At 67.7% G+C, this 57,671-nt stretch carries 44 protein-coding genes and 1 tRNA gene (1 of these 45 running past the window's edge); 23 read left to right on the plus strand and 22 right to left on the minus strand.

The window, feature by feature from the left end; translation table 11 throughout:
• Positions 1-53: 53 nt before the first annotated feature.
• From ACFWQC_RS15605 to nhaA, 3 genes are all read right to left on the minus strand, one after another.
• Positions 54-986 (minus strand): DUF559 domain-containing protein, encoded by a 933-nt coding sequence (locus tag ACFWQC_RS15605; RefSeq protein WP_378679474.1) that lies wholly within the window; start codon positions 984-986, stop codon positions 54-56.
• Between the two features lie 168 nt (positions 987-1,154).
• The gene (locus tag ACFWQC_RS15610) at positions 1,155-1,562 is read right to left on the minus strand and encodes a phage holin family protein (RefSeq protein ID WP_378679477.1); all 408 of its coding nucleotides are present in this window, start codon (positions 1,560-1,562) and stop codon (positions 1,155-1,157) included.
• 42 nt (positions 1,563-1,604) lie between these two features.
• Complete coding sequence (gene nhaA, locus ACFWQC_RS15615; protein WP_378679480.1) at positions 1,605-2,903, minus strand: Na+/H+ antiporter NhaA; 1,299 nt, start codon at positions 2,901-2,903, stop codon at positions 1,605-1,607.
• Positions 2,904-3,416: 513 nt separating this feature from the next.
• On the opposite strand from nhaA, the gene ACFWQC_RS15620 reads away from it, so the two are divergent.
• On the plus strand, positions 3,417-3,947 hold the full coding sequence (locus ACFWQC_RS15620; protein WP_378679482.1) for a C40 family peptidase: 531 nt from the start codon (positions 3,417-3,419) through the stop codon (positions 3,945-3,947).
• 63 nt (positions 3,948-4,010) lie between these two features.
• Here ACFWQC_RS15620 and acs read toward each other — a convergent pair whose 3' ends face one another.
• The 4 genes from acs to ACFWQC_RS15640 all read right to left on the minus strand — a co-directional run bounded on the left by acs (position 4,011) and on the right by ACFWQC_RS15640 (position 10,042).
• Positions 4,011-5,981, minus strand: coding sequence for an acetate--CoA ligase (gene acs, locus ACFWQC_RS15625; protein ID WP_378679485.1), 1,971 nt, complete (start codon positions 5,979-5,981; stop codon positions 4,011-4,013).
• A gap of 111 nt (positions 5,982-6,092) precedes the next feature.
• Positions 6,093-7,712, minus strand: a complete 1,620-nt coding sequence (locus ACFWQC_RS15630; protein ID WP_378679488.1) for a cation acetate symporter — start codon at positions 7,710-7,712, stop codon at positions 6,093-6,095.
• A complete protein-coding gene (locus tag ACFWQC_RS15635; RefSeq protein ID WP_160025759.1) occupies positions 7,712-8,062 on the minus strand; it encodes a DUF485 domain-containing protein in 351 nt (116 codons plus the stop codon). Before ACFWQC_RS15635 ends, ACFWQC_RS15630 begins: the two co-directional genes overlap by 1 nt.
• Before the next feature lie 174 nt (positions 8,063-8,236).
• Positions 8,237-10,042: a hypothetical protein gene (locus tag ACFWQC_RS15640; RefSeq protein ID WP_378679491.1), complete on the minus strand. Its 1,806-nt coding sequence runs from the start codon at positions 10,040-10,042 to the stop codon at positions 8,237-8,239.
• A 126-nt stretch (positions 10,043-10,168) separates the two neighbouring features.
• On the opposite strand from ACFWQC_RS15640, the gene ACFWQC_RS15645 reads away from it, so the two are divergent.
• A complete protein-coding gene (locus ACFWQC_RS15645; protein WP_378679494.1) occupies positions 10,169-10,759 on the plus strand; it encodes a hypothetical protein in 591 nt (196 codons plus the stop codon).
• A 3-nt stretch (positions 10,760-10,762) separates the two neighbouring features.
• Here ACFWQC_RS15645 and ACFWQC_RS15650 read toward each other — a convergent pair whose 3' ends face one another.
• From ACFWQC_RS15650 to ACFWQC_RS15665, 4 genes are read right to left on the minus strand one after another with little or no spacing between them, the layout of a single operon-like run.
• Positions 10,763-12,289 carry a cation acetate symporter gene (locus ACFWQC_RS15650; protein WP_378679497.1) on the minus strand — a complete coding sequence of 509 codons (1,527 nt, stop codon included), beginning with the start codon at positions 12,287-12,289 and terminating at the stop codon, positions 10,763-10,765.
• Positions 12,286-12,654: a hypothetical protein gene (locus ACFWQC_RS15655; protein ID WP_378679500.1), complete on the minus strand. Its 369-nt coding sequence runs from the start codon at positions 12,652-12,654 to the stop codon at positions 12,286-12,288. Before ACFWQC_RS15655 ends, ACFWQC_RS15650 begins: the two co-directional genes overlap by 4 nt.
• 10 nt (positions 12,655-12,664) lie before the next feature.
• The gene (locus tag ACFWQC_RS15660; protein ID WP_355229787.1) at positions 12,665-13,438 is read right to left on the minus strand and encodes a LytTR family DNA-binding domain-containing protein; all 774 of its coding nucleotides are present in this window, start codon (positions 13,436-13,438) and stop codon (positions 12,665-12,667) included.
• A complete protein-coding gene (locus ACFWQC_RS15665; RefSeq protein WP_355021132.1) occupies positions 13,435-14,538 on the minus strand; it encodes a histidine kinase in 1,104 nt (367 codons plus the stop codon). Before ACFWQC_RS15665 ends, ACFWQC_RS15660 begins: the two co-directional genes overlap by 4 nt.
• A 92-nt stretch (positions 14,539-14,630) precedes the next feature.
• Here ACFWQC_RS15665 and ACFWQC_RS15670 point away from each other — a divergent pair, with 92 nt between their 5' ends.
• The gene (locus tag ACFWQC_RS15670) at positions 14,631-15,104 is read left to right on the plus strand and encodes a hypothetical protein (protein ID WP_378679504.1); all 474 of its coding nucleotides are present in this window, start codon (positions 14,631-14,633) and stop codon (positions 15,102-15,104) included.
• Positions 15,105-15,110: 6 nt separating this feature from the next.
• On the opposite strand, the gene ACFWQC_RS15675 is transcribed toward ACFWQC_RS15670, so the two are convergent.
• A tRNA-Pro gene (locus ACFWQC_RS15675) sits at positions 15,111-15,183 on the minus strand.
• Positions 15,184-15,297: 114 nt separating this feature from the next.
• The gene (locus tag ACFWQC_RS15680; RefSeq protein ID WP_378679507.1) at positions 15,298-16,740 is read right to left on the minus strand and encodes a glucose/sorbosone family PQQ-dependent dehydrogenase; all 1,443 of its coding nucleotides are present in this window, start codon (positions 16,738-16,740) and stop codon (positions 15,298-15,300) included.
• A 163-nt stretch (positions 16,741-16,903) separates the two neighbouring features.
• On the opposite strand from ACFWQC_RS15680, the gene ACFWQC_RS15685 reads away from it, so the two are divergent.
• Positions 16,904-17,854, plus strand: coding sequence for a 5'-nucleotidase (locus ACFWQC_RS15685; RefSeq protein WP_378679510.1), 951 nt, complete (start codon positions 16,904-16,906; stop codon positions 17,852-17,854).
• Positions 17,855-18,168: 314 nt separating this feature from the next.
• Here the strand turns inward: ACFWQC_RS15685 and ACFWQC_RS15690 are convergent, their stop codons facing one another.
• Both ACFWQC_RS15690 and ACFWQC_RS15695 read right to left on the minus strand, forming a co-directional pair.
• The gene (locus ACFWQC_RS15690; protein WP_378679513.1) at positions 18,169-18,783 is read right to left on the minus strand and encodes a hypothetical protein; all 615 of its coding nucleotides are present in this window, start codon (positions 18,781-18,783) and stop codon (positions 18,169-18,171) included.
• Between the two features lie 79 nt (positions 18,784-18,862).
• On the minus strand, positions 18,863-19,720 hold the full coding sequence (locus ACFWQC_RS15695; RefSeq protein WP_378679516.1) for a DUF4352 domain-containing protein: 858 nt from the start codon (positions 19,718-19,720) through the stop codon (positions 18,863-18,865).
• A 206-nt stretch (positions 19,721-19,926) separates the two neighbouring features.
• Between ACFWQC_RS15695 and ACFWQC_RS15700 the strand changes: the two genes are divergently transcribed.
• The 4 genes from ACFWQC_RS15700 to ACFWQC_RS15715 all read left to right on the plus strand — a co-directional run bounded on the left by ACFWQC_RS15700 (position 19,927) and on the right by ACFWQC_RS15715 (position 26,641).
• On the plus strand, positions 19,927-21,795 hold the full coding sequence (locus tag ACFWQC_RS15700; RefSeq protein ID WP_378679519.1) for a hypothetical protein: 1,869 nt from the start codon (positions 19,927-19,929) through the stop codon (positions 21,793-21,795).
• Positions 21,795-23,468 carry a type I restriction-modification system subunit M gene (locus tag ACFWQC_RS15705; protein WP_378679522.1) on the plus strand — a complete coding sequence of 558 codons (1,674 nt, stop codon included), beginning with the start codon at positions 21,795-21,797 and terminating at the stop codon, positions 23,466-23,468. Before ACFWQC_RS15700 ends, ACFWQC_RS15705 begins: the two co-directional genes overlap by 1 nt.
• The gene (locus ACFWQC_RS15710; protein WP_378679525.1) at positions 23,465-24,658 is read left to right on the plus strand and encodes a hypothetical protein; all 1,194 of its coding nucleotides are present in this window, start codon (positions 23,465-23,467) and stop codon (positions 24,656-24,658) included. The genes ACFWQC_RS15705 and ACFWQC_RS15710 overlap by 4 nt, the downstream gene beginning before the upstream one ends.
• Before the next feature lie 228 nt (positions 24,659-24,886).
• Entirely contained in the window at positions 24,887-26,641 is a 1,755-nt protein-coding gene (locus ACFWQC_RS15715) for an ATP-binding protein (RefSeq protein ID WP_378679528.1), read from the plus strand.
• A gap of 172 nt (positions 26,642-26,813) precedes the next feature.
• Here ACFWQC_RS15715 and ACFWQC_RS15720 read toward each other — a convergent pair whose 3' ends face one another.
• Together ACFWQC_RS15720 and ACFWQC_RS15725 are read right to left on the minus strand one after the other, a co-directional pair.
• Positions 26,814-28,157, minus strand: coding sequence for a DUF2510 domain-containing protein (locus ACFWQC_RS15720; RefSeq protein ID WP_378679531.1), 1,344 nt, complete (start codon positions 28,155-28,157; stop codon positions 26,814-26,816).
• 39 nt (positions 28,158-28,196) lie between these two features.
• Positions 28,197-34,634 carry a DUF3320 domain-containing protein gene (locus tag ACFWQC_RS15725; RefSeq protein ID WP_378679534.1) on the minus strand — a complete coding sequence of 2,146 codons (6,438 nt, stop codon included), beginning with the start codon at positions 34,632-34,634 and terminating at the stop codon, positions 28,197-28,199.
• A 307-nt stretch (positions 34,635-34,941) separates the two neighbouring features.
• On the opposite strand from ACFWQC_RS15725, the gene ACFWQC_RS15730 reads away from it, so the two are divergent.
• Both ACFWQC_RS15730 and ACFWQC_RS15735 read left to right on the plus strand, forming a co-directional pair.
• Positions 34,942-38,121, plus strand: a complete 3,180-nt coding sequence (locus ACFWQC_RS15730; protein ID WP_378679537.1) for a type I restriction endonuclease subunit R — start codon at positions 34,942-34,944, stop codon at positions 38,119-38,121.
• A gap of 131 nt (positions 38,122-38,252) precedes the next feature.
• Positions 38,253-39,710 (plus strand): alkaline phosphatase PhoX, encoded by a 1,458-nt coding sequence (locus tag ACFWQC_RS15735; protein WP_378679540.1) that lies wholly within the window; start codon positions 38,253-38,255, stop codon positions 39,708-39,710.
• 59 nt (positions 39,711-39,769) lie between these two features.
• On the opposite strand, the gene ACFWQC_RS15740 is transcribed toward ACFWQC_RS15735, so the two are convergent.
• Positions 39,770-40,879, minus strand: a complete 1,110-nt coding sequence (locus tag ACFWQC_RS15740) for a ScyD/ScyE family protein (RefSeq protein WP_378679543.1) — start codon at positions 40,877-40,879, stop codon at positions 39,770-39,772.
• A 257-nt stretch (positions 40,880-41,136) separates the two neighbouring features.
• Here ACFWQC_RS15740 and ACFWQC_RS15745 point away from each other — a divergent pair, with 257 nt between their 5' ends.
• The gene (locus tag ACFWQC_RS15745; RefSeq protein ID WP_378679546.1) at positions 41,137-42,588 is read left to right on the plus strand and encodes an MFS transporter; all 1,452 of its coding nucleotides are present in this window, start codon (positions 41,137-41,139) and stop codon (positions 42,586-42,588) included.
• A gap of 97 nt (positions 42,589-42,685) precedes the next feature.
• Here the strand turns inward: ACFWQC_RS15745 and trpS are convergent, their stop codons facing one another.
• Positions 42,686-43,663 (minus strand): tryptophan--tRNA ligase, encoded by a 978-nt coding sequence (gene trpS / locus ACFWQC_RS15750; RefSeq protein ID WP_378679549.1) that lies wholly within the window; start codon positions 43,661-43,663, stop codon positions 42,686-42,688.
• A gap of 184 nt (positions 43,664-43,847) precedes the next feature.
• Here trpS and ACFWQC_RS15755 point away from each other — a divergent pair, with 184 nt between their 5' ends.
• From ACFWQC_RS15755 to ACFWQC_RS15775, 5 genes are all read left to right on the plus strand, one after another.
• Positions 43,848-45,053, plus strand: coding sequence for an acetoin utilization protein AcuC (locus ACFWQC_RS15755; RefSeq protein ID WP_378679552.1), 1,206 nt, complete (start codon positions 43,848-43,850; stop codon positions 45,051-45,053).
• 209 nt (positions 45,054-45,262) lie between these two features.
• The gene (locus ACFWQC_RS15760) at positions 45,263-45,466 is read left to right on the plus strand and encodes a helix-turn-helix domain-containing protein (RefSeq protein ID WP_008356311.1); all 204 of its coding nucleotides are present in this window, start codon (positions 45,263-45,265) and stop codon (positions 45,464-45,466) included.
• A gap of 185 nt (positions 45,467-45,651) precedes the next feature.
• Positions 45,652-45,753, plus strand: coding sequence for a 30S ribosomal protein bS22 (locus ACFWQC_RS15765; protein ID WP_008356322.1), 102 nt, complete (start codon positions 45,652-45,654; stop codon positions 45,751-45,753).
• Between the two features lie 14 nt (positions 45,754-45,767).
• The gene (locus ACFWQC_RS15770) at positions 45,768-46,817 is read left to right on the plus strand and encodes an NAD-dependent epimerase/dehydratase family protein (protein WP_378679559.1); all 1,050 of its coding nucleotides are present in this window, start codon (positions 45,768-45,770) and stop codon (positions 46,815-46,817) included.
• Positions 46,810-47,766 carry a lysophospholipid acyltransferase family protein gene (locus ACFWQC_RS15775; RefSeq protein ID WP_378679562.1) on the plus strand — a complete coding sequence of 319 codons (957 nt, stop codon included), beginning with the start codon at positions 46,810-46,812 and terminating at the stop codon, positions 47,764-47,766. The genes ACFWQC_RS15770 and ACFWQC_RS15775 overlap by 8 nt, the downstream gene beginning before the upstream one ends.
• Before the next feature lie 143 nt (positions 47,767-47,909).
• On the opposite strand, the gene ACFWQC_RS15780 is transcribed toward ACFWQC_RS15775, so the two are convergent.
• The 3 genes from ACFWQC_RS15780 to ACFWQC_RS15790 form a co-directional block, all read right to left on the minus strand.
• The gene (locus ACFWQC_RS15780) at positions 47,910-49,100 is read right to left on the minus strand and encodes a DUF5667 domain-containing protein (RefSeq protein WP_378679565.1); all 1,191 of its coding nucleotides are present in this window, start codon (positions 49,098-49,100) and stop codon (positions 47,910-47,912) included.
• A gap of 142 nt (positions 49,101-49,242) precedes the next feature.
• Positions 49,243-49,992 (minus strand): sigma-70 family RNA polymerase sigma factor, encoded by a 750-nt coding sequence (locus ACFWQC_RS15785; protein ID WP_378679568.1) that lies wholly within the window; start codon positions 49,990-49,992, stop codon positions 49,243-49,245.
• A gap of 191 nt (positions 49,993-50,183) precedes the next feature.
• Positions 50,184-51,083 carry an HAD family hydrolase gene (locus tag ACFWQC_RS15790; protein WP_378679571.1) on the minus strand — a complete coding sequence of 300 codons (900 nt, stop codon included), beginning with the start codon at positions 51,081-51,083 and terminating at the stop codon, positions 50,184-50,186.
• 75 nt (positions 51,084-51,158) lie between these two features.
• Between ACFWQC_RS15790 and ACFWQC_RS15795 the strand changes: the two genes are divergently transcribed.
• From ACFWQC_RS15795 to ACFWQC_RS15825, 7 genes are all read left to right on the plus strand, one after another.
• The gene (locus ACFWQC_RS15795) at positions 51,159-51,398 is read left to right on the plus strand and encodes a glutaredoxin family protein (RefSeq protein ID WP_350665887.1); all 240 of its coding nucleotides are present in this window, start codon (positions 51,159-51,161) and stop codon (positions 51,396-51,398) included.
• Positions 51,399-51,576: 178 nt separating this feature from the next.
• Positions 51,577-52,302 carry a redox-sensing transcriptional repressor Rex gene (locus ACFWQC_RS15800; RefSeq protein ID WP_378679575.1) on the plus strand — a complete coding sequence of 242 codons (726 nt, stop codon included), beginning with the start codon at positions 51,577-51,579 and terminating at the stop codon, positions 52,300-52,302.
• A gap of 79 nt (positions 52,303-52,381) precedes the next feature.
• Positions 52,382-53,677, plus strand: coding sequence for a glutamyl-tRNA reductase (locus ACFWQC_RS15805; protein WP_378679578.1), 1,296 nt, complete (start codon positions 52,382-52,384; stop codon positions 53,675-53,677).
• The gene (hemC, locus tag ACFWQC_RS15810) at positions 53,674-54,687 is read left to right on the plus strand and encodes a hydroxymethylbilane synthase (protein ID WP_378679581.1); all 1,014 of its coding nucleotides are present in this window, start codon (positions 53,674-53,676) and stop codon (positions 54,685-54,687) included. The genes ACFWQC_RS15805 and hemC overlap by 4 nt, the downstream gene beginning before the upstream one ends.
• Positions 54,684-56,381 carry a uroporphyrinogen-III synthase gene (locus ACFWQC_RS15815; RefSeq protein WP_378679584.1) on the plus strand — a complete coding sequence of 566 codons (1,698 nt, stop codon included), beginning with the start codon at positions 54,684-54,686 and terminating at the stop codon, positions 56,379-56,381. Before hemC ends, ACFWQC_RS15815 begins: the two co-directional genes overlap by 4 nt.
• 96 nt (positions 56,382-56,477) lie before the next feature.
• Complete coding sequence (gene hemB / locus ACFWQC_RS15820; RefSeq protein ID WP_378679587.1) at positions 56,478-57,461, plus strand: porphobilinogen synthase; 984 nt, start codon at positions 56,478-56,480, stop codon at positions 57,459-57,461.
• A 66-nt stretch (positions 57,462-57,527) separates the two neighbouring features.
• Positions 57,528-57,671, plus strand: the 5' portion of a protein-coding gene (locus tag ACFWQC_RS15825; protein ID WP_378679590.1) for a TetR/AcrR family transcriptional regulator. The gene runs 576 nt beyond the window's last position; the window shows 144 of its 720 coding nt (coding positions 1-144); the start codon lies at positions 57,528-57,530; its stop codon lies off the right edge, out of view.

Here is a 57,671-nt window from a genome sequence, read left to right on the forward strand (position 1 = left end):
TCGGCCGAGTTGGCACCGCGTTGCCAACTCGGCCGACGGGGGCGACGCTTCGATCAGAAGCGGCGGGTGGAGTAGGTCGGGGTCAGGGCGGCCTTGATCTCGCGGAGCCAGGCTTCGAGACGGTCGCCGGTGAAGTCGCCCTTTCGTACGATCACGATCGTCCAGCCGTGATCGATCAGCCAGCCTCGGCGCTCTTCGTCGTAGATTCGCTGGTCGGGGTCGTCGTGGTCCTCGCCGTCGTACTCGATCGCGACCTTGGCGAGCCGATAGGCGAAGTCGAGGCGGTAGGTCGGGATTCCTTCGACGTCGACCCAGACCTGTGCCTCGGGAAGAGGAAGTCCGGCGTCACTGATCGCGAGCAAGGTCCACGATTCGCGCTGGGACTCGAGGCGACGATTCAGAAGCGGGACGAGCTCGCGGATCTGGACGACACCGCGCCGGCCGCGAAAGCGGGGCAGCTGCTCATCGAGAAGGCTCCGGGTGATCCCATGGTGCCTGGCGAACTCGTTGAGCGTTGCCATCGCCTCCCGCCGATTCAGGTTGCAGCCGAGGTCGAGCGCGGTGCGTAGCGGTGTCGTCACCCGTACGCCTCCGATGACCTCGATGTCTTCGGGCAGGAGATCGCGCGAGCGACCGTCGGTGCCCGGGCGCCGCGTGCGGGTGTGACCACGGACGGCACACGTCTCCACGGCTGGAAGCTGTTCCATCTCGGTCTGGGTGAAGGTGTTGATTCCGTGCACCCAGGCGGCGGTCCGGTCACTGATCACCTGGTGCTCGGACACCACCTGCACGAGCGCCTCGGCGCGCTTCACCGGATCGTCCTCCGCCTGCGCGGCGAGATAGACGCCCCGGAACGGACGGCGTACGTCCCCATGGCTGATCGCCTGGGCGAGGGCGTATCGGTTGGTCGCGACCGACTCGATGTCGGACGTGGTGAAGGGACGCTCCGGCAAGCGGCTGTCGGTCTTGACGAGTGAGAGATTCATGGTCGCAGCGTGCGACAGGTTGCGTACGAAGTCATCCGTCTTCTCAGAGGCTGTGGATAACTTCGGACTCAGCGTGACCTGTGGACGCAAACTGGCCCGTCACCCGTGACGCTTCGGCCGACCGGAGTGACGCCTCGGCCGATGGGGCGGACGCCTCGGCGCGGTGGGTCAGCGCTGGCCCTTGAGAGCCCGGGGGATCTCCTTGCCCTGCGCGATGGCCTTCTCAGGGGCCTTGACCTTCTTCACCTTGAGTACGCCGACGAAGCCGAGCAGGGCGGCGAGGAGGACGTAGAAGCCGAAGACGATGAGGAAGGACCAGTGCAGGCCGAGGCCGGTCAAGTTGATGAAGTAGGCCGCCGAGACGGAGAGCATGATCACGGCGAGTACCAGCAGGAACGCGGCCGAGGCGAAGAGACCGACGCCGACACCGGCGTTGGTCATCGAGACCTTGAGCTCCTGTTTGGCGAGCGTGATCTCCTTGTTGACGAGCTCGGAGATGTCGCGGGTGGCGTCGACGACGAGCTTTCCGATCGTCGGGTCCTCGTCGCCCGGGGACTTCACGATGTCGACTGCCATGGGAACCCTTCGCTGAACGTGTGTTGGGGAGCGCCCACGACCTTACCGGTCCCGACCCTGATCATCCTCGAACACGTCCGGCACGCCGTCCTTGTTGGCGTCGAGAGTCTCGACCTGCTCGATGCGGCGGTAGACCCGGTTGCGGGCACGCAGCACCACCGTCGCCAAGGCGGCGGCCAGGACGGACCCGAAGAGCACGCCCACCTTCATGTGGTCATGGGCGCTGGGATCGGAGTGGAAAGCCAGCTCGCCGATCAGCAGCGACACGGTGAACCCGATGCCCGCCAGCATCGCCATCCCGATCACGTCCCACCAGGCGAGGTCATCGTCGAGCGAGGCCTTGGTGAACCGAGCCAGCAGCCACGTCGAGCCGGAGATACCGATGGTCTTGCCGACGACCAGGCCGAGGATGATGCCGAGCGTGATCGGGTCGCGCATCGCGCTGGTCACCCCGTCCCAGCCACCGAGAGACACGCCGGCGGCGAAGAAGGCGAAGATCGGCACCGCGACACCGGCGGAGATCGGCCGGACCAGGTGCTCGAAATGCTCCGCGAGCCCGCGCTTGGCCTCCGGGTTGCGGGCGATCACGGGCACGGTGAACCCGAGCAGCACCCCGGCGACGGTGGCGTGGACACCGCTGGAGTGGACGAGGGCCCAGGCGATCAGGGCGAGCGGGAGGAGCAGCCAGGGGCTGCGTACGCGACGCTGCACGAGCACCGCGAAGAGCCCGATCGGGATGAGCGCGAGCAGCAGGTAGCCGATGTGCAGCTCCGAGGTGAAGAAGACCGCGATGATGGTGATGCCCAGCAGGTCGTCGACAACGGCGAGGGTCAGCAGGAACGTACGCAGCCCGGCAGGCAGATGCGTCGAGATGACCGCCAGGATCGCGACCGCGAAGGCGATGTCGGTGGCCACCGGCGTGGCCCAGCCGGCCAGCGAGCCGTCGCCGATCAGGTTGACGGCCACGTAGACCAGCGCCGGCGCGACCATGCCGCCGACCGCGGCCGCGATCGGCAGCGCGGCCCGCCGGGGGTCGCGCAGGTCGCCGGAGACGAACTCCCGCTTGAGCTCCAGGCCGGCGACGAAGAAGAAGATCGCGAGCAGGCCGTCGGCCGCCCAGGCCCCGATGGTCAGATCGAGATGAAGAGCCTCCGGCCCGACCCGGAAGTCGCGGACCGCCTCGTACGCCTCCTGCCACGGGCTGTTGGCCAGGATGACCGCGATGATCGCGGCGATGATGAGGAGTACGCCGCCGGTCGTCTCGGCTCGCAGGATCTCAGCCGTCCGCGAGGTCTCCAGCCAGGAGCCGCGGGTGAAGAGGCGGTTGCGGGTGTCGGTCACGGATGGGCCTCCAGAGGCTCAGGGGTCGACGATGTCACGCCGACCAGACTTCCCGGCACACCTGATCTCGACCCTAGCAAGCACCGTGGCCAGGGACAGGATGGTGCTCAACTTGGGGCCCCTTTCGACTGGGAGGCAAGCGTAAACGGAAGCAAACACAAATAAACTCATCGAACAGAGAGTGAGTTGCTGCACAAATGCCCCGACAGGCACCGGATTCCGTTGCATAGTGGATGAGCCCTCACCGAATGGTGGGGCCGCTCCGGTCGCGCCGAGGCCCGTCACAACCGGAGGAGAGTCGATCCGACCACGGTGGCGGGCACGGGGGAGCCGAGCAGCACGCCGGAAGCCAGAGACAAGGCGGACCGGCTAGGGGTGAAGGCGCAGACGAGACCAGCGCCCGGGCAACAGCAGCCCGAATCCGACAGGTGAACCTTCGCAGGCGTCGCTGCAACAGGGGAACCTCGAATGACCGGATCGTGTGTCCGTGCGCTTTCGTGCGCCTACAGAACGATGACAGTCGGCCTCGCGACCGCCCTTGTGGTCGGTCTCGCGCTCGCCGCCGCTCCCAACCAGTCCGCCACGGCAGCTTCCCCGCCGGGCGCAAATGCCCAGACCAGCGCCAACACCAGCGCTCAGACGAGCACCCACACCACCAAGAAAAAGAAGAAGAAGTCGCGCGGGCTGCGAGCGCTGCGTCGCGTCAAGAGCCAGGCCGGCGACCCCTACTCCTATGGCGCCAACGGCCCCCACGCCTACGACTGCTCGGGCCTGACCCAATGGGTCTACAAGAAGCTCGGCCGCAAGCTGCCGCACAGCTCGTCGGCCCAGGTCGGCCACACCTTCAAGGTCAAGAAGCCACGCAAGGGTGACCTGGTCTTCTTCTACGGCAGCGGCGGCGTCTATCACGTCGGCATCTACGCCGGGAAGCGCGACGGTCGCCGCTGGGTCTGGCATGCGCCCGGGTCGGGTGAGGCCGTCGCGAAGGACCCGATCTGGACCGACAGCCACTTCATCCGCCGGGTGAAGTACAAGAAGCACTAGAACGTACGCAGCGGCCCGGCCGCCCCGCGAGGGGTGACCGGGCCGCTGTGGGACCGTCCGTGATCACTCGTCCGTGGCGGTCGTCTTCCCGGCGGCGATCAGATCCATGATCGTCTGATCGGCAAGCGTGGTCGTGTCGCCGACGCCGCGACCCTCGGCGAGGTCGCGGAGCAGTCGCCGCATGATCTTCCCCGAGCGCGTCTTGGGCAGCTCGGGAACGATCATGATCTGCCGCGGCTTGGCGATCGGGCCGATCTCCTTGCGGACGTGGTCGGAGAGCTCCTTGTGGCAGTCCTCCGGCGACCCGTCGCGCAGGATGACGTACGCCACAACGGCTTGCCCCGTGTCGGGGTCGGTCGCACCGACGACCGCCGCCTCGGCGACGTAGGGGTGCGAGACCAGCGCCGACTCGATCTCGGTCGTGGAGAGGCGGTGGCCGGACACGTTCATCACGTCGTCGACGCGGCCCAGGACCCAGACGTCGCCGTCCTCGTCCTTCTTCGCGCCGTCGCCGGCGAAGTAGAACCCTTGATCCTTGAACCGCGCCCAGTAGGTGTCGATGTAGCGCTGGTCGTCGCCCCAGATCGTACGCAGCATCGACGGCCACGGCTGGGTCAGCACGAGGTAGCCCCCGGCGCCGTTCGGGACGGAGACGCCGTTGTCGTCGACCACGTCGGCGCCGACGCCCGGCAGGGCCTTCATCGCCGAACCCGGCTTCCCATGGGTGACCCCGGGGAGCGGCGAGATCATGATCGCGCCGGTCTCGGTCTGCCACCAGGTGTCCACCACGGGCACCGAGGAGCCACCGATGACGTCGCGGTACCAGATGTAGGCCTCGGGGTTGATCGGCTCACCGACGGAGCCGAGCAGGCGGACCGAGGAGAGGTCGCGGCCGTCCGGGATGGCGCGCCCCTGCTTCATGAACGTCCGGATCGCGGTCGGCGCGGTGTAGAAGATCGTGACGCCGTACTCCTCGATGATCTGCCACCAGCGACCCTTCTCCGGGAAGTCCGGGGTGCCTTCGTAGAGCACCTGGGTGGCGCCGTTGGCCAGCGGTCCGTAGACGATGTAGGAGTGGCCGGTGATCCAGCCGATGTCGGCGGTGCACCAGTAGACGTCGGTCTCGGGCTTGAGGTCGAAGACCTCCCAGTGCGTGAACGCCGCCTGGGTGAGGTAGCCGCCGGTGGTGTGCAGGATGCCCTTCGGCTTCCCCGTGGTGCCTGAGGTGTACATGACGAAGAGCGGGTGCTCGGCATCGTGCGCCACCGGAGTGTGCTCGGTCGACGCCGACGACACGACATCCGACCACCACTTGTCGACCGAGTCGTTCCAGTCGACGTCCTGGCCGGTGCGCTTGACCACGAGTACGTTCTCGACCAGGCCGGGCTGGGTCGCCTCGACCTTGGTGACCGCCTCGTCCACGGCGGGCTTGAGCGCCGAGGGCGCGCCGCGGCGGTAGCCGCCGTCCGAGGTGACGATCAGCTTCGCGCCGCAGTCGACGACGCGGGTCGCGAGCGCGTCGGCGGAGAAGCCACCGAAGATGACGGTGTGGATCGCGCCGATCCGCGCACAGGCCAGCATCGCGATGACGGCCTCGGGGATCATCGGCATGTAGATCGCCACCCGGTCGCCCTTGCCGACGCCGAGGGCCTCGAAGGCGTTCGCGGCCCGGGACACCTCGTCCTTGAGCTCGGCATAGGTGATGGTGCGTTTGTCGTCGGCCGGCTCGCCGACCCAGTGGATCGCGACCCGGTCGCCGAGCCCGGCCTCGACGTGGCGGTCGACGGCGTTGTAGGCGACGTTGATCTCGCCACCCTCGTACCACTTCGCGAACGGCGGGTTGTCCCAGTTCAGGACACGGTCGAACGGCTTGGCCCAGGTGAGCCGCTCCGCGGCGGCGGCCCAGAACGCGTCCCGGTCCTCCTCAGCGGCGGAGTAGGCGTCGGCCTTGACGTTGGCAGCGGCGGCAAGCTCGGCCGGGGGCTCGAACCGGCGCTTCTCGTGCAGCAGGTTGGACAGGGTCTCGTCGCTCACAGTGACTCCTACGTACGAAAAATGTGTGGCTCAAGCCACAGGGTAGTGCGGGGGAGAGAATGATGGCGGGCCGTCGCACAACACCTGTGTACGACGGCCCGCCGTGATGGATCAGTGCGTGATCGCCTTCTCCGAGCCGGCGCCGGTGAGAGCGCGCACCTCGAGCTCGACGTAACGCTCAGCGGTCTCCGGCTCCTTCGACGTCACCGTGCCCAGCCAGCCCAGGAAGAACCCGAGGGGGATGGAGATGATGCCGGGGTTCTCCAGGGGGAACCAGGAGAAGTCGATGCCGGCCGGGAACAGCGAGAGGCTGTCGCCGGTGGCCGGGTCGACCTTGCCGGAGACGACCGGCGAGAAGAAGACCAGACCGACACAGGAGATCAGGCCGCCGTAGATCGACCACACCGCACCACGGGTGTTGAAGCGCGCCCAGAACATGTTGTAGATGATCGCCGGCAGGTTCGCCGAGGCGGCGACCGCGAAGGCCAGTGCCACGAGGAACGCGATGTTCAGCGACTGCGCCGGGATGGCCAGCAGGATCGCGACCAGGCCGATGCCCGCCGCGGCCCAGCGAGAGACCTTCATCTCCTCCTTCTCGGTGGCCTTGCCACGCTTGATCACCGAGTTGTAGATGTCGTGGGCGACGGAGACCGAGGAGGTCAACGTCAGACCCGCGACCACGGCGAGGATCGTGGCGAAGGCGACCGCCGCGATGAGCGCCAGCAGTACGGCGCCGCCGACGGAGCCTTCACCGCCACCGACCTCCTGGGCGAGCAGTGGCGCCGCCAGGTTGCCGGCCTTGTCCAGGGTGCTCGGGTCGACCAGCGCGGCCGCACCGAAGCCCAGGACCAGGGTGAACAGGTAGAAGACACCGATCAGGCCGATCGCCCACAGCACCGACTTGCGAGCATCAGCCGAGGTCGGGACGGTGTAGAAGCGGATCAGGATGTGCGGCAGGCCGGCGGTGCCGAGCACCAGGGCGAGCCCGAGCGAGACGAAGTCCAGCTCGCTGGTGAAGCTCAGGCCGTACTTCAGCCCGGGCTGCAGGAATGCGTCGCCCTTGCCCGAGGCGTCTGCGGCGGAGCCGAGCAGCTCGGAGAGGTTGAAGCCGAACTGGGCGAGCACCAGGATCACGATCAGCGCCGAGCCGGTCATCAGCAGCACGGCCTTGACGATCTGGACCCAGGTGGTGCCCTTCATCCCGCCGACGGTGACGTAGAAGATCATCAGCGCGCCGACGAACAGGATCACGATGTTCTTGACGACCTGGTCCTCGACACCGAGCAGCAGGGCCACCAGGGCGCCCGCACCGACCATCTGGGCCAGCAGGTAGAAGATCGAGACGACAACCGTGGAGGTCGCCGCCGCCAGCCGGACCGGGCGCTGCTTCATCCGGTACGCCAGCTGGTCGGCCATCGTGTAGCGACCCGAGTTACGCAGCACCTCCGCGACCAGGAGCAGCGCCACCAGCCAGGCGACGAGGAAGCCGATCGAGTAGAGGAACCCGTCGTAGCCGGACAGGGCGATGGCGCCGGAGATGCCGAGGAACGACGCCGCCGACATGTAGTCGCCGCCGATGGCGAGACCGTTCTGGAAGCCGGAGAAGCCGCGGCCACCGGCGTAGTAGTCGGCCGCGGTCTTCGTCTGCCGGCTCGCCCAGAAGGTGATGCCGATCGTGACCGCGACGACCGCGAGGAAGAGGACCGTGGTGAGGATCTGGCTACCGTCCATCAGAGCTGCCTCTTCTCGATCTCGTATTCCTCGTCGAGCTTCCGAGCCAGCGGGTCGAGGTGCTTGTTGGAGTAGTTGGCGTAGAGGTAGGCGATGCCGAACGTGGTCGCGAACTGGAGGAGCCCGAAGACCAGCGCGACGTTGATGTTGCCGACGAGCTTGGTGTTCATGAAGTCCTCTGCCCAGTTGGAGCAGAACACGTAGAGGAGATACCAAGCCAGGAATGCCACCGTGGCCGGGAATACGAACTTCCGGTACGCCGACCGCAGAGCGCGAAACTCCGCCGTGGCGTGCAGTCTGTCGTAGACCGGGTCGTGCCGGTGGGCTTGGTCGTGCGCTTCTTCGCTCACGGTCTAACCCTTTCGTTGACGAGGCCGTCAACCGTGGGGGTGGATGACGGACGACGTGTGATCGCAGTCACATTAGGGGTATGTCGGACCGCTCGTCGCGGGGTGACGCGCGGTCCCTCGGTGGGCGGCGCCGTCGAGCGACGAGCGGTCGATTTCGTACGCCGAATGGCTGGTCTAGCCGCGGCGTCCGCCGCCGCCCGACGTGCCGCCGCCGGGCTGGGTGCCACCGCCGTCGGGCGGATGGATGCACCCTGGACACGGACTGCTGCTGTCGGTCAGATGGTGGATCTGGCGGGCGAGGATCACGACCTCGGACAGCTGCCGCGTCTCGCCCGGCATCGTGAGACCGAGACCGTACGTCGCGTTGAACGCCCATACGTCCACACCCGCGCGGACCGCCGCCCTCCGTGCCAGGTCGTAGGCGGCGTCGTAAAGGGCGGGCACGTCGACGGAGACCAGGCGAGCCATGTCCCGCACGGAGCCTTCCTCGACCAGCCCGCCGAGGTAGGCCTTGATGATGTGGACGACCTCGTTGCGTCCGACGTCGGGGATGTCGAGGGTGCTGGCGACCGCGGCCGCCGCGGCCTCCGCGAACCGGTCGGTCCGTGCCTCCTGCTGCGACCTGGCCTGCTGCGTCTCGTCGAGCTCCGCGAGCGCCTCGCTCACATCCGGATCACCGGGCAGCACTGTGACCGTCGCCGGACGTGGATCCTCGAGGCGGAGGGTCGCCGCCTGGAACCGGCCGAGCTGGCGGGCGATGGCGAGGGCACTGTCCGAGGCCGGCCGCCCCGGCTCGGCGGGCGCGGCATCCTGGACCGCCACGACAACCGGCTTCAGCTGGGCGGTGGCGCGGCGGTTCGTGGTGAGGTACTGGTGGATCTGCTCGTACGCCGCCTCTTGGCCCTGCTCTTGCTGAACGTGCCGCGTCTCGAGGACGTACCGCTCCTCCACCTGCCGCTTCCACGCCCCCTCGGAGATCGGCACCGCGGTGATGGTGAAGACCAGCGCGACCATCAGGCCGATGTTGATCCCGGCCAGCGTGCGCTTCCCGGTGTTGAGCACGCCGAAGACCGGCAGCCGGACCTCGTCGAAACGCTGCGGCCACCGCAGCACGAGGAAGCTGCTCACGGCGAGGGTGGTGTAGACGGTCAGCCAGTACGCCCAGTGCACCGCGGTCAGCGCCTGCGCCCTCTCCAGCACGGCCCGGATCGCCGTGACCTGGGTCGCGTCGAGGGTGAGGATCTCCGCCAGCCACACCAGCATCAGGGAGAGCAGCAGACCGAGCTCGACCGACCATACGATGTCCGCCGCCGCGCGCGCAGTGAGCCGCCGGGCCGCCCGCATCGCCAGCCAGCCGCACCACGAGAGCCACACCATGATGAGGAAGACCACAGGCGCGACGTACGTCGTGGAGAGCAGATTGCCGAAGAAGACCTGCTCGCCGACGAGAGTGGCGACGGCGACACCGCCGAGGTGCGGGACAGCCTGCACGGCGAGGTCCTCGGACTCGTCGAATCGTCGATAGGCCTGAAACACGGCCCAAGCTCCGAAGCCCGAGATCAGGGCGGCGGGAAGCAAGCGGTCGGGCCACCACCAGAGCAGGGCGGTGATGATCGGCACCCAGGCAAGGGCGACGAGCGCGGCGACGCGTCCGAACCGTCGCTCCCGCCACCACCCGGCCGCCGGCGCGACCGCGACCGCGTCGATCGCCAGCAGTGCCACGCCGACCAACACGCCCAGAAGGAGCCCGACGAAGGCTCCCAGCAGCGTCACGAGTACCGCTAGAGCCAGGTCACGGATCCCGTCGACCTCGCGCCCCGCGACCGCATGCCACGCGCCCAGCAGGCCACCGGCCGTGACCACGTACCCACTCATCGGGCCCGCGACGTCGGGGGCCTCGTCGCCGGCTGGCTCCGTGGGAGCCGGTTGCATCACGGGGTTCTCCATCGTCCTCGTCTCCCGGATCGACGTGAGGAGCATGTGCGCCACGGTGCCCACGACAGTTCGCCAGACTAGCGATGAGGACGCCGACCTCGCCGGGGTTTCGAGCCGCTGCCTGCGTGGGCCCAGCGGTCCCGGGACGAATGAAAATTCGTTCGTGCTCAGATGGGTGAACGAATTTTCGTTCATCTGGTGGCGGGCGGTGTTGGGGCGGCGGCGCGTCGAATCGATCAAGCGCTAACCTACGCCGCCATGACCTCCGATATTCCGGGCCTTGCCGCCCGTTGGCTCCAGTGGGCGGCCTCGTCAGATGAGTCATCCTCGCCGATCGCGGACGCGTCGGGCGAGTTCGCCGGGCACAAGCAGCCGACGGACGTCTGGTTCGTCGCAGGGAACTTCGGCGGTGTGTCGTCCCGACGCTTTGACGTCCCAGCCGATAGGCCGCTGTTCATGCCCGCCTTCTGCATGTGGTCGCGCAACGCGCTGACGAACTCGGACGTTCCCCAATCCTTCGGAACGGTGAAACTCGACGGCGGCGATATTCCCATGGCTGTGAACTCGGCTGGACCTGTCAGGGTGCGAGGCGCACTCGGAAACCCCGTGAACGGGGCGTCGCTGTTCGGGACGAGGATGCATGTCGCCGGCCACTGGGCGTACGTCGAGCCGCTCGCTCGCGGCCTGTACCTGCTGGAGATTCACGGCGGGGACGGTCACGGGTGGACCACCTCGGTTCGTGCGGAGATCACCGTCTCCTGAGGGTCAGCGCTGCACGGCGGACGTGGTGACGGGCTCGACCGTGGGCTCAGGGGAGTGCAGGCGGACCAGCAGCCGGGTGGTGTGAGCCGGGACGTGGGAGGCGGAGGCGAGGCTGACGACGATCATGACGGCGAAGGAGAGCGGCACCGCCCACAGTGCGGGCTGGGTGAGCGCGACATCCGCCCAGGTGCCCGTACGCGACCCACTGATCGTGAACACCACGGCCGACCCCGTGGTGACCAGGCCGGTGACCAGGCCGGTGGCGGCGCCGTAGGCGGTCAGCCGGCGCCACCAGATGCCGAGCAGGAGCAACGGGCAGAAGGTGGCGGCGGCGAGAGCGAAGGCCAGCGCGACCCCGCGGGCGACCCCGACACTGGGGGTCAGCAGGGCGCCGATGACCGGGACGATGACGGCGACCAGCGAGGCGATCCGGAAAGCGGCGACTCCGCCGAAGCGGCTGCCCCTTCGGCGTAGGAGGGGGACGACCACGTCCTGGGAGAGTACGCCGGAGACGGCGATCGCCAGGCCCGACGACGTCGAGAGGAAGGCTGCGAAGGCTCCGGCGCAGACCAGTCCGGTGAGGGCATCGCCCGCCCAGCCGGGGACCATCAGCCGGGGCAGCTCCAGCACCAGGGTGTCGGCGGAGGCGGGGGTGGCCGCGTACACGCGCCCGAGGAGGCCGAGGATCGGTGGCAGCAGGTAGAAGACGCCGAGGAGGGCGAGCACGACCAGGGTGGTGCGGCGGGCGGCGCGGCCGTCGGGGTTGGTGTAGAAGCGGACGCCCACGTGCGGCAGGCCCATCGTGCCGAGGAAGGTCGCCGCGATCAGCGAGTAGGTCGCGTAGAGGCCGGTCGAAGTGTCGGTGCCGATGGGCAGCGACCACGTCTGGCTGAGGTCGGCGCGGGGCGCGCCGTCGTTGGCCCAGACCGCGACCAGCACTCCGACGGGCACCAGCAGGGCGGTCAGCTTGAGCCAGTACTGGAAGGCCTGCACGAACGTGATCGAGCGCATCCCGCCCGAGAAGACGCTGACCAGCACGACCGTCCCGACCAGCACCGGTCCCACCCAGCGAGGTGCGTCCGCGACCAGCTCCAGGGTCAGCCCGGCGCCCTGCAGCTGGGGCAGCAGATAGAGCCAGCCGATGCTCACGACCAGCAGCGAGCAGAGCCGCCGCACCCCTGTGGAGGCGAGCCGCTCCTCGGCGAAGTCGGGCAGTGTGTACGCCCCTGACCTGCGCAAAGGTGCCGCGACCAGGGTCAGCAGCACGAGATAGCCGGCGGTCCAGCCGATCGGATACCAGAGCATCTCCGCGCCGGAGGTGAACACCAGACCGGCGACCCCGAGGAACGAGGCGGCCGAGAGATACTCCCCGCCGATCGCGCTCGCGTTGAGGCCGGGCCGCACCGATCGCGAGGCGACGTAGAAGTCGCTCGTGGTCCGGCTGAACCGCAGCCCCCAGGTGCCGATGGTCAGCGTCGCCAGGGTGACCAGGGTGACCGCGACGATCGCGGGGGCGGAGTCGAGGGTCATTGCGTCTCGTCGTCCGAGCGGAGCAGGTCGGCATAGCTGGCCTCGTTGCGCTCGGCGCCGCGCAGGTACCAGCGGCCGAGGAGGAACAGGAACGGGTAGACCAGCACCCCGAGCAGCAGCCAGGGGAGAGGTACGCCGAACGGCGCGGTGCGCACCAGGCCCGGGGCCAGCCAGAACAGCAGCGGGAGCGAGCCGACGCCGAGGAAGAGCACCGCCAGGGTGCGGAGGGCGATCGAGAGCTGGGCGCGCATCAGCGAGCCTAGGTAGACCTCGCCGAGGCGGGTGTCCTCGTCGACGTCGACCCGGCGGACGGCCGGGCGTCGTCGGGGCGGTCCGGTGACGCGTACGCGCTGTGGTTCTGTCATGGGGATCGGGTCATGAGCGTCGGGCGAGCAGGTCCTTGAGCTGGCGCGTGTGCCGGCGGCTGACCTGCAGTTCGGTCCCGCGGGCGGAGCCGCCGACGACGACCGAGCAGCGGCCGGCCTCGGACCGCACCTCGGTCACGTGGGCGAGGTTGACGAGGAGAGAGCGGTGGATGCGTACGAACCGGGCGGAGGCCCACTCCTGCTCCAGCTGGGTCAGCGGGACCCGCACCAGATGGGACGCGTCGGCGGTGTGCAGCCGGGCGTAGTCGCCCTGCGCCTCGACGTGGGTGATCTGGGAGCGCCAGACGAAGCGGGTGACGCCGCCGAGCTCGACCGGGATCTGTACGTCGCCGCTCGGCTCCTCCTCCGGCATGCTGCCCATCAGCCGGGTGACGGTCTCCGCCAGCCGCTCGGCGCGCACCGGCTTGAGCACGTAGTCGACGGCGCGCAGGTCGAAGGCCTCCAGTGCGTGCTCCTCGTGAGCGGTCACGAACACGACCGCCGGCGGCGTCTTGAACCTCGCCAGCAGGCGGGCCAGCTCGAGCCCGTTGAGACCGGGCATCTGGATGTCGAGGAAGACCGCGTCCACGCCCGACCCCTGCAGCTGCTGCAGCCCGTCGGTCGCGTTCAGGCAGGTGCGCACCTCCGCCACCCGCGCGTCCTGGGTGAGCAGGTAGGAGAGCTCGTCGGCTGCCGGCGGCTCGTCGTCGACGACCAGGATTCTCAGCCGGCCCCCGGGCGCTCCCTGTCGCGCGGCGAACGCCTGCGTGGTTCGGCCACTCATGTGTGCACTCCTGGGGCGAACTTCGGGATTCTGAGGATGACCTTCGTACCGGCGCCGGGGGCGGTCTCGACCACCAGGCCGTAGTCGTCGCCGTAGGCGTTGCGGAGCCGGGCGTCGACGTTGCCGAGCCCGACGGAGTCGGCGCCGCCGGCCAGCGCGTTGCGTACCTTCTCCGGGTCCTCGCCGGCGCCGTCGTCCTCGACCTCGATCACGCATTCGGTGCCGCTGTCGGCGGCCCGGATGGAGATGTGGCCGGTCTGCGCGTCGGCCAGGCCGTGGCGTACGGCATTCTCGACCAGCGGCTGCAGGCACAGGAACGGCACCGCGATCGGCAGCACCTCGGGCGCCACCGAGAGCCTCACCGAGAGTCGCTCGCCGAAACGGGCCTGCTCCAGCAGCAGATAGCGCTCAACGGAGCGGAGCTCCTCGGACAGCGTGGTGTATTCGCCATGGGTCCGGAACGAGTAGCGGGTGAAGTCCGCGAACTCCAGCAGCAGCTCGCGCGCACGCTCCGGATCGGTGCGTACGAAGCTGGCGATCGCCCCCAGCGAGTTGTAGATGAAGTGCGGGCTGATCTGAGCGCGCAGCGCGCGCACCTCGGCCTCCATCAGACGCCGCCGCGACGCGTCGAGCTCGGCCAGCTCCAGCTGACCGGAGACCCACGTCGCGACCTCGTCGGTTGCGCGGACCATCATCGCCGAGGTGTCCGGGGCGTACGCCTGCAGCGTGCCGACGAGGTGATCGTCTACGACCAGCGGGCTGACCACGGCGGAGTGCAGCGGGCAGCCCGCCTGGCCGCACTCGAGGTCGACCCGGTCGTAGAACCTTGTCGCGCCGTGCTCCAGCGTCCCCTCGGCCAGCTTGGTCACGTGCTCCTGGTGGTGGGTGCCGATGCCTTCCCAGGCGAGCAAGCCGTCGGTGTCGGTGATCGCGAGCGCCGGGGCGGCCAGGAGCGCCTGCAGATGTGGAGCAGCGCGCTCGGCGCTGTCGACGGTCAGGCCGCCACGCAGTGCCGGGCTCGCCAGCGATGCGTTGTGGAGGGTGCGGAAGGTCGCCCGATCGGCTTCTGTGCCCAGGTGGGTGCGCCTCCAGCGCCGCATCCGCTCTCCTCTCGCCGCTCACCGATAATTGTGACGGCGCCCACGCTATCTGTCACCCGGGCCACCGCAGGGGCGCGAGGTAGGTTTGCGGCATGCGATTGAGTCGAGTGATCCCGGGTCTGCTGGCTGTCGGCGTAGCGGGCGCGGGCGCCGCCTTCGTGATCGGCATGCGCAACAAGTCGCCGTGGTTGCAGGACCGCGTCCGCGCCTTCTCGAAGCGGTTCGCCGCCGAGGCCCTCAAGACCGCCGGGACCGAAGGCGCCACCAACGGCGTCGTCCTCCATGTCGGCCGCTCGAGCGGACGGCAGTACGCCACCCCGGTCACGCCGATCCCCACGCCGGACGGCTTCGTCGTCTTCCTGCCCTACACCTCGAAGGTCGACTGGGCCCAGAACGTCCTGGCCGCCAACTCGGCCACGATCGTCCACGACGGTGTCGACTACCGTGTCACCGATCCCCGGATCGTCTCCTACTCCGAGGTCGAACCCCTGCTCCCGAAGACCGACCGCGTCGTCCGCGCCGTCTTCGATGTCCAGGAGTTCCTCCGCGTCACCAACGCGGACTGATCGTCGTCGGGTTGGCGGGACTCGAACCCGCGATCGCCTGGACCCAACCCAGGAGGGATAGCCGCTTCCCCACAACCCGTTTCGTGTCTTCACGGGCGCGGTCGCTGCTGCATGCCGTCCACGGTAGACGGGACCGGACCCCGGGTGCACACCATTTGTCGGTGCGCGCCCGGGGTCCGGAAGGGGACGTACGTCAGTTGCTGACCGGGAACGCGAGCAGCGAGCCCGGGTGGGTGAGGTCGGTGGTCGGCGCGTCGCCCTCACCGCGGACGAGGCCGGCGGTGTCGGTGATCGCGTAGACCGTCTTGCCGTCGGGGCTGACGATGGTGGCGCGGAACCGGTCCTGGTCGGTGTGGAGCGGCTCGACCGCGACCACGTCGGTCTCGATCGAGTTGAGGCCCAGTCGGTAGATCGTGCCGTCCTTGAGGCTGGTCATGATCACCGAGTTCTCCCAGCCCGGCATCGCCCGGCCGGTGGCCGGCTTGTAGTAGGTCAGGCTGGAGGGCGCGATCGTCGGGTAGCAGATGTAGTAGAGCCCCGACTCGTCGCACGGGGCGCCGGTGAAGTCGTGGTCCCAGGTGACCGAGGTGCCGAAGGTGTCCAGCGGCTCGGTGAAGAGCGCGGCGAACTCCGACTCCTGCCACGTCGGCACGTCATCGTGGATCTCGAAGTCCGAATGCGTCAGCTCCGCACAGGCCGTCGGGGACGAGGCGCTCCAGTCGCCGTAGACGTAGGCGGAGTCGTCGTCCTGGTAGCCGGCGACGTTCGGCCAGCCGTAGTTGCCGCCCGCCCGGAGCAGGTTGATCTCGTCGTCGGTCTTCGGACCGTGCTCCGCCTCGAGCAGCTTGCCGGACGCGGTGAAGGTGAAGCCCTGCGGGTTGCGGTGTCCGTAGGTCCAGATGTGGCTGCGTACGCCGCCGATCGTCGGGTTGTCGGTCGGGATGGAGCCGTCGCGGTTCAGCCGCAGCGTCTTGCCCTGGTAGGCGAACCAGTCCTTGGCCGCGACCTCGGCCGCGGTCGGGAGGGTCTGAGCCTGGTTCTGGCGGCAGGCGAGGGAGTATTGGTTGGTGCCCTGGTCGCCGATCGAGTAGTAGAGCTTCCCGTCCGGACCGATCAGCAGGCGGCCGGCCTGGTGGTCGATGCTGCCGGGCAGCCCGGAGATGATCGTGACCGGCTTGACCAGCTTCTTGGTGGCGTCGTCGTAGCTGTAGCGGACGATCTTGGTGCGCCGGGTCTCACCCGTGGACTCCTCGGCCTGGCCGGAGTCGTAGGTGAACGAGACGTACGCATAGCCGCGGTCGTTGTTGACGACCGATGGTTCCACGGCCAGACCCAGCACACCGTCCTGGCCGCTGGAGACGGCCTGGGTGGAGAGGTCCAGGAGGGTGCGCTTCGCGCCGGTCGTCGGGTCCACGCTGAGGACCGAGCGGCCGCTCTTCTCGGTGAGCCAGAGCTTGTCGCGTGCTCCCCAGACGAGGGAGTAGGGATTGTTGAGGCCGTCGGCCACCACGCTCGGTTCGCCCAGCGTCGGCTCGGCGCCGGTGGCCGCGGTCGCGGTCGCGGGAGGAACGGTGATGGTCAGCGCTGCCAAGGCGGCGGACCCGACGGCGAGACTCAGGCTTCGTTTGATGCTCATGAGACGTACTTCTTCTCCAGGGGAAGGGGGAAATGAAGGAAAATGCAGCAGCGGTCCTCCCCGAGATGTGGCCGTTGCCACGAGGACGCTCGCGCGAACTATGGCGGAGATGAGTTGTTCTGGCAACGACCTCGTTCCGGCCTCGAGCGGTAGGTTGCGGAGCGTGGGATATGAGCTGAGTGACCGGTTGGTCGTCGGGATCGCCTCGAGCGCGCTCTTCGACCTCACCGAGTCGGATGCGTACTTCCGCGAGCACGGCGAGAAGGCCTACCGCCGCCACCAGGACGAGCGCATCGACGACCCGCTCCGGCCGGGTGTCGCGTTCCCGTTCATCAAGCGGCTGCTGAGTCTCAACGACCTGGCGGCCGACGCCGACGACGGTCTCGTCGAGGTGATCGTGGTCTCGCGCAACGACCCCAACACGGGGCTGCGGGTGATGCGCTCGATCGAGCACCACGGCCTGCCGATGACCCGCGCCGTCTTCACCCAGGGCCGCTCTCCCCACCCCTACATCGGCGCGCTCGGGATGTCGCTGTTCCTCAGCGGCAACCGCGAGGACGTCATCGCAGCCAGCCGCGAGGGGTTCCCGGCCGGTCACGTGCTGCCGTCGGCGGCGACGTACGACGAGACCGACCGCTCCGTCGTCGTCGCCTTCGACTTCGACGGTGTGCTCGCCGACGACGGCTCCGAGCGGGTCTTCCGCGAGGAGGGGATCGAGAAGTACCGGGCCTACGAGGCGAGCCGGAAGGCCGAGCCGCTCGAGCCCGGGCCGCTGCAGCCGCTGCTGCGCGACCTCAACCGGATCCAGCGGATCGAGGAGCAGCGCCGCCTGGAGTCCCCTGAATATGAGCCGCGGCTGCGGATCGCGCTGGTCACCGCTCGCGGCGCCCCGGCCCACGAGCGGGCGATCCGGTCGCTGCAGTCCTGGGACGTCTACGTCAACGAGGCCTTCTTCCTCGGTGGAGTGGAGAAGGTACGAGTGCTCGAGGTGCTCCGCCCGCTGATCTTCTTCGACGACCAGACGACCCATCTGGACGAGGCGGTCGAGTCGATCGCCGGGGTCCACATCCCCTATGGCGTGGCCAACGCCGACGATGTTCCCGCTGGTCAATAGCGCTTTACAGTTCATCCACAGGAGGTTCTCATCTGGTGGATGGGCCCTCGCATATGTCACCCTGGGCGGAGTTGTACAGATTCTGTTCACTTGAGAAGTGCGAGGAGTTCACTCGATGACTTCGGCTATGTGTGCCAAGTGCACCGAAGACGAGGAGATCCGGGTTCTCTCGCGTTCGGCGGGGGGCCGCCGGCGGCTGATGTGCTGCAGGTGCGGGTACGCGTGGGAGAGCGGGCGCTCCGGCCCCGCCCGGAGGGCTGGCCTGTCGGGCCTGTTCGGAGCGGCCTGACGCGTGTGCGGCAGAGCATGCGCCATCAGCTGCTGACGGCGTCGACCGGCTGGCCGGCGAGCATCGCGTCGTACGCAACTCGGGCCGTGTCCTGAGCCGTGGACCAGTCCGAATTGTCGAAGTCCGTGTCCGGGTCACAGGCGTCATCCCAGATGCAGTCCTCCCAAGTGTCCGCGGACACGGCGTAGATCGACAGCGCGTCGTCTGCTGCCCGATACGCCGAGTCACATGCCGGCGTGAGACTCCCGGTGTCGACCCGGTTGCCGAGGACGGCCGCGTCGGAGACCGCATCCGACAGGTCAGCCTGGGTGATGCCGACCTCCGCACGCGAAGAGGCATCGAGAACGGCTTCTACGAACTCGCCGATCTCCTCGCGGCAGGTCTCGATCGCCTTGACCTCCGCCGCACGCTCTCGTGCGGCGTCGCGTTTTGCAGCGTCGGCGGCCGTCTGTTCAGAGCGATAGCTGAGCAGGAGCCCCGCGCCGAGCAGGGCCATGAGGGAAAGAACGACGGCGAGGACGGCGCCGAGGACCCAGGGCCACCGCGGCCGAGAAGGCTCCGAAGTGGGCACTGCGTAGGTGGGTGGTGCGGACCAGTCGGGCTGGTCGTTCCAGCTGGGGCCTTCAGGACCGGTGGACATGAGGATCTCCTTGTGAGCTGATGTCTGATACCCGAGACGGATCCGGGGCAGCGATGGTCACTGCCCCGGATGAGGTGCGCTACTTCAGGCCGAGCGCGAAGTGGGTCTCGCCGCGGCCGAAGAGGTCGGATACCTGGAGGACGCCGCCGGCGGCCTTTGCCGGAGGTACGTCGAAGACGAGCTTGCCCTTGGTGGCGAGGTCGGGCTGCATGTCCCGGAGGACGAGCGACTCGTCGCCGAGATAGATCGCGGCGTCGGAGCCCTCGTACTTCGTCCCGTCCTTGGCGATGAACACCGCGGCGGTGTCCATGAACGTCTTGGTCTCGTCCTTCGTGTTCTCGATGGTGAGGTCGACGACCACGAAGACGCCGTCCGCCTGCTCGCCGAACTCGCCGCCGACGCTGTCCTGGGTGCTCGCGCCGGTGACCGTGTAGGCAGTGCCCTCCAGCTTCGCGGTCTGGCCGATCTTGAACGGGCGCTTCGCGGATCCCTGCTTCGCCTTGTCCGCCTTCGGTTCCTCGCCTGCGGCCGCGCTGGGAGTCGTGTCGGTCGTGGTGCCGGCAGGGGCGTCCGGGTCGCCACCGCCACTGGCAGCGCCGACCATGCCGCTGATGAGCAGCACTCCGGCGACGACGCACGCGCCGATCAGGGCACCCTTGGAGTCGGTCGTATGGCGGCTGAAGTTGCCGTACTCGTCGACGCGCAGGACCAGGCTCTGGCGCCGGTTGATGTGGGCGATGAGCAGCCAGGCGAGCGACCACAGTCCGCAGGTGAAGATCGTGAGAAGCAGGTGCAGGACATGGTTCGTGCGACCGCCCTTGGCAAGCACGGTGTAGTAGTCGGTCTGCGACTCGATCCGCCAGCCGCCGTCGGCGACCTCCTTGGCGACGGCCTGGGACATCTGCTGCCGTACGTTCGCGGTCGGCTCGTTGGACATTGTTTGCTCCCTCCCTGTGGCTGCGGAGTTGCAGCTCGTGATGAGAGAAGGTTGGAGCCAGGCAACGTTGTCGGCCACGAAGATCGCCGATAAGGGGCATTAACAGCGATTCATCAGTTCGACGCTCGATGTTCGGCTTATCGTGAGGGGGACACCAGGCGAGCAGGAAGGGGCATGACGTGGAGCGGGCCGCACCGACGCTAACCATGCAAGACATCGCCGACGTGGCACGCGTCAGCCGCCCGGCCGTGTCGATGTGGCGCCGTCGCCCCAACGTACGTGGACGGGTGATCCCGTTCCCGAAGCCGGTCGACATCGTTGCCGGCATCGAGCGATTCGACCGCGACGAGATCGTCGCATGGCTGGCCGAGACGGGCCGAGGGAACAACCCGGACCACGCGTACGACGCTCCGACCCTTGCCGCCCCGGTCGGCGCCGACCCCGAGATGGTGGTGTCCTTGCTGTGTCTCCGCGCGCTCGGGGTCGACGAGCTCGGGCCGCTCGCCCCGGCCGGGGTCGCTGCGGCCGCGGCTGAACGCGATCCCGAGGACGCGCTGGTGCGGCGCGAGCTGGCCGACGCGGCGCTCGACGCCGCGACGCTGCGCTATGTGGACGACCTGGTCGAGGGTTCCTACGGGCTCCCCGACGCGCTGGCGCGGGTCGGATCCGGCAGGTTGCGGCGTGAGACACAGGACCTGGGGTTGGCCGCTGACCTGCTGGCGATGCTTCGCGCCGTCGTCGAGGCCGCCCGCCTCCATCTCGGCGACGACGTCGCGCTGGACCCGGGTGGTGACGTCCACATCGCCAGCACGCTCGTCGAGGGGTTCGCCGGTCTGCTGCTCGGTGAGGATGACGCCGCCCGACGCTTGCATCGCCGGGCCGTCGTCGCGGGAGTCGAGGTGGTGGACCACGCAGCCAGTTCCGTACGCGTGGTGTCGGTGCTCGGGCTCACGGACCTGGAGGCGCTGGAGGCGGTCGACGAGGCCGTGCTCGAGCTCGGTCCGTTCGACGCGGCCGTGGTTGTCGGATCCTCGGCACTTCTCTGCGACCGGCTCGCCGGTGACCTGGACGCTCAGCGTGCGCAGACATTGCGGTCCGGCAACCTGGGTTTCGCCGCGAGGCTCCCCAGGGGCATGCGCAAGGACGCCGCGCGACAGGGCTTGGGTCTTTGGGTCCTGTCCGGTCGGGTCCACACCGACCGGGTCCGTGTGGCCGACCTGACCGGGGCCGATCTCGATCTTCCTGACCTGGCCTCCGACCTCAGCGGGGCACTGGCCCAGACCGAGGATCGCGCGTTTCGCTACGCGCTCGCGGTCGATCTGGCACCGGTCCGCGCCGGCAAGGCGTCGTTGGTGCCGCGCGGGGCGGTGGCCCCTCGCCTGGGCACGGCCCAGGCGCGCGACCATCTCGACCGGGTCCACGCTGCCACCCTGACCACGAGCGCACCGCTGACGGGTTTCGACGTGGACGTCGACCGGGCGCCGGGGTCGGTCGTGCTGCGCCAGCGCTCGCTCGCCGAGCTCTGCGACGCCGGGCAGCTCAAACGCATCCGTGGCGCTCGGATCGACCTCGATCACGCCGACCCGGATGGGACCGTCCCGGTCCTCGCGGCAGACGGGTCGACCAACGGCGTACGCCTCGATCCGTTCGACGCCGAGCGGCACTACTCTCATGCCGTGAGGACCGAGCCCGGGGACGTCGTCTTCAGCGACAAAGGCACCCCAGCGGCAGCCGTGGACGAGACCGGCGGTGCGATCGTGAGGTCGCCGTCGCGGATCCTGCGGCCGAAGGTGGGTGCGCCGTTCGGCCCCTACGCGTTGGCTGCGATCATCAACCGGCAGCCCGGCGGCGAGTGGGAGACCTGGACTGTCCCGGTCCTGGCCGCCGAGGCCGCCGACGCACTCGACGGCACCCTGGCCAGCATCGACGGCCACATCGACGAGCTGCGCCGGCGCCTGGCCGCAGCCCACGAGCTCCAGAACGCACTCATCGACGGAGTGGCCGCAGGCACGGTCATCCTCGACACCGACCACCAGTCCGACAGCACGCAGAGGATCCAGAGGAGAGCAGGCTGATGCCACCGCGCAAGAAGAAGGACCCGTCGACACCGTCGACGATGGACGAGCTCAAGGACATGCTCTGGAAGGCTGCCGACAAGCTCCGCGGCTCGCTCTCGGCGGCGCAGTACAAGGACGTCATCCTCGGCCTGGTGTTCCTGAAGTACGTCTCGGACGCCTTCGAGGAGCGCCGCGAGACGATCCGCACGGATCTGCTCGCCGACGGCTATGACGAGGACCAGATCGCCGACCTGATCGACGACGCCGAGGAGTACCAGGGTTACGGCGTCTTCCTCGTCCCCGCCCAGGCCCGCTGGCAGCACCTCGCCGAGAACGCCAAGGGCAAGCCCGCGATCGGCGACGAGCCGGGCCGCACGATCGGCTCGCTCGTCGACGAGGCCATGGACGCGATCATGAACGCCAACGAGTCCCTGCGCGGGACCTTGCCGCGGCTCTACAACAAGGACAACATCGACCAGCGCCGCCTCGGCGAGCTGATCGACCTGTTCAACTCGATGCGCTTCTCCCGCCAGGGCGAGCATCGTGCGCGCGACCTGATGGGGGAGGTGTACGAATACTTCCTCGCCAAGTTCGCCGCAGCCGAGGGCAAGCGCGGAGGCGAGTTCTTCACGCCCCCGTCGGTGGTACGCACCATCGTCGAGGTCCTCGAACCGACCTCTGGTCGCGTCTACGACCCCTGCTGCGGCTCGGGCGGCATGTTCGTCCAGGCCGAGAAGTTCATCGAGACCCACGATGGCGACCCGACCGCGATCTCGGTCTACGGCCAGGAGGCCAACGAAGAGACCTGGCGTCTGGCGAAGATGAACCTCGCCATCCACGGCATCAACAACTCCGGCCTCGGCCCCCGCTGGGGCGACACCTTCGCCCGCGACATCCATCCCGATGTCCAAGTCGACTACGTGATGGCCAACCCGCCGTTCAACATCAAGTCCTGGACCCGCAACACCGAGGACCCCCGCTGGAGGTTTGGGGTGCCGCCGGCGAACAACGCCAACTACGCCTGGATCCAGCACATCCTCTCCAAGCTCGCGCCCGGCGGTAAGGCCGGTGTCGTCATGGCCAACGGCTCCATGTCGTCCAACTCCAACGGCGAAGGCGACATCCGCGCCCAGATCGTCGAAGCCGACCTGGTCTCGTGCATGGTCGCTCTCCCGACTCAGCTCTTCCGCTCCACCGGCATCCCCGTCTGCATCTGGTTCTTCGCCAAGGACAAGGGGTCCCGCGCCGGCGAGGTCCTCTTCATCGATGCCCGCAACCTCGGCTACATGGTCGATCGCGCCGAGCGCTCGTTGAGTGATGACGACGTCGCCAAGATCGGTAACACCTACCACCGCTGGATGAATAGCCCCTCGACTAGCGATCAGCCAGCGCTGTTTGAGTCGTCGCAACCGTCGGTCGAGCCCGCGAGCGAATCGAGCGGTGTCGAGACCAACGCAGTCGCGTCGTACGAAGACATCCCCGGCTTCTGCAAGTCGGCGACCCTCGCCGACATCAAGGCCGCCGACTACGCCCTCACCCCCGGTCGCTACGTAGGCACCCCCGAAACCGAAGACGACGGCGAGCCGTTGGATGCCAAGATCACCCGTCTCACGACCGAGCTTCTGGAGGCCTTCGACGAGTCCGCTCGCCTCGAGAAGGCCGTACGCCAGCAGCTTGAGCGGATCTCATGACCGCATCGTCGATGCTGCTGAAGGATCTGTTGGTTGCGACCAAAGATGGCGACTGGGGCCAGGAGACCCTGGCCCCAAACCACACGCCGCGCTATGTGATTCGAGGCGCAGACTTTCCGGACGTTCCACATCGGAAGGTCGACAGGATTCCATTGCGTTACCTGCCCGATCGAACAGTCGATAGGCGGACGCTTGAAGCCGGGGATATCCTCCTTGAGACCGCCGGGGGAACCCAGGGGAGGCCAACCGGGCGCACGGTTCTTATTACCCAGGAACTCCTGGACGCCATCCCCGGCAAGGTGATCGGAGCCAGTTTTACTCGCTTCCTGCGCGTCAACGAAGCGCTGGTCGACTCGCGGTACCTCTACTGGTATCTGACTGCGATCTACCGCCGTGGCGAGATGGCGGAGTATCACGTCCAGCACACTGGGGTTGGACGATTCCAGTACACAACCTTCGCCGCTAACAAGCAGATCCCCCTCCTGCCGCTGGAGCAGCAGCGCTCCATCGCCGAGGTCCTAGGTGCCCTCGACGACAAGATCGCCGCCAACGACCGCCTCATCGTGTCTGCGGACCGGTTGGGCAGCGCCTTGTTGCGTCAGGCCCTGGTTGACCGGTCGGTGCCGCTGGTCGAGGTTGCAGTGGTGACAATGGGCTCGTCACCGCCTGGCACGAGCTACAACGAAGATGGCATCGGGATGCCCTTCTATCAAGGTGTCCGCGATTTCGGTGTGCGGTTCCCTACGCGACGCGTCTGGACGACTGCACCAGTCCGGACGGCGACGGAAGGCGACGTGCTGTTGAGTGTTCGCGCCCCCGTCGGTCGCACCAATGTCGCCAATGAGCAGCTCTGCTTGGGGCGCGGTGTCGCCGGCCTCCGGCCGCGGGACGGCCGCTCAGCCACCCTCCTTCACCAGGTACGGGCGGCCCACGAAGCGTGGGCCCCTTACGAGGCCGAAGGCACCGTCTTCGGTTCTATCAACAAGGGCCAACTCGAATCCATCGACCTCCCGGCCGTCGATCCGGTAGTAGGCGAGGTACTCGACGATCAGTTGGGGGCGCTCGAAACGCGCATTGCGACAGCGTTAGAGGAGAGCCGCCGCCTCGCCGCAACCCGCGACGAACTCCTCCCCCTCCTGATGTCCGGAAAGCTCCGCGTGAAGGACATCGGTACAGCAATTCCGGCCTGACCTCGGATCGGGTCGTCACTTCCCCCACACATTCGTGGAAGTGACGACTCGACAGGCGACTGGCGGCGTCACTTCCACGCACATGTGCGGTTCTGGCGCCACCGGACCGGCCCTGTGCGCTGGCTGAATTTGAGTAAGCGGCTCCGGCAACCGAGCGTGTCGCCGCATCCTCGTGAACAAGTGTGACAAAGTCTGACTAAGTTGAGGAAGTGTGAAAAAGTAGGTGGGATGAGGATGGAGACCAAGGCGCTCGTCGAGCAGATGCGACGCATCGACGCAGAGATGTCGGGCGTCGAGGTCAAGGCTGGGGTCGGTGGGCTTCCGACCACGACGGTCGAGACGATCAGCGCCTTCGCCAATCTCGACGGCGGCACCATCATCCTGGGACTCAGTGAAGAGGACGGCTTCGCCCCGGCATCCGGATTCGATGCCACACGCATCCGCGATGCGCTCGCGAACGCCTGCGCCAACCTCGTCGAGCCACCGTGTCGGGCCCAGGTCGAGATCGAGGAGTTCGAGAACGCCGCTGTCGTCCGTCTCGACGTGCCCGAGCTCGATCCGGTCGAGAAGCCCTGCTATCTGAAGAAGCCGGGCGCCTACGGGGGCTCGTTCATCCGCGGCGGCGACGGCGACCGGTTGCTGACCCACTACGAGGTCACGCAGCTGCTCTCGAACCGGATGCAGCCGACGTACGATCAAGAGGTTGTCGAGCGTGCGTCGGTCGCTGATCTCGACACGGACCTGGTCGCGACCTACCTGGCACGCGTGCGCCGACATTCACCGCGTCTGCGCCGCGACGAGGACGAGCAGCTTCTGATCAAGCTCGGCGTGCTCGCGCCAGGCCCTGACGGGGTGGTCAAGCCGACCCTCGCGGGCCTGCTTGCTCTCGGGTCCTACCCGCAGCAGTTCTTCCCTCAGCTGTTCGTGTCCTTCGTGGCTCTGCCGGGACTCAAGATGGGGGAGACCGACCCGGAGGGGCGACGATTCCTCGACAACGCGTCGTTGACCGGGCCGCTCCCCGTGATCGTCGCGGACGTGATCGCGATGGCGATCCGCAACATGCGCGTGGGTGCGATCATCGCCGGCATCGGCAGGCGGGATGTCTACGACTATCCGCTCGACGTCATCCGCGAGATCGTCGTGAACGCCCTGATGCACCGCGACTACAGCCCGGATGCACGTGGGAGCCAGGTTCAGATCGAGCTCTATCCGGATCGGCTGGAGGTGAAGAGTCCCGGAGGTCTCTACGGTGCGATCACGGTCGCCGACCTTGCTGCCGACGAGCACCACTCGACGTCCCGGAACCAGACTCTGGCGGCGATCCTGGCCGACGTCGAGGTCGAGGGCCAGCCGGGCGAGGCGCTGTGTGAGAACCGCGGATCCGGCCTGCACACGGTGATGACCGAGCTGCGGCGCGCGGGAATGAGTCCGCCTGCGTTCATCGTTCGTCCAGGCCATCTGACAGTCCGAGTCCCGCAGCACGCTCTGCTGGGCCCCGACACGATCGAGTGGATCGGGTCGCTCGGCCAGCGTGGTCTGACCGATGCTCAACACCTGGCACTTGCCATGATGCGTACGACCGGTCGGACGACCAACGCGATGCTTCAGGCCTGGGGCATCGATCGCATCGCCGCTGGTCAGGCGCTGGAAGATCTCGTTGACCGAGGGGTTGCGTTCAGTCGTGGAGGTCGGCGCTACGCGGCGTACCACCTCATCGAAGAAGCCCTTCCGCTGGAGATTGTTGACGCCGAGCCGGACGACGCGGATGTGACGTCTCAAGGGTTTGCTGGTGTCACCGCCGACCTCGATGCGGTCGTTCAAGCGATCCGGGCGGGTCACAACAGCAGAAAGGCGATCCAGGATCAGCTCCGCATGTCGCAGAGCACCGTTTCCAGGCGACTGAAGCAGCTGGAAGATGATGGAGTCATCAGAAGGCTGCACCCGGGGCGGAGCAGTCGTCAGCGGTATCGGGTGGTCGAGTAATCGGTTGTTGCGCCAGTCTGGCCTCGTCTTCGCTTGCATTTGATGAATCGGCCTCGGGAGTCGCTGAGACCGACTGAACTCTCGCCTCGTCGGTCAGGATGCGATGATCCGCTCCAGCTCGTCGCGAACCATGGCCAAGTGGTGACAGGCAAGCGGGATAGATCGCCGGGTGTCACGACGTACTGACGTGTGACGTCCAGGCAGTCCCGTCCCAGTAGCGAGAGGCAGCGACCCCCTCAGGATCGGCATACCAGCCGGCGGAGACGTGGAGCGGCGGGACTGTGGTTACAGGATCGGCAGGATGGCTTGGGGACGGTCCTGCCCCGGCATTGACCGCGTAGATGTGGTCCTGCAACCAGGCGTCGCTGAGCTCGCTGGCTCTGGCCGCGGAAACCGAGACCTCGGCCTTCACCCGGTTGCCCTTGACCATCGCCCGGACGACGCACCCGAGACCTCTGTCGTCGAGCAGGTCGATCACAGGGAGGAAGTTCTGGCCCATGGCCGGGGTCATGCGACCGACAGCGGCGCCGTCGATCCGCACCTCCACCAGCTCCTTCGTCGAGCGGGCCGTCACCTCTTCGACGCGGTGAAGAGTTGCGTGAACCCAGCCCTCGCCTTCGGGGCGAAGCCATGGTGCGCATGCCTCCTGAGCGCCAGGTCCGGGCGCGATCTTCACTGCGCGCCCAGTCGGCAGCTCGACTCCGCTGGGTGGCGTGTTCAGCGGGAGGATGAGATGAGGCTCGGCGAGCTTCAGCGACACCCTGGCGTGGATGTGGCCGGTCCGTCGCCCACTCTCCCAATCGATCTCCGGACGCGCCCAGACGCGTGATCCGACGGTTGCGAGAAGCCCCTGGTTCGCGAGCCTGCTCAGTCGAGGCTGATATGTCGCGGCCTCCTCCTTGGGGAGATAGCCGACGAGGTTCCCACTGATGACCACCTGAACCGCGTTGGCGTCGTAGCGGTTGGTCGGCTCAGGAATGAGATCTGCCTCGAATGTGTCCTCGACGCCCTCCTCCGGAACGCCATGCGGGAAGAGCCTCGCGATCTCGGCGGAGTGATGCCCCTCGCCGGCGACCTCGAAGCCGGCGTAGGACGGCTGGCCCCAGAGGGCAAATCTCACCAGCCCTGTTGTTCCCGAGCCGGCGCGGGCACCGCGAGCTACGACAGCGGGCGCTGACGGCTCCGCACCGGAAGCACGGTTCTTCTTCACGACCGTTGCCAGCCAGTCGTGAAGACTTTGGAACATCGCGGCGTCCTTCTTCAGGAACATCACTGAGTCCGCGCTGTCGACCGCCGGACGCTGCGAGGCTGCTGCTCCGCCGGTGCCGATCGTGAGGATGCCGTTGGTCAGGGCCGAGGCCGGCTTGAGGTGGACGCCGCTCAGCGCCGCCAGGTTGATGCGGCGTGGACTGTTCGTCTTCAGCCCGCCGGCCTTCGCAACGAATCCATGGTGGGTGATGACCATCTGATCACCTTCGATCGCGATCGTCCCGTTGTGGCCGCGATACTCGACCATCTGCTACTCCCTTGTTGTGCTCATGTTGTCGTGACCAACTCATGACGCGTTGTTGACGCGCGTGGTCAGCGCGACGACGTGGTCGCCGTCGCGGCCCAGGTCTCCGGACTTGACCGCTGCGGTCAGAACCCCCATCAGACGTTCGGCAACTTTGCTGCCGAGCTGCTGGATACCGAAGGTGCGAGCGGTGGCGCGCATCAGGTCCGCGTCCCGCATGCCGTGTGCTGCACGAGCATGAGCGATCATGGCGTTACGCAGCTCCGGGTAGGGAACGTCCTCGACGGATCGGCGGCCAGCTGTGGGCACCCGAAACGCCGCGTAATCGTTCTCGTCCAGATTCGATGGCCAGGCGACCTTGTCGCCGTTGCCAGCTCGCCGGATCATCCCTCGAGGGACCAGCGCGAGGATCTCATCCGCTCGTGTTTGGCGAACTCGCTCCAGCCCGAACCTGGCGGCAAGGACGCGGGCCAGCCGGTCGGCCAGGATCGGGCCCTCGGTGCGTACGATGTCCTGGATCTCGTGAGTGACGGTCCGCTTGTTGTCGGCGTACTCGAGATGGTCCAACGCCCACCTCGGATGGCGAGCCTTGGCGTCTGCGGCTTCGAAGGGATCATCACTCTTCACCATCGAGAAGAGCTGCATCTCCGGGACGTCGTCAACGCCGCGGACCAGCACCGGTGAGTCATCGTCGACGACCTCCATAGGCTCCAGGGCGACGACCGAGCGTGGCTCGGAGGTCCGAGCGGCGACGACGATCCGTTCGACCACCGACTGCGGGTCACGCAGCCAGGTCGGAAGCCACACGCGCTCGACCCCCGACCACGACATCGCGTCGACCAGCACCTCGTGCGGCATACCGTCGCGGTCACCGACCGTCGCCCGGTTGCGCCAGCCCGGGCCGTCCAGGAGCACGGCTACCCAAGGCCTGGTGCCGGAGCGTACGCCGAGATCCACCGTGAAGTCGGAGAGCCCTACGGACTTGCGCGTCTCCAGCCCGGCCTCTTCGAGAGCTGCAGCGACGGCGTCGAGGTGCAGATCGACGGGTGGTCGCCGGTCCAGTCCCGCTGCCTCGGCACCGTCTCGTGCCTGGATCAGATAGCTCCTCAGATGCTGCAAGCCCTTCGAAGTGGTGCTGGCATCGAGCTGGTCGGCCTCGAAGGACGAGAAGAGGATGACCCGTTCCTTGGCGCGGGTGATCGCGACGTTGAGACGCTTCTCGCCGCCTTCGCGACTCAACGGTCCCCAGTTGTTGGTGACCTTGCCGGTCTTGTCGCTCACCCCAAACGCGAGGGTGAACAAGATGATGTCGCGCTCGTCACCCTGGACGTTCTCGAGGTTCTTGACGACCAGCGGCTCGTCATCGCGTGCGAAGGCGTCCCTGATACCTCGGTCGCCGTCGGCCGCAAGAGCCTCGAGCATGTCCAGGATCAGAGTCTGCTGCTGGTTGTTGAAGGTGATGACGCCCACGGACTTCTCGGGCGTACGTGCGAGGACAGTGCGGACCTCTCGAACGACCGCCTCGGCCTCAGCCCGATTGACCCGAGCTCCCCGGGTGCCGCCTTCCCAGGTGCCGTTGACACGGCGGAGCGACAGCCCTGTCGAGTCGTCCGAATCTGGTGGCGACGGGAAGCTTGCGAGCTGGTTCTTGTAGTAGTGAGCGTTGGAGAACGCGATCAGCGCCTCGTTCCGGCTGCGGTAGTGCCAGGTCAGCGGCAGGCTGGGCAGGCGTGACTGCGTGGCCTGTTCGAGGATGCTGACCTCGTCCTTGAGCGCGAAGACCTCCTCGCTCGGGGCGTCGGACGTGCCCTCGTCGTCGTCCTTGGGCCCGCTGGACTGGAAGGCGGAGGACGGCGGCATCTGCTGGGAGTCACCGACCACGACGACGGCCTTGCCGCGACCCATCGCACCGACAGCGTCGGGCACTCGGATCTGAGATGCCTCGTCGAAGACGACGATGTCGAAGTCCACGGCGCCTGGTTCAAGGAAGCGCGCGACCGATCCAGGGCTCATCATCACGCACGGGGTGAGCTCCGTGATGATCGAGCCGAAATTGCGCATCAAGGCCCGTGTGGTCATCCCGCCACGCTTGCGGCCGAGCTGACCGAGGAAGTCGGCGACCCGTCCCTGCGGTCGCCGAGGGTCGAAGCTGCGAGCTGCGACGATCCTTGCCGGAAGCTCGCTGCGTAGCCGTTCGCGAAGGTCGACGCCGGTGGTCAGGAATCGCTCGACCTGGTGGGAACGGGCCTCCTCGTCGAAGAACCGCAGACCGCTGCCGTCGAGCCGCTCGTCCAGGGACGCTCGAGCGAACGAGAGCATCGCCGCGTACTCGATGTCCTGGCCGGGGATCTCGCCTCGGAGCGCAGCTTCGGCGAGCCCGCCCATGCCGGCCTCCGCGAGCGTGCCAGCGGCGATCGACACGGCAGTCCATCGTGCGAGAGCCAGGAAGTCGTCCTCCAGATCTTTCTCCCACGTCCGTCGAACGCGTGCCAGAGACTCGCTCAGCGAGCGATCTTGCTGCCACTGGGTGATCGTCGAGTCCGTTGTCCTGAGCGCTGTGAAGATCTGGGTCCATGCGCGTGCCAGACGTCGAGCGACTTCGGGGCCGACCGGCAGACCGCGCGCGGCGGCCTCGATCATTGTCGACGTGGTGGCGTCGAGGCGAGCCTCGTTGTCGATGTGGTCGGCGAGCGCTGACGCTGCGAAGACGGCATCGACCTGGCGACGTACGACTTCGACCGCGTCGTCTTCGAGCGGATTCCATCGGAACGGGAGCTCGACGCCTGCAAGTCCGCTTACGAAGCGGGTGAGTTCCGCGGCTTCTTCCCGGACAGTCAGCAGCGTTCGAAGCTGCGCGGTGAGGGTCTTCGGGTTGATGTTTGCGGCGGGCGAGAGCGTAGGAGAAAGTTCGTCGATCAGTGCCTGCCGCGGCTTCTTCTTGAAGAGCTTTCCGTCGACCTCGACCGATCGTGCGACCAGGCCGTCCAGATCCATCTCGATGACAGTTGGGGTGAAAGGACCGAGGCGCGCCAAGTGAGTCGTGCGGAATCGGTCGATCGCGCTTGCCGTCTCTTGGACGCGCTGTCTCCACGCGGCGGTGACCACTGAGCGAGCCTCGGCAGTCGAACGACCTGACCCCAAGGTGACCGTCTGCAACCAGTCTGCGATCCGCTCGAAATCAGAGGGACGCATGGCGAGGTCGAGCAGTGCTCGCCCGTGGTCGTCGTGCGCCGCTCGGTCTGCTGCGAGTAGCTCGGTGGTCGCATGCCGCAGCGTCGGTGTGGTCTCGGCGTGAACAGAGATCTGTCCGGACAGCGTCCACGGGGAGTCTAGAGGTGCACCAGGATGGGACGTCACTGCTGCCTCGAGATCGCGCGCACGGCTGTAGAGATCCGGTTCGTTACCCTCACGGATCACGCGTCGGCCGACCTCGGGGAGCGCAGACAGTGGCCGCCGCGATGGCGTACCCCTCTTCTCCAGTTCGAGGAGTGCCTGGCGGACTCCCCAGGCGGATTCGCCTGTCGGTCCGGCTTCGTGGAGCTGGTCCGGATACTTGGAGAGCGACTCGACCACGGACCGGTAGGAGTCTCGGAGGGTGGTGAACGAAGCGCTGGTGCTCGTCCGGGTCTCAAGAGCCTCAGTGAGCTGGCGACGTACGGCGGCTGCGGTCTGCTTCCGGCCGTGCAGGTCGAGAGTGAACGGGCCCAACCCGACGGCGTCGAGCCGTCGTTGCACAACGTCGAGCGCCGCTTGCTTCTCTGCGACGAAGAGGACCTTCTTACCCTCAGCCAGACAGTTGGCGATGAGGTTCGTGATCGTCTGGGACTTCCCGGTTCCCGGAGGGCCCTCGAGGACGAATGACTTTCCGGCGGCTGCCCATCGCACCGCCTTCAGCTGGGACCCGTCAGCAGCGATCGGCAGGTATGTCGTCGCCTCCGCGGTCGGCTCGTCGTCCGGGTCCTGAGTGTCGTCATCGAAGACTGACTGCGGGCGTTCGACGAGGTGCCTGACGACAGGACGCTCGATCAGCTTTCGCCAGTTGTCGGTGAGATCTCGCCACATCTCCAAGGTGGCGAACTGGAAGACGCCGAGATGTGCGTCCTCCTCCACATGGATTCCTTTGATGCCGTTCTTGTTGAGCGCGCTGCGGATCGCTTGCATCGAGGCGATCACGTCGATGCCGGAGTCATCCCGGTCAGGTGCGATCAGCTCCGGTACCTCGACACCGAACTGAGAACGCAGCTTCTCAGCGAGGCACTGGTTGGGCATCGCCGTGCTATCGACGTCCTCTACGACGATCTGGAAGCTGGTGTCCCGCTTACCTTCCAGCTTGACCGGCAGCAGGAAGATCGGTGCGGCTGTCTCGGTCGCCTTTGCTCCGAAGCGGGACGGGCCGGCTGTGGCTTCGGCTGAAAATACGACGGACCCGAGTGTCAGGTAGAGGTTGTTGGTTCCTGTTTCCTCGAGCTCGGTGCGGGCTCGTCTCTGCAACCGCACCAGACGGTTCACATGCTCCTTGTCGCTCATCGTGATGAAGAGGGTGCGCTCATCGAGCATGAGGCGGCCTGCCACGTCAGCGTCGATGTCCTGAGCGAATCGCGCTCCCTGAAGCAGATGCAGCTCACTGAGGTCGTCGTGTGCCTGAAGCCGGAACGCGGTGCCCGCAGCGAGCCGGTCCTCGAAGTCGCCGATCCGACCTCTGGGCACGTGGATGCCGGCGCCCCCGGTACGCCGCGGGCTGAGGTTGAGGAGAGGGTTCATGTTCGACAGGTCCAGCAACGATCGACGCCACTGATCTACCCGTGGCGGGAACTCAGATGAGGGCATCTGGCTGAGCTCTTTGGGGACACGCAGCTCACGGGTCGCCTCGATGGTCTCGACGACCTCGATCGTCCCGCCCTCTCCCGAGACGAGCACCGGGAGAGGCTTGACTCGCCGATGCGCGGCTTTGACATCGAGCATCCAACGCAGGTCGTCAGTACGCCGGCTCCACCACAGCGATGTCTGCGCTGATGCGGTTGGGAACGGCACCGGCTCTGCCCGATCAGTGAGCGCGGTCAGTTCGACCGAGACGAAGTCGGCCGAGTCAGCGACCATCAGCAGGGTCGATCGCTCCGAGAGCGCGGTCGCCGGCAAGAGGTGGTTCTCCTGGGTCAGCCACCCGGCGAAGGCGTGACCGGTCGTCAGCACAAGCACTGGCGAGATTCCAGCTGCTTCAAGCGCCGCGGCGAAGGTGGTAGCGAGGTCCAGACACGTTCCCCAGCGGTCCTCGAGCACCTCCTTGTGCGTACGGATCTTCTGTCCGGTCCCCTCGAACGATGCAGGTGGTTCGATGTATCGGATACGCCGTGCCTGCATCGCCTCGTAGATGGCTTGGACGATGGCGCAAGCCCGGTCTGGGCCCCTCTGGTATCCGTCGATGTCTGGGCTGCCTGTGCTTGTCGCGAGACGCGTGCTCACCTCTTCGAGCAGAGCAGTGATCGAGGGGTCGCGTGGGCGAGCGAAGGCCGCGAGGGTCTCCGGAACGGATGTGGCATCCCACTCATCGGCGGCAAGTAGGGTCACTGGTTCTGACGCTTCCGCGTCATGCGCATCGAGGCGGAGCCGCAGTCCTGCTGTCACCGCCTCTTGGAGATGTGCGAAGAGGGCCGGACTGAGGAACCAACGCAGCCGTTCGCTCGGAATCGACGCTGACTGCCCAGGGCCGAGGGGCATGGTCTCCAGGATGAGCGGTCGGACATCATCGGCCGAAGGCCATCCGTGGACGCTGATCTCGAGAGGGCCGGGATCGGTTTGCGCAGTCCCGACGTTGCAGACCTCGACGCCAAGGATGACCGGGATCTGATTCATGACCATGGCGTAGTTGAACGACGCCCGGTAGGACAGCCGCACCTCGAGATCACCGATTGCCACCGCAATCTGAGCTACCCCGTCGGGAAGGCTGTCCTTCGGCAGTGCCCGAACGGCGCCACCCGACCGGGCGCGCTCACCGTCGACTGGAGCATTCGGCGCACCTGTGTCAGACGTCGACGGGATCCGCTCGTCGGCCTTGGTGTCTTGGGCAGACGTGGTTGCGAGCAGTTCTTGGAACCGGGGTGTGTACTCCGAAGCCCCGATCGATTCGGCCAACAAGATCATCGTGTCGATGCCGCGGTCGGTGACGTGCGCGGTCATCTCGGGGCTGTGCGCCCAGCGGTTGGCAGTGTCATGGAGCTCGGAGGCATAACCGGTCTGGACTCGAGACAGGCTCGGCTTGAATCCACGCCACTCGTCGCGCATGACACGGAGCAACACCCGCGGATCGTTGGGGTCGATCTTGTAGGCGCGTCCGAGCCGGGCTTCGGTTCGTGCCACGATCAGGTCGGGCCACGTCGTGCTCGGTGGAAGATCGCGGCCGAGGTTCGCGTCGACGAAAGGGCGAAGGGCGTCGCGCAACAGGGCGAGTCCGCGGCCGAAACGCTCGTGGTCAGTGAGGTGCATGTTCATCCAGATCTACATCGAGTGCCAGGCGTGCACCTGGCTTGTTTGCTGCCCCTGGAGATTCGCCCAGGTGCTCGAGATTTGGTCTCGGTCCGGTGGTGCGACCCCAAGATTTGGTAGATACCCGCAAAGATGAGGCTCGCGAGCGCAAGCTGTGGGTGGTTGGCCACAGGATCGTTGCGTCTATGTCGCGCAGGCACTCTGCGAGGTGGCGATAACCCCCGTTAACACCTGGTTCAGCCCACACGCCGCCCTGAGCGGCGTACGTTGCCAGTCGAAAGCAAATGGTCGACGAACAGGACGGGCGATGGTCAGCGAAGCGGAGTGGGAGCAGATCGCGGTCGAGGCGTTCCACGAGCAGGGGTGGGAGGCGCTCCGCGGGTCGGAGGTGCTGCCCGGCATGCCGGGCGGGCGCAAGGAGTGGTCCGACCTGGTGATGCCCGAGCGGACGCTGGCGGCGATGAGGCGGCTCAACCCTGCGGTGCCAGCGGATTTTCTTGCTCAAGCACTCGCCGAGATCGTTGCGCCGACGTCGCAGGACGCGATCGCGGAGAACTATCGCCTGCACCGGATCCTTGTCGACGGCTACCGCGGCCTGACGTACGTCGATGACGACGGTGTCGAGCAGAGCCCGACGATCAGGCTGGTGAGTCACCGGGTGGCCGACAACGAGTTCAACGTCGTCAATCAGGTCACCATTCGCAACCGGGAGAAGGAGCGCCGGTTCGACTTCGTGCTCTATCTCAACGGGCTGCCCGTCGGGATCGGGGAACTCAAGCGCGCGGGGTCGCAGCAGGCCGACCTGTCCAGCGCGCACGCTCAGCTGGAGACGTACCTTCGCGAGTTTCCGATGGCCTTCCGATTCTGTGTCCTCTCGATCGTCAGCGACGGGATCACGGCCAGGTACGGGACCCCGTTCACGCCGCTGAACCACTACTCGCCGTGGAACGTCGACGACGACGGTCGGCCGATCAAGCCGGGAGCCGACGTCGATGACCTCTCGATCGGTGTCGAGCTCGAATACCTGATCGACGGCATCGGCAACCTCGAGCGGTTCCTTCAGCTCCAGCGCGACTATGTCGCCTTCGACGAGGGCGCTGGTGGCTATGCCAAGAGGATCGCCAAGCCGCACCAGTACTTCGCGGTGACCAAGGCGGTCGGGTCGACCGTCGCGGCCGTGGAGAGCAACGGCAAGGCTGGCGTGGTGTGGCACACCCAAGGTTCCGGCAAGTCGATGGAGATGGAGCTCTACGCCCATGCCGTCTCTCAGCAGCCCAAGCTGAAGAACCCGACGATCGTCGTCGTCACCGACCGTAACGAGCTCGACAGCCAGCTCTTCGAGAGCTTCAACAGCAGCCGCCTCCTGAGCGAAAGGCCGGTCAAGGTTGCCAATCGTGCTCAGCTGCGGGACGAGCTCACCCACCGGATGACCGGTGGCGTCTACTTCACGACGCTGCAGAAGTTCGGGCTCTCACAACGGGAGAAGGAGTCGGGGCTCGATCACCCGCTGCTGTCCGAGCGACGCAACATCGTCGTTGTGGTCGACGAGGCCCACCGGAGCCATTACGACGACCTCGACGGGTATGCGCGTCACATCCGGGACGCACTTCCGCAAGCTGCGTTCATCGCCTTCACTGGGACCCCGATCTCGTTCGACGACCGCAACACCGAGGAGGTCTTCGGACGAGTCATCGACACCTACGACCTGACGCGGGCGGTCGACGACGGCGCGACCGTTCCGGTCTACTTCGAGCCCCGCTTGATCCAGGTGAAGCGGGCCGGTGAGGTCAGTGAGGAAGACCTCAACAACGCAGCGGATGAGGCGACCACCGGCCTCGACGACGTCGAGCGTGACCGGATCGAGAAGTCGGTCGCGGTCATCAATGCGGTCTATGGAGCTCCCGCACGGCTCAAAGCGCTCGCCGCCGATCTGCTGGCTCACTGGGAGGCGCGGTCGACCGCGATCACGCCCTTCATCGAGTCGCCTGGCAAGGCGTTCGTCGTCGGTGGGACCCGCGAGATCTGCGCCCATCTCTACGAGGAGATCATCGCGCTGCGCCCCGACTGGCACGCCGACTCCGAAGCCGAGGGAGTGGTGAAGGTCGTCTACTCCGGATCGGCCTCGGACAGCGGCCTGGTCGGCAAGCACGTCCGTCGCGAGGCCCAGAACAAGGTCATCCAGAAGCGTCTCAAGGACGCTGAGGACCCGCTGCAGATCGTGATCGTCAAGGACATGATGCTGACCGGGTTCGACGCACCCCCGCTGCACACTCTCTACCTCGACCGGCCGCTCAAGGGCGCGCTGCTGATGCAGACGCTAGCGCGGGTCAACCGGACCTTCCGAGGTAAGCCGAACGGTCTGCTGGTTGCGTACGCACCGCTTGCCGACAACCTCGGCAAGGCTCTGGCTGAGTACACCGAGACCGACCAGAAGGAGCGCCCTGTCGGGCGGGACGTCGATGAGGCTGCGAAGCTCGCCAACGATCTGGTCGAGCGGCTCGACGCGCTCTGCGCCGGGTTTAACTGGCGTTCCAAGCTCGATGGCCAGCAGCGGGCGTGGGTGAAGGCCGCCGTCGGGCTGACGAACTACCTGCGCTCACCTGCGACGCCAGGCAATGTCGTAGGGGAGGGGGAAGAGACCCTGTCCGAAAGCTTCCGCAAGCTGGCCAACCAGCTGTCCCGGGCGTGGGCTCTGGCAGCAGGCAAGGAGACACTGGAGGGACTGCGCCAGACGGTCAGGTTCTACGAAGAGGTCCGCGTCTGGATGGGGAAGTTCGACGCCCAGGAACGGCAGGCGTCCGGCCGACCGGTGCCCGAGGAGATCCAGCGCCTGCTGTCCTCCCTCGTGGAGACCTCGACGGTGACCGGCGAGATCGTCGACATCTACGACGCTGCCGGTCTGCCGAAGCCGTCGCTCAGTGAGCTCGGTCCGGAGTATCTGGCCAAGGCGCAGAAGGCAGAGAACCCCCACCTGGCGATCGAGGCGTTGCGCGACCTGCTCACCGAGGAGTCGAGCCAGGTGACCCGGTCCAACCTGGTCCGGCAGCGGGCTTTCGCTGAGCGGATCCAGGAGCTGATGAACCGCTACACCAACTCCCAGCTCACTTCGGCAGAAGTCATCGCCGAGCTGATCGAGCTGGCTCACGAGGTCGCTGCGGAAGCCAACCGCGGCCAGCACTTCTCCCCGCCGCTGGACTCCGACGAGCTCGCCTTCTACGACGCCGTCTCCAGCAACGAGTCGGCTGTGGAGATCCAGGGCGAGGACGTACTCGCTCAGATCGCCCGAGAACTCGTCGCGATCATGCAGCGCGATGTCAAGACCGACTGGACGGTTCGTGACGACGTACGGGCGAAGCTGAGGTCGTCGATCAAACGGCTGCTCGTGAAGTACAAGTACCCGCCCGACAAGCAGGCCAGCGCCATCCAGCTGGTGATGGACCAGATGGAGTCGCTGGCGCCCCGTTACGCGGAGGCGCCTGGGGCATAAGCGGCGTACGTTTCACGCTGCCGTCGCCTGAGGTTCACCGCGGGCGGGCGCGCAGGTGGTGCGGACTGGCTTGGGTTGAGGGCTGAGACCTGTCTCGGGATCCCCTACCAAGCTCCGAGGAGTACCAACCCATGTCCGCAACTCGACGCTCCCTGCTCACCGGAGGAGCCGCGGCCGGGGTCGGCCTGGCCGTCGCCGGTGCCGTTCCCGCTCTTGCCGAGGCGAAGCCGGCCCGGCCCGGCACCCCCGGACGCAAGCGCGCCCGCGAGCCGTTCCCGCCGCTCGTGGACGACCCCAAGGGGATCCTCGCGCTGGCCGAGGGGTTCACGTACGCCATCGTCACCTCCGCCGGGGAGACGACCCTGAAGACGGGGGAGAAGACGCCGTCCAACCACGACGGAATGATGGTGCTCGGTGGCCGGCGTGGGCGCTACACGCTGATCCAGAACCACGAGATCGAGCCCGGCGAGGGCATCTCGGTGCCGCTGGTCGACGGCACCGTCTACGACCCGGGCGCACCGTCGGGCGGCTGCACCGTGATCACCACCGACGCGGGCGGCGCCAACTTCGGTGAGTTCGTCGCGATCTCGGGCACCTCCACCAACTGCGCCGGCGGCCCGACACCGTGGGGGACCTGGCTGACCTGCGAGGAGACCGTCAACGACGCCGGTGAGGAGTGGGAGGGTGAGGACGGCACCACGGGTGTCTACGAGAAGGACCACGGCTACGTCTTCGAGGTCTGGGCCGACGGCTCGGCCGACCCGCGCCCGATCAAGGCCTTCGGCCGCTACGACCACGAGGCCGTCGCGATCGACAGGACCCGCACCAAGGTCTTCCTCTCCGAGGACGCCGACGAGCCCAACGGGCTCTTCTACCGCTGGACCGCCCCGGCAGGGGTGAGGCTCGGTCCGGGTGTGCTCACCGACCTGGCCGACGACGCCGGCACGCTCGCCGCGATGCAGATCATCCTCCCCGACGGCTCGGTGCTGCCCGACGTGGCGTACCTGACCTCCGCGCAGATGGGCCAGCCCTTCCCTGTGAAGTGGAAGACCGTGCCCGAGCGCGACGCCCAGGAGACGCCGTGCCGCGAGCAGTTCGCCGACGGCGAGGTCACCCGAGGGCGCAAGTTCGAGGGCGTGTGGGGCACCGACGAGGGCGTCTACGTGGTCAACTCCTACGCGTGGGAGGAGGGCGACATGCCTGCCGACGCGTCGCCGCACGACGGCATGGTCTGGTTCTACGACTACGCGGCCGAGACCATCCAACTGGTGACGTACTTCCCGCACCAGACGCAGTCCGAGGACGACGCCCCGGCGCCGAAGTACAGCGACCTCACCTTCGACGGCCCCGACAACGTCACCGTCACCCCCTGGGGTTCGCTGGTGCTCGCCGAGGACGGCACCGGCGCCTCGCACGTGCTCGGCGCGTTCCCCGGCGGCCCGGCATACGCCATCGCCCGCAACGATCTCAACGACTCCGAGTTCTGCGGGCCGTGCTTCTCGCCCGACGGCAAGGTCCTCTTCGTCAACATGCAGGACCCCGGCTACACCCTGGCCATCACCGGCCCGTGGGAGCGCTACCTCGGCTGAGGCCGAGAAGGAAGACGTACGCGGCGGGCGACTCGGGCCGCCCGCCGCGTACGTCCGGATCACCCGAGGTTGACCAGCTTGCCGGCCGGCGGCGAGTTGCCGTCGGTGCCGGAGAGGACGTCGATCGTGGCGACCACGCCCCACCTGGTCCACTCGACCGCCCCTGGGGTCGGCGGTGAAGCCTTGGTCCAGCGGTGGCCGTGGCGTACGGCGGTGATCTTGTTGCCGAACATCTCGGCCACGTAGAGCGTGCCGCGCGGACTCACCGCGACGCCGGTGGCGCCGAGGAAGCCCTTGGCGACCTGCCTCTTGTGTCCCGTCCTGGCGTCGATCTTGAAGACGCTGCCACGAGGACCGAGCTCAGGACCCTCCGGTCCGCCCGGCAGGCTGGACACGTAGAGACGTCCGTGATGGCTGGTCTCGACGTCGGTCGGGACGCCCTCGAAGTAGTAGGTCCGGCCTTCGAAGCACGGGTCGAGCCCGAAGCCGGCGACCACCTCCGGGGTGAACGTGTACGGGATCCCCGGCAGGGTCGTGACGGTCCGGATGTGACCGTGCGAGGAGACCGACAGGATGCTGTTGCCGCCGGCGTCCGCGACGTAGGTGCGGCCGTGCTGGGTGGCCGTGGCGTACGGGTGCGAGTCGATGCCGCCCTTGTAGGCCGCGGGCGCGCCGATCTCGGCCGGCCACTTCGCGTTGCAGTCGGTGTCGTCGTCGCGGAATCCGTAGGACGTACGGCCGTCGGGGTTGCGCTTCTTCTCGTAGGCGTGCAGGTCGGCGACGGTCTTGACCTTGCCCGAGGGGTAGAGCCGCTTCAGCCAGCTGCCCGTGTTCTCGAAGGTCTCGCGGTTGGACCGGGTGACCACGAAGGTCACCACGCCGTCGCGGACGGACAGCCCGCCGACCTCGTATCCGTTGGGGTCGGTGTAGACGACCTTGGCCTTCTTGCCCGGACGGGCCTTCAGGATCTGCCCGGCGAAGTTCGAGGAGACGTACGCCGTGCCGTCATGGTCCACCGCCGCGCTGAGCGGGGAGAGCAGGCCGGATGCGAGTACGCCCTTGGGCAGCTTGGGTTTCGAGTGAGCCTGTGCTGCCGGGGTGGTGGCGATGAGCGCCGCGCCGATGATCAGTGCGACAGCCGCCGTCAGACACCGTGGAAGTCTGGACATTGTGTGTCCCCCTTGTGTTGTCTGTACCGACCGGCGACCGCGTCGTCGCCGGTCGTTCTTCAGTCTCATTGCCACTGGTGGCGATCGAATCGCCCGGTTTGGGTAAGGCCGTTCTCGGTGGCAACGGTGAGGTTGTGAGCCCTGTGAGGTCGTGAGAGGAAGTTGACGGGCCTGCGCGCGAGGGTTGGCGCCGGCTGAAACGTGGACTGGCGATGGTGAGTGATATCTCGCCGACTGCCGCATCTGAGGAGCCCACCATGAGCCGCCGCTACTGGATCGACGACTGGCGTCCGGAGGACGCCACCTTCTGGGAGGAGACCGGAGCCAAGACCGCCCGCCGCAACCTGATCTGGTCGATCTTCGCCGAGCACCTCGGCTTCTCGGTCTGGCTGATCTGGTCGGTCTCCTCGGCCTTCCTGGTCGCCCAGGGCTTCGACTTCACCCCGAGCCAGCTGTTCTTCCTGATCGCCATCCCGAACCTGGTCGGCTCGCTGCTGCGGGTGCCCTACACCCTCGCGGTGCCGAAGTTCGGCGGCCGCAACTGGACGATGATGTCGGCCGCGCTGCTGCTCGTGCCGACCCTCGGATTCGCGTACGCCGTCACCCAGCCCTCCACTCCCTACTGGGTCTTCTGCGTCATCGCCGCCACCGCCGGCCTCGGCGGCGGGAACTTCGCCTCCTCGATGGCGAACATCAACTTCTTCTACCCGTCCGACAAGAAGGGTGCCGCGCTCGGCCTCAACGCCGCCGGCGGGAACCTCGGCGTCGCGCTCATCCAGTTCCTGCTGCCGGTCATCGTCGGTGGTGCCGGCATCTTCGGGCTGATCAAGGCCTCCGACGGCGGCATCCACCTCGAGCGGGCCGCGTTCGTGTACGCGGCGCTGGCCGTCATCGCGATCTTCGCCGCCTTCTTCTTCATGGACAACATCACTGACGCAAAGTCCTCCCCGATGGAACAGCTCTCGGTCGTGAAGTCCAAGCAGACCTGGATCATGTCGTTCCTCTACATCGGCACCTTCGGGTCCTTCATCGGCTACTCCGCCGCGATGCCGCTGCTGATCAAGCTCAACTTCTGGGTGCCCGAGCCCGCGCCGCTCGGCACCGGCATCTACTTCGCCTACTTCGCCTTCCTCGGCGCCCTGATCGGCTCCGCGACCCGGCCGCTGGGTGGCTGGCTGGCCGACCGCTGGGGCGGCGCGAAGGTCACCCTCGGCGCGTTCATCGGGATGGTCGTCTTCACCCTCGCGGTGCTGTGGACGCTGATGCAGCTCACCCCGAACCCGGACGCCTCGCCGGCGATCGCGGCGGCGAACCAGTCGTGGTTCCCGGTCTTCCTGGGCTTCTTCATGCTGGTCTTCGCCTCGACCGGCATCGGCAACGGTTCGACGTACAAGATGATCCCGTCGATCTTCCGTCGTGAGGCCGAGCTGGCCACCACACCGGGCACCGCCGAGCGCGACGCCGCACTCGTCGGCGCGACCAAGAAGTCCTCCGCAGCGGTCGGCATCATCGGCGCCGTCGGCGCGGTCGGCGGCTTCCTCATCCCGATCGCCTTCAACAGCCCCTGGGTCGACAACCCCCTCGACGCCACCAAGTCGGCGTTCATCGCCTTCACCGCTTTCTACGCCATCTGCGCCCTGGTCACCTTCGTGGTCTACCTGCGGCCGCAGGGGGCGCGGGTGGGCGAGCTGGCCGACGTGCGGATCTGACGGCCCGGCCCGTGTAACACGTCGTTCGTAGGTCTTCTCGCCCGTTCAGATAGGGCGAGTAGTCCTACGAACAGCGTGTTACACGGGCCGGCCGCCCTCAGGCCAGCCCGATCGCCGCCTCCGCCGCGGCCAGGATCGGAGCGGTTGCCTCACGGCAGCGCTCGGCTCCGGCGGCGTACACCTGCGTCACATACGCCCGGTCGGCGGCGAGCTCGCGGTAGCGCTTCTGGATCGGTTCGAGCTCGGCGATGACCGCGTCGGCGACAGCCGACTTCAGAGCGCCGTAGCCGGACAACCCAGCAGGGGAACCGCCGCAGGCCTCGAGGATGTCGATCAGGTTGGTGATCCCCGGCCGATCCTCGTCGCGGGAGACGTCTCCGGCGGAGTCGGTGACAGCACGGGCCACCTTGCGACGTACGACGTCGGCATCGTCCAGCAGGAAGATCGACCCGGGGTGCGCGTCGCCGGCCGACTTCGACATCTTGCGCGTCGGCTCGGCCAGATCCATGATCCGGGCCCCGGCCTCGGGGTGGACGGCCCGAGGGACCGAGAAGACCCGGCCGTATGTCGTGTTGAACCGGATCGCGATGTCCCGGGCGAGCTCGACGTGCTGGCGCTGGTCGTCACCGACGGGCACCTCGGTCGCCCGGTAGAGCAGGATGTCGGCCGCCATCAGCACCGGATAGGTGAACAGCGAGGCGCGCACCGACGCCCCGACGCGTCGCGACTTCTCCTTGAACTGGATCATCCGGCCGAGCTCGCCGGTGTGCGCGACGCACTCGAGCAGGTAGCCGAGCGAGCGATGCGCGGGGACGTGGGACTGGATGAACAACGTGGCCGGTTCGAGCCCGGATGCCATCAGGAGGAGAGCCATCTCCTCCGTCCGCGTACGCAGCACCGACGGTTCGTGCGGCAGCGTCAGTGCGTGCAGGTCGGAGAGGCCGTAGAAGGCGTCCGAGTCGGCCGTCGCGGCCATCTCGACAGGCTCGATACATCGCATCGGCCGCAGCGCGCCGAGCAGGTTGCCGATGGTGAGTCGGCCGGAGGGTGTGATGAGGGAGAGTCGCCTGGTCATGGTGGACCTTTCGGGGTGGTGAGGCCCACGGGTCAGCCGCGATCAACGAGAAAGGCCGCCCGGGGGCGGCCTGATGTGAGTGCTCAACAATCGGGTGGACCGCCTACGAGGCGGACCACCACTGGGTGGAACGAATGCTGAACACCTCTCCAGTGTCGCACACGTCACGGATACCGTGTGGCCCATGACGACTCCGCCGACCACATGGCCGACCTCGTGCCAGGGGCACTCGACGGTCGTGTTCGACGAGAGTCTGGCCGACTACGACTTCGGCCCGAGCCACCCGATGGCGCCGATCCGGGTGGACCTGACGATGCGCCTGGCCGGCGAGCTCGGCGTACTCGACCATCTGAAGGTCGTCGAGGCGCCGATGGGCACCCCGGAGCAGCTGCTCACCATCCACGACGAGAGCTACATCGAGGCGGTCATCAAGGCCGGCATGAGCGGCGAGTCGGACCTCGCCCACGGCCTCGGCACCGAGGACGACCCGGTCTTCGCGCACATCCACGACGCCAGCGCCCACATCGTCGGCGCGAGCATCGAGGCCTGCCGCCAGGTCTACTCCGGCGAGAGCCTGCACAGCGCCAACATCATGGGCGGCCTCCACCACGCGATGCGGGGACGGGCCGCCGGGTTCTGCATCTACAACGACGTCGCCGCCGGCATCCAGTGGCTCCTCGACCAGGGCGTGAAGAAGGTCGCGTACGTCGACGTGGACGTGCACCACGGTGACGGCGTCGAGCGGGCGTTCTGGAACGACCCGCGCGTCCTGACGATCTCCCTCCACGAGACAGGTCAGCTGCTCTTCCCCGGCACGGGCTTTGCCGAGGAGGTCGGCGGCCCCGAGGCCGAGGGGACCGCGGTCAACGTCGCGCTGCCGCCCGGCACCGCCGACCACGGCTGGCTGCGCGCCTTCCATGCCGTCGTGCCCGACCTGATCCGGGAGTTCCAGCCGGAGATCCTGGTGACACAGCAGGGCTGCGACTCGCACACCGACGACCCTCTCGCCGACCTGGCGCTCAGCGTGGACGGCCAGCGGGCGGCGTACGTCGCGCTCCACGAGCTCGCCCACGAGGTGTGCGGCGGCAAGTGGGTGGCGTTCGGCGGCGGCGGTTATGCGGTCGTAGACGTCGTGCCACGCGCATGGACGCACCTTCTTGCGCTAGTGTCGGGGAATCCCTTGGAGCCGACGCTCGACGTGCCAGGTGGCTGGCGTGAGCACGTGCAGACGCGCCTCGGGAGGGTCGCACCGTTGCGCATGACGGACGGGCGTGAACCGGCCTACCGCGACTGGGGGAGCGGATACGACCCCGGCACGTGGCTGGACCGGCAGGTCCACGCGACTCGCACAGCGGTGTTCCCGCTGCACGGGCTCGACCCGATGCCGTAGCCCAGTCAGGTAGTTTCGGGACGGTCTAGAAACCGCGGTTCGTCGCGCCCAAATGCAACTCGACACGCCGGTGGTATGTGAGATTCTCAGGGGTGTCCCCTTCCCCATCAGTCACATCAGGCCCTATTCTCACTTTGGGATCGCGTTTTGGACCGGCGGTGGGGAAGCCGCCGGCGTCGCGATCACTCGAGAGAGAACGGTGGAAGCAGATGGTTACTCCTTCTGGAGACATCTCTGACAGCAAGTTCCTGACCGTTGCCGAGGTTGCGTCGATGATGCGCGTATCCAAGATGACGGTCTACCGGTTGGTTCATTCGGGCGAGCTGCCTGCGGTGCGTGTCGGTCGTTCCTTCCGGGTTCGGGAGGACGACGCGAACGAGTACCTCAAGAGCTCGTTCTACAACGCGGGCTAGTTGTCGGACCCCGCGCCCGGGCACAATGGGCGCGGGGGCAACACCGGTCCCATCGGGTCACCGATTCTCTCTGGGTGCCCTGGCTTCGTTAGTCTTACCCCCTAGGTCTGTTTGCCGCGCGCTGCGGTGAGTGGCCGCGTCGGCACCGGGCCGGCATTCTCTGCAACGATCGTGAAGGGTTCCCCGTGGGTTCTGTCATCAAGAAGCGTCGCAAGCGCATGGCGAAGAAGAAGCACCGCAAGCTGCTCAAGAAGACTCGCGTCCAGCGCCGCAAGCTCGGCAAGTGACGTTCGTGGCGTAGGTGGCGGAACGCACCGGACCTGGCCGAAGCGAAGCCCGAGGCGGGCAGCAAGGTCGGGTCCTCCTGGTCACCGGGGTCTCGCGTGACCTCGGTCGCCGTTTTGCGCGCGCTGCCGCCCGCCACCCGAACGTCGAGCGGGTGATCGGAGTCGATGTCGCACCGCCTCGCGGTGACATCGGCAAGGTCGGATTCGTCCGAGCCGATATCCGCAACCCGGTGATCGCCAAGGTGATCGCCAAGGAGGAGGTCGACACCGTCGTCCACCTCAGCGTCATCGCGACCCCCGGCACCACCGGGGGTCGTTCGACGATGAAGGAGCTCAACGTCATCGGGACGATGCAGCTCCTCGCGGCCTGTCAGACTGCGCCGTCCCTGCGTCAGGTCGTGGTGAAGTCGACGACCCAGGTCTACGGGGCGAGCAGCCGCGACCCGGCGATGTTCACCGAGTCGATGGAGCCGCGGCGCACCCCGTCCTCCGGCTATGCCCGCGACGCGGCCGACGTCGAGTCCTACGTACGCGGCTTCGCCCGCCGTCGCCCGGACATCGCGGTCACAGTGCTGCGCTGTGCCAACGTCCTCGGGCCGAGCGTGGTCAGCCCGATCGCGTCCCACTTCCGGCGCGCGGTCGTGCCCAACGTGCTCGGCTTCGACCCCCGCCTTCAGTTCCTCCACGAGCAGGACCTCTACGGCGTCCTCGAGCATGCTGTACGCACCGGGGTCCCCGGGACGTTCAACGTCGCCGGCGACGGCGTGCTGACCCATTCGCAGGTCGCGCGACGGCTGCAGCGGGTCACGGTGCCGATCCCCGAGCCCGTGTTCGGTCTGGCGAGGTTCGGCGGCGGCGAGTATCCCGCCGAGCTGCGGGCTCTGCTGACCTACGGTCGTGGCGTCGACACCACGCGGATGCGCTCGCTGTTGGGCTTCGAACCCCGATACACGACCGAGGACACGGTCGTAGACTTCGCGGACAGCGTGATGCCGTCCGCGAACCGTGCCGACCGTGCGCTGGCCGCCTTGGAGAGCCGACTGACAGGAGCGCCCGGTGACTGAGTCCCCCGCCCAGGGTTTTCCCGGTGCCACGGCGCGCGAGCGCCACCCGCTGCGGGCGATCCCGGCGGCCGACTGGGCAGCGGCTCTGGAGAGCGCCGCGAAGGAGGTCTTCGGTGCTGAGTGGGAGGAGCAGCTCGCTCGGTTCATCGTGTTCCTGCGCCGCAGGATCTCCGGGGAATATTCCGTCGACGAGTACGGCTTCGACCGCGAGCTCACCCAACGCTTCATGCTGGCCGTGCTGCGGCCGATCAAGGAGAAGTGGTTCCGGGTCGAGGTGCGCGGCATCGAGAACATCCCGACCGACGGCGGCGCCCTGATCGTCTCCAACCACTCCGGCACCATCCCGATGGACGGCCTGATGACGATGGTCTCGATCCACGACGAGCTCGGTCGCAACCTGCGCCCGCTCGGGGCCGACCTGGTCTTCCGGATGCCGATCGTCGGCAACATCGCCCGCAAGGCGGGCGCGACGCTGGCCTGCAGCGAGGATGCCGAGCGGATGCTGCGCAACGGCGAGCTGGTCGGCGTCTGGCCCGAGGGCTTCAAGGGCATCGGCAAGCCCTACAGCGAGCGCTACAAGCTCCAGCGCTTCGGCCGCGGCGGCTTCGTCTCCTCCGCGCTGCGCACCGGTGTCCCGATCGTGCCGCTCTCCGTCGTCGGCGCCGAGGAGATCTACCCGCTGGTCGGCAACATCCCGGCTCTCGCCAAGGTCATCGGCGTGCCCTATCTGCCGATCACGCCGTTCTTCCCGCTCCTCGGGCCGCTGGGTCTCATCCCGCTCCCGTCGAAGTGGCTGATCGAGTTCGGCGAGCCGATCCGCACCGATGCGTACGACGCCTCGGAGGCCGACGACCCGATGCTGGTCTTCAATGTCACCGACCAGGTGCGCGAGACGATCCAGCAGACGCTCTACCGCCTGCTGGGCGAGCGCGCCTCCGTCTTCGGCTGACGCGCCGAGAAGTCACCCCCGCCGGCCGAGAAGTCAGCTGCGCCGGCCGAGAAGTCAGCTGCGCCGGCCGAGAAGTCAGCTGCGCCGGCCGAGACGGCACGTCTGTGCCAACTCGACCGGCGCCAGTGACGCTTCGGCCCGGGTTAGGGGGTGAGGAGACCGGTGGCGCCGGCGAGCACGTCGCCGACCAGACCGGTGACGCCGGTGACCAGACCGGTGACGGGGTCCGTCACGGTGCCGGGGTCGGTGTCCGGGTCCTCGGAGGGATCCCCGTCGGAGGGGGTGGAGGGCGTCGGCAGGATGCTGCCGTCCTCTTCCGGTTCCTCGGAGGGCTTCTCCGCCTCGTCCTTCTCGCCCTTGGGGTCGGTCACCGAGCCGGGACCGATCTTGTCGGGGTCGATGGAGGGCAGATCGAGGGCGTTGTCGTCCTGGTTGAGCGGCGGCAGCGCCTCGGCCTCGACGACGGTGTCGGCCGGAAGCAGCCCGTCGATGTCGGAGGTGAGGCTGGAGACCAGCGTCGCGGGAAGCTCGGTGATGCCACCCTCGCAGGTGGGGCAGAGCTGGGCAGCGGCCTGGTCGATCAGCACGAGGGTCTGCGCGGCGTCGGAGACGGCCGGCTCGGCACGCTCGGGCACCTTCGGGCTCAGCTCGGCCAGCTCCTCGACGCCATCGGCTGCGAACGTACGCAGCTGGGCGAGCGAGTCGTTGTCCTGGGACTGCTCGAAGTCGCTGATCAACAGGTCGGAGCCGTGCGCGGCCTGTCGCGAGAAGGTCTCGAGCGTCGTGGTGACCCGCTCGGAGTCGGTCATCGGCGCGTCGGCGACCAGCGACTTGGCCTCGCGCAGGCGAGTGCCGGCGTCCTCGAGGATCCGGATGCCACGGGCCTGGGTGCTGACGGTGAAGCCGGCGGAGACGTTCTCCACGGCACGCTTGACCGGGTAGAGCGAGTCACCGGGCAGAGCGGTCTGGGACGCGGCCGCGGCACCTGCAGTGCCGCCGACGATCGCCATCGCGGCGAAGGCGACGGCGAGCTTGCGCTGCCGGCGCGGCCTGCGTACGGGACCGACGGTGAGCTTGCGCTCGACCGTCCTCTCGGTGCGCGGCGCGGGCACGAGCTCGGTGGCTGCGGCCTCCATGAGCCGCTCGCGAAGGGAGACGGAGAAGTCGCGACTGGGGACGGCGGAGTCGCTGAGAGTGGAGAGCGACGAAGCGAAGACGGCCAGATCACGAAGCTCGTCGGCAGACTGCGAGGCACGCCGATCCGTCGCGGCAGCAGCCGCGACCATTCGGTCGAACTCGTCGGCACGCTTTCGCGCCGGGAATGCCGGGCTCATCGGGGGGTTCCTACTCGGTATCGGCTGTCAGGGATTCGTCGAAACAGCTGCACACAAGGTGCTGCCATGTCAGACAACGAGTCGCCCCGGCCGCGGGTTACGGCAACCGGTCGAGCATTCAAGGTGGTGCGGAACACAGTCATCAGCGGATCCCGTCGGGCATCTGCTTGGCGAGATTGCGGATCCCGCGCAGCTGGAGCTGTTTCACGGCTCCGTCGCTGCGCCCGAGGATAGCGGCTGTCTCCGCGATTGACAGCCCTTGGAGGAAACGCATGATGATGCAGTCGCGTTGCTCGTCGGGCAGTTTGGAGAGAGCCCCGAGCAGCATCTCGTTGGTGATCCCGGCCATCACGATCTTCTCGGGCCCGTCCGAGGACGAGTCGTGCTGACCCATGTCCTCGGTGGTCATCTCCAGGCGCGTACGTCCCGCCTTGAAGTGGTCCGTGGCCAGGTTGCGCGCGATGGTCATCAGCCAGGCGCCGAAGTCCTTGCCCTGCCAGCGGAAGCCGGTCATCGAGCGGAGCGCGCGGAAGAACGTCTCCGAGGTGAGGTCCTCGGCGACCTGGGTGGAGCGGGTCCGGTAGAAGAGGAACCGGTAGACCGCACCGTGGTAGTGGTCGTAGAGGAGGCCGAAAGCCTCCTTGTCGCCCTTGCGGGCGAGCTCGACGAGCGCGATCAGCCGGGTGCGGTCGGCCTCGCTCTCCTCCGAGGAGGTGGCGAGCTCGGCGTCGTCGTCCGGCTCGTTGTCGGGGTGGGGCTTGGGCTCGTGAGTGCCACCCGAGCCGCCACGCTCGGGCTCGGCGAGCGGACCGGACGCACCGGCGACACCGGCGTAGGCGGGCTCGTAGCCCTCGTTCATCAAGAGCTCGACCGCAGCACGCAGTGCATCCAAGCGACGATGGACGTCATTGGCGCGGCGCGACATGTGGGTCCCTCCCGAAGACTCCCCCTGAGCGAGCCCAACCTTACGGGTTAGGGCATCCCGATGTCAGGTCCCGAGCCGAAGTTGCCTCGGCGTGTGTTGGCAATTTCCTGACAGAGCGGCGAATACCCGCCACTGCATACAGGTCGCCAACAGGGCGATCAGTCCCGCCGTCCGCGGAGCGCGATCGCCACCGCGATCGCCCCTGTGGCCGCCCCGCCCAGCGCCGCGGTGGCCACGCCGGCCCGGGCGGCCTTGCGGCCGGTGCGGTAGTCACGGATCGGCCAACCCTTCACGCGCGCGTGGGCGCGTAGGCGCGCGTCCGGATTGATCGCGCACGGATGTCCGACCAGCGACAGCATCGGCAGATCGTTGTAGGAGTCCGAGTAGGCGGCGCAGCGAGAAAGGTCGAGGTCCTCCCGGGCGGCGATCGCCTTGAGCGCCTCCGCCTTGGCAGGCCCGTGGAGCATCTCGCCGACCAGTTCGCCGGTGTAGACGCCGTCCTCGGTGGCCGCCACGGTCCCGAGCGCGCCGGTGAGCCCGAGCCGCCGGGCGATGACCCGCGCGGCCTCGACGGGCGCCGCGGTCACCAGCCACACCCGTTGTCCTTGGTCGATATGGGTCTGCGCGAGGGCCCTGGTGCCGGGCCAGATCCGGTGGGCCATGCCCTCGTCGAAGATCTCCTCCATCAGGCTCTCGACCTCCTCGGCGCGATGGCCGCGGATGAACGACAGCGCCGACGAGCGCGCCGACTCCATGTGGGCCGGGTCCTCGACCCCGGCCACCCGGAAATAGGCCTGCTTGTACGCGGCCGCGGCGATGTCCCGCGTACGGAAGAACTTGCGCCGGTGCAGGCCGCGGGCGAGATGGAAGATCGTCGCGCCCTGCATGATCGTGTTGTCGACGTCGAAGAAGGCTGCCGCCGTCGGGTCTCCGGCCGTCGGATAGAGCCACGCCTCGATCTCCGCGGCCGCGGCCGATGCCTCGCCGGCGAGAGCCGAGCGGCGTTTGAGGTCTTTTCGCCGAAGCTCGGCACGGCGGCGGTCGCTGGCGCTGCTCATTTCGCCAACAGTAGTGGTCCGGACGCCTTGAGGGGACCCAGGCGCTGAAACAGCGCCTGGTGTCAAGATGGTCGGATGGAACCGCGTGTGACCTTTTACTCCCGTCAGGGCTGCCATCTGTGCGACGAGGCTCGGCTGGTCCTCGAGAAGGTGGTCGGGGACGACTACACCGAGGTCGACATCGACGCCGACGAGGAACTGCGCGAGCGTTTCACGAACGAGGTGCCCGTGACGTACGTCGACGGGAAGCAGCACGACTTCTGGCGTGTCTCCGAGGAGCGGCTGAGGACAGCGCTCGCGCGCTCCCCAGAATAACTGTCGATCGGCCCATTACCCCGAACAGCCCCCCTCTGACAACTCCGCAAACACGTGTGCTAGCCGACGCTCTGCGAGTTTGTTCTCGCGGTCACAAACTCCGTATGGTGGCGGAGCCGCAGGGCGATCCCGGGCTAAAAAGCCCCCGTCTGTGGCGCCGGCATTGAAAGAGCAGAGCGTGACGGCACGGAGTACGAATACGGGCGAGGGCAGCGGTGCCCACGACCCCCACCGGGACATCCCCGAGGCGACTGTCGCCCGGCTTCCGGTCTACCTCCGGGCGCTGACCTCGCTCGCCGAGCGCAACATCGCCTCCTGCTCCTCCGAGGAGCTCGCGACGGCCGCCGGGGTGAACTCGGCCAAGCTGCGCAAGGATCTCTCCTACCTGGGCTCCTACGGCACCCGTGGGGTCGGCTACGACGTCGACTACCTGAGCTACCAGATCGCCCGCGAGATCGGCGTCACCCACGACTGGCCGGTCATCATCGTCGGTATCGGAAACCTGGGTCAGGCGCTCGCCAACTTCTCCGGCTTCAGCAGCCGCGGGTTCCGCACCGTCGCGCTCCTGGACGCAGCCGCGCCGATGCAGGGCCAGACGGTCGCCGGCCTCGAGGTCCGGCCGTTCGCCGACCTCGCCGAGATCGTCGCGGCCGAGCAGGTCTCGATCGGAGTCATCTCGGTGCCGGCGACCGCTGCCCAGGACGTCGCCGACGCGATGGTCGCGGCCGGCATCAGCAGCATTCTCAACTTCGCGCCCGCCGTCCTGAACGTGCCGCCGGGTGTCGACGTACGCAAGGTCGATCTCTCGATCGAGCTGCAGATCCTCGCGTATCACGAGTCGCGCAAGGCTGCAGAAGCTGTCGAGACGGTGGACAATGGTTCCGAGGAAGGGATCACGGCATGAGCGAGCGTCAGCGAGCGAATCACGGACTCAACATGCCGGCTGCTCCATATCCTTGCTTCTCCTCTACGGAGGTGTCGGCATGAGTGTTCTTGTTGTCGGCATCTCACATAACTCTGCGCCGGTCTCGCTGCTCGAGGCGGCGTCGGTGGACACGGACGGCCTGCAGAAGCTCCTCACCGACGTGGCTGGTTGTGAACACGTCAGCGAGGCAGCGGTCATCGCGACCTGCAACCGTCTCGAGATCTACACCGAGGTCGAGCGGTTCCACGGCTCCGTCGAGGAGCTCTCCCGCCGCATCATCGAGGGCGCCGGGCAGACGCTCGAGACGATGCTGCCGCACCTCTACGTCCACTACGACGACGGTGCCGTCTCCCATCTGTTCAAGGTGGCTGCCGGGCTCGACTCGATGGCCGTCGGCGAGGGCCAGATCCTCGGGCAGGCCCGCGCGGCCCTGCAGCTCGGCCAGGAGATGGGCACGGTCGGGCCGGCGCTCAACAGTCTGTTCCAGCAGGCGCTGCGGGTCGGCAAGCGCTCGCGCGCGGAGACCGACATCGACCAGGCCGCCCCGTCGCTGGTCACCGCGTCGCTGGACCGCGCCGCGCGCGCCGTGGGTGACGTACGCGGCAAACGGGTCGCCGTCGTCGGCGCCGGTGCGATGGCCGGGCTGGCCACCGCGACCGTCTCCCGGCTGGGGGCCGCCGACGTGGTCGTGGTCAACCGCACCACGGCCAACGCAGAGCGCCTCGCCAAGGAGTACTCCGCGCGTTCGGCCTCGCTCGACACGCTGGCCGACGAGATCGCGGCCGCCGACGTCGTGATCACCTGCGCGGGAGCCAACGGGCTGCTCGTCCCGGCGGACATGGTCGGTGACCGCAGCAGCCGCCCGATCGCGCTGATCGACCTGGCCCTGCCCCACGACATCGACCCCGCTGCGGGGTCGCTCCCGGGGGCCACCCTGATCGACCTGGCCGCCCTCGCCGACGAGCTGCACGCCTCGCCCGCCGGCAAGGAGGTGCTCGCGGTCCGCGACATCGTCACCCAAGAGGTCGCGGCGTTCCTGAGCGCTCGTCGCCAGTCCGCGGTGACCCCGACGGTGGTCGCGCTGCGGAGCATGGCCACCGGTGTCGTCGCCGCCGAGATGGAGCGCCTCGACAACAAGCTGCCCGGCCTCGACGAGGTGACTCGTGCCGAGGTCCTCCGGACCGTACGCCGCGTGGCCGACAAGCTGCTTCACGAACCGACCGTCCGGGTCAAGGAGCTCGCCAACGAGACCGGCGCGGTGTCATACGCCGCTGCGCTCGCCGAGCTCTTCGCGCTCGACCCCGAGGCCGTCTCCGCGGTGACCCGGGCCGACGTCCCAGGAGACCACTCATGAGAACTCTTCGTCTCGGCACCCGCCGTTCCCAGCTCGCCGTCACCCAGTCGACCCTCGTCGCGGAGATGCTCCGCGCCCAGGGCCACATCGTCGAGCTGGTCGAGATCGTCTCCGACGGCGATCGCACCCAGGCGGCGAACACCCCGCTGACCAGCGCGAACTCGACGGGTGTCTTCGTCAGTGCGCTGCGCGACGCGCTCCACGCCAAGGAGATCGACCTCGCGGTCCACTCGCTCAAGGACCTGCCGACCTACCCCGAGGAAGGCGTCGAGCTGGTCGCGATCCTGCCGCGCGAGGACCCGCGCGACGTGATCGTCGCCCGCGACGGCCTGACCCTCGGTGAGCTCCCGCCGGGCTCGCGGGTGGGCACCGGCTCGCCGCGACGCGTCGCCCAGATCAAGGCCCTCGGCCTCGGCCTGGAGCTGGCCGGCATCCGCGGCAACGTGGACACCCGTATCGGCAAGGTCCGCTCGGGCGAGTTCGACGCTGTCGTGCTCGCGCGCGCCGGCCTGGCCCGCATCGACCGGCTCGACGAGATCACCGAGGTCCTCGACCCGATCCAGGTGCTGCCCGCTCCTGGTCAGGGGGCCCTGGCGGTCGAGTGTCGCGCAGGCGACGCCGATGCCGACGTACGCAAGATCCTGACTTCCCTCGACGATTCGCCCACCCGAGCGGCTGTCGAGGCAGAACGCGCGGTGCTCGCCACCCTCGAAGGTGGCTGCGCCGCGCCCATCGGGACCCTCGCCGACGTGGTTGAGGGTGAGGAAGGACCAGAGCTGTGGGTGCGGGCAGTCGCGCTCTCACTCGATGGCTCGCTCTCGATCCGACTCTCCGCATCCGGGCCGCTCGACGACGCCGCAGGCGTCGGACGCCGGCTCGCCGAGGAGATGCTCGCCGAGGGTGCAGCAGACCTGACCGACGACCCCACCACTGACCCCGGCCAGGCTGTCATGGACACGGGCGGTTCCCCCCAGACCGCTCCCGAGCAGGACAAGGTGCACAACGCATGACCCGAGCAAAGACCACCGAGCAGACGGCCGAGCACAGCTCGGCCACCCCACTGGGCTGGGTGTCCTTCGTCGGCAGCGGTCCTGGTGACCCTGAACTGCTGACGGTACGGGCGATCGACCTGTTGAAGCAGGCCGATGTCGTCGTGACCGAGGCCCCCGAGCACGCTTCGATGGTGCGCGGCGTTCTCGGCATCCCCGAGCCCGTCGAGCCGGCCGAGGGTGACACTGCGCCCAAGGAGGGCCCGGAACCGATCGGACCCGAGTTCATCGACGGCGGGTTCGGCGTCGACGGCCAGCCTCTGGCCAACGCCGCACGTGCCAAGGCCGTCGTCAAGCAGGCGAAGCTGGGCAAGCGCGTCGTGCGCCTGATGACCGGCGACCCCTTCCTCTACGCCTCCGGACCCGAGGAGGCGCAGTCCTGCGCCAAGGCGGGCATCGGCTTCGAGATCGTCCCCGGCGTCTCGTCGGTGTCGGCTGTTCCGGCCTACGCCGGCATCCCGCTGACGACCAAGGACCACCAAGAGGTCGCGGTCGTCACCTGCAACGAGAAGATCGACTGGAGCCAGTACGCCGACAACCGCACCCTGGTTCTCCTCTCCGGCGTCGGCATGATCGGCGACATCGCCAAGGAGCTCATCGCCGCGGGCCGCTCGGCCAAGACCCCGGTCGCGATCACCCGCGTCGGCACCACGACCGAGCAGTCGACGGTAGAGTCGACGCTGGAGAACATCGCCGTCGACGCTCGTGCCGCACGGATGGCGCCGCCGGCGATCGTGGTGATCGGCAAGGTGGTCAACTTGCGGGAGACGCTCTCGTGGTTCGAGACGAAGCCGCTGTTCGGCTGGCGCGTGCTGGTGCCCCGCACCAAGGAGCAGGCGCCCGCGCTGTCGCTGAAGCTGAAGGGCTTCGGTGCCGTGCCCGAAGAGGTGCCGACGATCTCCGTCGAGCCCCCGCGCAACCCGCAGCAGATGGACAAGGCCGTACGCGGCCTGGTCGAGGGCCGCTACAACTGGATCGCCTTCACCTCGATCAACGCGGTGCGCGCCGTACGCGAGAAGTTCGACGAGTACGGTCTGGACTGCCGCGCCTTCTCCGGTCTGAAGATCGCCGCCGTCGGCGAGAAGACCGGGCAGGCGCTCGAGGCCTGGGGCCTGCGCCCCGACCTGGTGCCGAACACCGACAACCAGTCGGCCGCCGGCCTGCTCGAGGTGTGGCCGGAGTACGACGCGGACCTCGACCCGATCAATCGGGTCTTCCTCCCGCGTGCCGACATCGCCACCGAGAACCTCATCGCCGGCCTGGTCGACCTCGGCTGGGAGTGCGACGACGTCACCGCCTACCGCACCGTCCGGGCGGCCCCGCCGCCCGCGCCGACCCGCGACGCGATCAAGACGGGCAAGTTCGACGCGGTGGTCTTCACCTCCTCGTCCACGGTCCGCAACCTGGTCGGCATCGCGGGCAAGCCGCACACCTCCACGGTGATCGCGGCGATCGGTCCGGCCACCGCCAAGACCGCCGAGGAGCACGGCCTGCGGGTCGACGTGATGTCGCCCGAGCCGTCGATCGAGGCGCTCACCGAGGCGCTCGCCGCCTTCGGTGCCGCGCGTCGCGCCTCGCTGGTCGAGCAGGGCCTGCCGGTCACCAAGCCGTCCGACCGGCGCCCCGCTTCGCGCCGCCGTTCGCGCACGTCCTGAACCGATCGTTCGACCGCAACAGCCGCGTGCTCCCGAGTGTGGGTGCACGCGGCTGTTGCATTAACGTGGAACGTACCCTTTTGCGATGGAGTGTCGATGAGCATCGAGAAGCCCGTGATCCGTCCCCGCCGGCTGCGCCGCACGCCGATCATGCGCCGGATGGTCGCGGAGACGGCCGTACGTCCCGCCAACCTGGTCCTGCCCGCGTTCGTGCGCGAGGGGATCGACGAGCCGGTCCCGATCTCGACGATGCCCGGGGTGGTCCAGCACAGTCGGGAGTCGCTGCGGAAGGCTGCCGCCGAGGCGGCCTCCGCCGGCATCGGCGGCATCATGCTCTTCGGCGTCCCGGAGACGAAGGATGCCGTGGGATCGGGCGCGCTGGACCCCGAGGGCATCCTCAATGTGGCCATCGCTGACGTCGTCTCCGAGGTCGGCGACGCGCTCACCGTGATGAGCGACCTGTGCCTGGACGAGTTCACCGACCACGGCCACTGCGGCGTTCTCGCCGAGGACGGCTCTGTCGACAACGACGCCACCCTCGAGATCTACGCCCAGATGGCGCTCGCCCACGCCGAGGCCGGGGTCCACGTGGTCGGTCCTTCGGGGATGATGGACGGCCAGGTCGCGGTGATCCGCGATGCTCTCGACGGCGCGGGCCACACCGACATCTCGATCCTCGCCTACTCCGCGAAGTACGCCTCCGCCTTCTACGGGCCGTTCCGCGAGGCGGTCGACTCCTCCCTGAAGGGTGATCGGCGCACCTACCAGCAGGATCCGGCCAACGCGCTGGAGGGCGTCCGCGAGGCGCTTCTTGACGTCGCCGAGGGTGCCGATATCGTGATGGTCAAGCCCGGGCTCCCGTATCTCGACGTCCTGCAGCGAGTGCGTGAGTCTGTCGATGTTCCGGTGGCTGCCTACAACATCTCAGGGGAGTACTCGATGTTGGAAGCCGCCGCCGCGAACGGCTGGATCGACCGCGAACCGGCGATCCTGGAGACACTCACCGCCTTCAAGAGGGCGGGTGCGGACGTCATTCTGACCTACTGGGCCACCGAAGCAGCTGGCTGGCTGCGAGGCTGACGTTCTCGCTTGATCAGCCGAGCACCTCTGTGACGTGGAACATATCCTGAGAGTAGACTCGAGCCTGTGACCAATCGAGAGTTGGGCAGCACGAAGCGCACCGGTCGGCCGCGCAACAGTGGACGGAATTCGGCGAACCCGCGGGAAGAGATTCTCAAAGAGGCGTCCCGCCTCTTCACCGCTCAAGGGGTCGCGGCGACGACGATCAGC

Origin of the sequence: Nocardioides sp. NPDC058538 (genome assembly GCF_042719275.1) — a bacterium.
GTDB lineage: Bacteria > Actinomycetota > Actinomycetes > Propionibacteriales > Nocardioidaceae > Nocardioides.

Bases quoted from the DNA above. Each gene is read 5' to 3' on its own strand.
- ACFWQC_RS15605 (WP_378679474.1), bottom strand. From the start codon at position 986: ATGAATCTCTCACTCGTCAAGACCGACAGCCGCTTGCCGGAGCGTCCC.
- ACFWQC_RS15610 (WP_378679477.1), bottom strand. From the start codon at position 1,562: ATGGCAGTCGACATCGTGAAGTCCCCGGGCGACGAGGACCCGACGATC.
- ACFWQC_RS15620 (WP_378679482.1), top strand. From the start codon at position 3,417: ATGACAGTCGGCCTCGCGACCGCCCTTGTGGTCGGTCTCGCGCTCGCC.
- ACFWQC_RS15630 (WP_378679488.1), bottom strand. From the start codon at position 7,712: ATGGACGGTAGCCAGATCCTCACCACGGTCCTCTTCCTCGCGGTCGTC.
- ACFWQC_RS15640 (WP_378679491.1), bottom strand. From the start codon at position 10,042: ATGCTCCTCACGTCGATCCGGGAGACGAGGACGATGGAGAACCCCGTG.
- ACFWQC_RS15645 (WP_378679494.1), top strand. From the start codon at position 10,169: ATGGGTGAACGAATTTTCGTTCATCTGGTGGCGGGCGGTGTTGGGGCG.
- ACFWQC_RS15650 (WP_378679497.1), bottom strand. From the start codon at position 12,289: ATGACCCTCGACTCCGCCCCCGCGATCGTCGCGGTCACCCTGGTCACC.
- ACFWQC_RS15655 (WP_378679500.1), bottom strand. From the start codon at position 12,654: ATGACAGAACCACAGCGCGTACGCGTCACCGGACCGCCCCGACGACGC.
- ACFWQC_RS15660 (WP_355229787.1), bottom strand. From the start codon at position 13,438: ATGAGTGGCCGAACCACGCAGGCGTTCGCCGCGCGACAGGGAGCGCCC.
- ACFWQC_RS15665 (WP_355021132.1), bottom strand. From the start codon at position 14,538: ATGCGGCGCTGGAGGCGCACCCACCTGGGCACAGAAGCCGATCGGGCG.
- ACFWQC_RS15670 (WP_378679504.1), top strand. From the start codon at position 14,631: ATGCGATTGAGTCGAGTGATCCCGGGTCTGCTGGCTGTCGGCGTAGCG.
- ACFWQC_RS15680 (WP_378679507.1), bottom strand. From the start codon at position 16,740: ATGAGCATCAAACGAAGCCTGAGTCTCGCCGTCGGGTCCGCCGCCTTG.
- ACFWQC_RS15690 (WP_378679513.1), bottom strand. From the start codon at position 18,783: ATGTCCACCGGTCCTGAAGGCCCCAGCTGGAACGACCAGCCCGACTGG.
- ACFWQC_RS15695 (WP_378679516.1), bottom strand. From the start codon at position 19,720: ATGTCCAACGAGCCGACCGCGAACGTACGGCAGCAGATGTCCCAGGCC.
- ACFWQC_RS15700 (WP_378679519.1), top strand. From the start codon at position 19,927: ATGCAAGACATCGCCGACGTGGCACGCGTCAGCCGCCCGGCCGTGTCG.
- ACFWQC_RS15705 (WP_378679522.1), top strand. From the start codon at position 21,795: ATGCCACCGCGCAAGAAGAAGGACCCGTCGACACCGTCGACGATGGAC.
- ACFWQC_RS15710 (WP_378679525.1), top strand. From the start codon at position 23,465: ATGACCGCATCGTCGATGCTGCTGAAGGATCTGTTGGTTGCGACCAAA.
- ACFWQC_RS15715 (WP_378679528.1), top strand. From the start codon at position 24,887: ATGAGGATGGAGACCAAGGCGCTCGTCGAGCAGATGCGACGCATCGAC.
- ACFWQC_RS15720 (WP_378679531.1), bottom strand. From the start codon at position 28,157: ATGGTCGAGTATCGCGGCCACAACGGGACGATCGCGATCGAAGGTGAT.
- ACFWQC_RS15725 (WP_378679534.1), bottom strand. From the start codon at position 34,634: ATGCACCTCACTGACCACGAGCGTTTCGGCCGCGGACTCGCCCTGTTG.
- ACFWQC_RS15730 (WP_378679537.1), top strand. From the start codon at position 34,942: ATGGTCAGCGAAGCGGAGTGGGAGCAGATCGCGGTCGAGGCGTTCCAC.
- ACFWQC_RS15735 (WP_378679540.1), top strand. From the start codon at position 38,253: ATGTCCGCAACTCGACGCTCCCTGCTCACCGGAGGAGCCGCGGCCGGG.
- ACFWQC_RS15740 (WP_378679543.1), bottom strand. From the start codon at position 40,879: ATGTCCAGACTTCCACGGTGTCTGACGGCGGCTGTCGCACTGATCATC.
- ACFWQC_RS15745 (WP_378679546.1), top strand. From the start codon at position 41,137: ATGAGCCGCCGCTACTGGATCGACGACTGGCGTCCGGAGGACGCCACC.
- trpS (WP_378679549.1), bottom strand. From the start codon at position 43,663: ATGACCAGGCGACTCTCCCTCATCACACCCTCCGGCCGACTCACCATC.
- ACFWQC_RS15755 (WP_378679552.1), top strand. From the start codon at position 43,848: ATGACGACTCCGCCGACCACATGGCCGACCTCGTGCCAGGGGCACTCG.
- ACFWQC_RS15760 (WP_008356311.1), top strand. From the start codon at position 45,263: ATGGTTACTCCTTCTGGAGACATCTCTGACAGCAAGTTCCTGACCGTT.
- ACFWQC_RS15780 (WP_378679565.1), bottom strand. From the start codon at position 49,100: ATGAGCCCGGCATTCCCGGCGCGAAAGCGTGCCGACGAGTTCGACCGA.
- ACFWQC_RS15790 (WP_378679571.1), bottom strand. From the start codon at position 51,083: ATGAGCAGCGCCAGCGACCGCCGCCGTGCCGAGCTTCGGCGAAAAGAC.
- ACFWQC_RS15795 (WP_350665887.1), top strand. From the start codon at position 51,159: ATGGAACCGCGTGTGACCTTTTACTCCCGTCAGGGCTGCCATCTGTGC.
- ACFWQC_RS15805 (WP_378679578.1), top strand. From the start codon at position 52,382: ATGAGTGTTCTTGTTGTCGGCATCTCACATAACTCTGCGCCGGTCTCG.
- hemC (WP_378679581.1), top strand. From the start codon at position 53,674: ATGAGAACTCTTCGTCTCGGCACCCGCCGTTCCCAGCTCGCCGTCACC.
- ACFWQC_RS15815 (WP_378679584.1), top strand. From the start codon at position 54,684: ATGACCCGAGCAAAGACCACCGAGCAGACGGCCGAGCACAGCTCGGCC.
- hemB (WP_378679587.1), top strand. From the start codon at position 56,478: ATGAGCATCGAGAAGCCCGTGATCCGTCCCCGCCGGCTGCGCCGCACG.